The sequence below is a fragment of the Kitasatospora sp. NPDC023385 genome (assembly GCF_055664045.1).
Genome location: NZ_JBVOOL010000008.1, coordinates 226846 through 283887, shown reverse-complemented (window position 1 = coordinate 283887; position 57042 = coordinate 226846). Strand labels below are relative to the sequence as shown.

Sequence of the window (57042 nt, the reverse complement as noted above, 5' to 3'; positions counted from 1 at the left end):
CAGTACCTCGGCGGCCCCGGCCGGCCGGTCCGCGGGGGACTTGGCGAGCAGCTGCGCGACCAGCCCGGCCAGCGCCGGGTCCTTGCTGCGCACCCGGAGCGGGACCTCCTCCAGGTGCTTGTACATGTACTCGGCGGCGGAGGCGGCGCGGAACGGGCGGGCGCCGGTGCAGACCTCGTACAGCATGACGCCGAGCGCGTAGAGGTCGGCCCGGCCGTCCACCGTGCCGCCGGACCAGCACTCGGGCGCCAGGTACGGGACGGTGCCGACCACGTTGCCGGTGGAGGTGAGCCGGACGGTCTGGGTGACCAGGCGGGCGATGCCGAAGTCCAGCACCTTGGCCCGCTCGCCCTCGTCCGTGATCATGACGTTCTCGGGCTTGATGTCCCGGTGGACCACGCCCGAGCGGTGCGCGGCGTCCAGCGCCTTGCAGACGTGCCGCATCCAGCGCAGCGCCTTCGCGTGCTCGGGCAGGCCGTCCTTGAGCACCGCGGACAGCGCCCGGCCGCGCACCAGCTCCATCACCAGGTACGGCGTCCGGCCGGCCCCGGTCCGCCCGTAGTCGTGCACGGTCACGATGTGCGGGTTGGAGAGCCCGCCGGCCGTGTGCGCCTCGCGGACGAACCGGCCGACCGCCTCCTGGTCGGTGGCGTGCTCCGCCAGCAGCACCTTGACCGCGACCTCGCGGCGCAGCTCGGTGTCGGTCGCCCGCCAGACCACGCCGAAGCCGCCCCTGCCCAGCGGCTCCTCCAGCCGGAACCGGCCGTCGAGCACCTCGCCCTGCCGCATGCCCTCCCCCAACTCGACCGCGACCGCGCGTCGTTCGCCGTCGGAGGGTCACCATAGCGGCGGCCGGGAACGAACGGGTGAACGAACCCGCCGCGGTTCGAGCCGCAGCTACGGCCGCAGCTACGGCCGGGGCTACGGCTTGGGCTTCGGCAGTCCGGGCGGGTTGATCTCGGATGCCTGCACGGCCTCGTTGTCCAGGCCCCAGCGCTTGAGCACCTGCCCGTACGTGCCGTTCCTGATCACCTCGTCGATCGCCCCGTTGAGCGCCCGGACCAGCCCGTCGTCCTTCCTCGTGGTCGCCGCGATCTTGCCGAGGACGTCCGCGCCGCCGCCCGAGTAGGTGCCGACGATCTCGCTCTCGCCGCTCTGCACCACGTGGAAGGCGAGACTCGGGTTCGGGCCGGCGAAGACGTCGATGCGGCCGGAGGAGAGCGCCAGGAAGTACTCGCTGGACTGGAAGTACTTGATGTCGATCGGCTTCAGGCCGTTGCGGACGTCCTCCTCGCTCCAGGAGATCAGCAGCTTCTCCTGGTTGGTGCCGCTGGAGACGCCGACGCTGCGGCCCGCGAGGTCCTTGGCCCCGGTGACCTTGAGGCCGCTGCCCTTCTTCGCCTCGAAGCCGAGGACGTCCAGCCGGTAGGTGGCGAAGTCGTACTTCTCCTTGCGCTCCTCGGTGACGGTGATGTTGGAGAAGCCGACGTCGTACTTGCCGCTGTCCAGGCCGACGAAGATGTTCTCCCAGGACACCGGGTTGAACTCGACCTTGAGGCCGAGCACGTTGCCGACCAGGGCGGCGAGGTCCGGCTCGACGCCGATGACGGTCCTGTCGTCGTCGGCGTAGAAGTCGAGCGGCGGGGTGGTGCCGAGGGAGTCGACGACGGTCAGCGTGCCGCGCTTCCTGATCGCCTCCGGGACGAGCGCGGCGATCGCGTCGACCTCGGGCGTGGTCACCCGGTTCTGGTTCGGCGACAGGTTCACCACGGTGCCGTCGGGCGCGGTGCTGCCCCGGCCGGCGGCGGGTTCCGCCGCGGCGCCCGTGGTACCGCTGCCGCAGCCGGCCAGGGCGAGGGTGGCGGCGAGCGCGGCGGCCGCGGTCACGAGGGCGCGACGGGGTAGGGACATGGTGGAACTCCTGCTCGGTGGAGGGGACTTGAAGAAAAAGTCGGTCAGAGGACCTTGGCCAGGAAGGCCCGGGTGCGTTCGTGCCGCGGCCGGTCCAGGACCTCGGCCGGCGGGCCCTGCTCGACCACCAGGCCGTCGTCCATGAAGACCACGGTGTCGGCGACCTCGCGGGCGAAGCCGATCTCGTGGGTGACCACGATCATCGTGGTGCCGCTGCGGGCCAGGTCCTTGATGACGTCCAGCACCTCGCCGACCAGCTCCGGGTCGAGCGCCGAGGTGGGCTCGTCGAACAGCAGCACCTTGGGCTCCAGCGCCAGCGCCCGGGCGATCGCCACCCGCTGCTGCTGCCCGCCGGACAGCTGCCGGGGGTAGGCGGCCGCCTTGTCGGCCAGCCCCACCCGCTCCAGCAGCGCCAGCGCCGTCGCCCTGGCCTCGGCCCGGGGGCGGCGCAGCGCGGACACCGGCGCCTCGACCAGGTTCTCCAGCACGGTGAGGTGCGGGAACAGGTTGAAGTTCTGGAACACGAAGCCGATGCCGGTGCGCTGGCGCAGCACCTCGCGCTCCTTCAGCTCGTACAGCCGGTCGCCGGCGCGCCGGTAGCCGATCAGCTCGCCGTCGATCGCGACGTGGCCACGGTCGAGCTTCTCCAGGTGGTTGATGGCGCGCAGCAGGGTGGACTTGCCGGAGCCGGACGGGCCGAGCACCACGGTCACCGAGCCGGCCGGGACGTCCAGGTCGACCCCGCGCAGCACCTCCAGCCGGCCGAAGCTCTTGTGCAGGCCGCGGACCTGCACCATCGGGGCGTCCGTCGCGGTCGGGCCGGTCTTCGTCAGGGTGCTCACGGGTGTCCTCCGGAGGTACGGGTGCGGGTGCGGGCGGCGGCGGGCCGGGTGCGGTCCGGCAGGCTCCGGACGGCGGCCCGCAGCCGCTGCAGCGGAGTGGGCGGCGGGGTGCGCTGCGCACCCCGGGCGAAGTGGCGCTCGACGTAGTACTGGCCGACCGACAGCACGGTGGTCAGCACCACGTACCAGACCGTGGCGACCATCAGCAGCGGTACCACCCGGCCGGTCCGGCCGTAGATCACCTGGGCCTGGTAGAACAGCTCGCCGATGGCCATCACGTACACCACCGAGGTGCCCTTGAGCAGCGAGACCACCTCGTTGGCGGCGGCCGGCAGGATGCCCCGCATGGCCTGCGGCAGCACGATCCGCAGGCCCTGCCGCCAGCGCGGGATGCCGAGCGCGGCGGCGGCCTCCCGCTGGCCGGCGTCCACCGCGATGATCCCGCCGCGGATGATCTCGGCGGCGAACGCGGCCTGGTGCAGCCCGAGGCCGAGCACCGCGGCGCCGAGCGCGCCGAGCACGCCGACCGTCTCGAAGTCGCCGAAACTCGGGCCGAACGGGATGCCGATCCCGAACCGCTTGTACAGGTACGAGAGGTTGAACCAGAACACCAGCTGGACGATCAGCGGGATCGAGCGGAACACCCAGACGTACGCCCAGGCGATGGACCGCAGGACCGCGCTGCGGGACAGCCGCATCGCGGCCACCACGGCGCCCAGCACGAAGCCCAGCACCGTTCCGTAGGCGGTCAGTTCGAGCGTCCGGCCGACCGCCTGGAGGATCGTGTCGGCGGTGAAGTAGAGCCGGAAGGTGGCCCAGTCCCAGCCGGGGTTGGTGGCCAGGCCGTGGGCGAACTGGGCGAGGACGACCAGGGCGGCGACCCCGACCGCCCAGCGCCAGGGGTGTCGGGCGGGGACGGTCCGCAGGCCGTCCAGCGCGTCCAGGTCGACGGCCGCGGCTCCCGGGCGGACCGGGGCCGTCGGGGCCGCGGAGGTGGCAGGGGTAAGGGGAGTGCCGGTCGTGACGGTCATCGGAGGGCTCCTTCGACGAGGCCCGCGCTCACGCGTGCTCGGGCGGACTGATCTGCGACTCCTTGATCGCCGAGTCGGCGACCCCCCACTTGCGCAGGATCCGCTCGTACGTCCCGTCCTTGATCAGCTGGTTGACGGCCGCCTGGAAGGCCGGGGCGAGCTTCGAGCCCTTCTTGAGGGCGAAGCCGACGTCGAGGCGGTGGAACTCGCCGAGGAAGCGGGTGCCGGAGGCGTCCTGCGCGGCCTGGTGGCGCAGACCGTTGATGGTGGACATCTCGATGTCCACCCGCCCCTGCTGGAGGCCGGTCAGCAGCGCGCCGCTCTCGCTGAACGCCTTGACCTCGTACGGCTTCCTCCCCGCGTCGGTGCAGACGTTCCGGCGGCTGTTGAGGGTGGTCTCGAAGGTGGTGCCGGCGCCGGTGCCGACCGTCAGCCCGCACAGCTGGAGCAGGTCGGTGACGGGCTGGATCGCGGTGTTGTCCTTCTTCACCGCGAAGCCCTGGCCGTCGTCGATGTAGGTGACGAAGTCGATGGTCTTCAACCGGGCCGTGGTGACCCCGAAGTTGCCGGTGCCGACGTCGTACTTGCCGCTGTCCAGGGCGGGGAGGATGGTCTCGAACGCGGCCTCCTCGCGCCGCACCGTCAGGCCGAGCAGCTTGGCCACCGCGTCGGAGAAGTCGATGTCGATCCCGGCGGGCTTCTTGCTGACCTGGTCGGCGTAGAACGCGGTGGGCGGCGCGCCGAAGGCCGAACCGAAGGTGACGGTGCCGGCCTTGCGGACCTCCTCGGGCAGCAGCGCGGCGGCGGCGTCCGACGTCTTCAGGCCGGAGACGACGTCCTCGGTGGCGGAAGCGGCCGGACCGCCCGCCCCCGCCGCGCCCGCGATCTTCGGATCCGAGCCGCAGGCGGCCAGGGCCAGGACCGGCAGCAGGGCGGTGGCCGCGAGCAGGCGGCGACGGACGGTGGTGGTTCTCACGGGAGGCCTTTCAGGGAGTGTGCGCGAGGACGGGGAGCCGCTTCTCGAAGGGCAGCGGGCCGGTGGCCGGGGGGTCGGCGGTGACGTCGAACAGCGGGGTGTAGCCGGCCGCCAGGTAGAGGCCCCTGGCCTCGGGCTGGCGCGGGCCGGTGGTGAGGTGGATCCGGGTGTAGCCGGCCGCGGCCGCCGTCCGCTCCAGCTCGGCCAGCACCCGCCTGGCCAGGCCGCGGCGGCGGTGCGCGGAATCCGTCCACATCCGCTTCACCTCGGCGGTGCGCTCGTCGTACCGCTTGTAGGCGCCGCCGGCCACCGGCTCGCCGTCCTCCAGCAGGAGCAGCAGCACGCCGTGCGGCTCGGCGAAGGCCTCGGCCGGGTAGCGGGTCATCTCCTGGTGCGCCGAGGGGCCGTACCGGGTGACGTACTCGTGGGTGAGTTCGCGCAGCAGCGGCTCGACCAGCGGGTCGTCGAGGGTGACCCGGCGGAACTCGGCCACCGGTGCTGCGCTCACGCCTGCACCGCGATCAGCTGGTGGCGGTCGTGCTCGGCCCGCTCGTCCCGGTCCGCCTGCTCGGCTGCGCCCTTGGCGGCATCGCGCTTGGCGACCTCCTCGCGGACGATCGGGATGACGTAGCGGCCGAAGTCGATCGCGTCGTCCAGCAGGTCGTAGCCGCGCGCGGAGAGGATGTCCACGCCGAGGTCGTAGTAGTCGAGCAGCGCCTGGGCGACCGTCTCCGGGGTGCCGACCAGGGCGTTGGAGTTGCCCGCCCCGCCGGTGGCCGCGGCGGTCGGGGTCCACAGCGCGCGGTCGTAGCGCTCGCCCGCGTCGGCGATCTCGATCAGCCGCCGCGAACCGGTGTTCTCGGGCGTCGCCGCCCCGGCGCCCCGGTCGGCCGGCCGGACGGCGGCCCGGCGGGCCCAGATCGCCGCCACCGTCCGGTGCGCCTTCTCCCAGGCCAGTTCCTCGGTCGGCGCGATGATCGGGCGGAAGGCCACCTGGATCCGCGGCACGTCGGTCCGGCCGGCGGCCCGCGCCGCCTCCTTCACCCGCTCGATCTGCTCGGCGGTCCTGGCCAGCGGCTCGCCCCAGAGGCAGTAGATGTCCGCCTCGGCGCCGCCGGCCGCGTACGCCGCGTCCGAGGATCCGCCGAAGGAGACCGCCGGGCGGGGCTGCTGCACCGGGAAGACGTCCGAGACGAAGTCGTTGAAGCGGTAGTGCGGGCCCTCGTGGTCGAAGGGCTCGTGGCTGGTCCAGGCCCGCTTCACGATGCCGATGTACTCGCGGGTGCGCTCGTAGCGCTGGTCCTTGGTGAGGAAGTCGCCTTCGCGCTGCTGCTCGTGGTCGTTGCCGCCGGTGATGAAGTGCACGGTCAGCCGGCCGTCGCTGATCCGGTCCAGGGTCGCGAAGGTCTTGGCGGCGAAGGTCGGGTAGGAGACGTTGGGCCGGTGCGCCAGCAGGATCTGCAGCCGGTCGAGGTGCGAGGCGAGGAAGGCCGCCGCGGCCGCCGGCTCCGGGGCGCCGGCCCCGTACGCGAAGAGCACCCGGTCCCAGCCGTGGTCCTCGTGCGCCCGGGCCAGCCGCAGGGTGTAGTCGCGGTCGAAGGCGGCGGTGGTGCGGGGGGTGGTCTCCGAGCCATCGGCGGTGGCGGCGATGCCGAGGAATTCGACGGGCATGGCGGAACCTTTCGGGTGAGCGGGATCCGGTGGGCTGCGGGCGGGCGGGCAGGCCGGAGGCGGCCGCGGCGGAGCGGCCGTCGAGCGCGTGACGGTGGCGCGGGCGGGCGGAGGGCAGGGCGGAGCAGGGGAACTGCCGGAGCGCAGTGGGAAGTCGGCGACGGACGCCGGATCCTGACCTGCCGTCGATCGTGGACGGCGGCTCCCGGCCCACGGCGGGGCGTACCGAGGGAGGACACCCCGAGGGAATCAGGGCCGGGGGAATCAGGAGCGAGGAATCAGAGCCGAGGAACCAGGGCCGAGGAATCAGGGCCGGACGGGCGGCCGCTGCCAGGTCAGCCGCGACACGCCGCGGACCACACCCGACCGAAGTCGATGTGGTCGCGGGTGACCAGGGGCTGCTCGGCGTACATGGCCTCAAGTTGAGCAGCCGCCCGAGCGGTACGTCAACCATCCATCATTGCCGCACTGTTGCGATCTCCTGTCAGTTTTCCGACGGCCGTCGAACGAATGCCTCCGCCGCTCCGGCCACCCTTGACAGCCGTCGATCGCGCATGCGTACGATCGCGGCGGAGTGCAGTGCAACCGTGCCGGACGCGTTGAGGGACGCGGACCGGCACCCCGGCCCCCGTACGTGACCGCCGCCGTACCCGCCCCGCCCGCACTCCCGCCCGCACCCCGCCAGGAGCCTCCGCCATGGCCACCCCGCAGGACGTCCTGCCCGCCCCCTCCGACCTCGCCCACCCCGGCCCGGCGCCCGCCCCCGAGGCCCGGATCGTCGGCCGCCGCAAGCCCGGCCAGTGGGCGGCCGCGGCCCTCGCCCTGCTGCTCGCGGCGATGGCGGTCAACTCGGTGATCCGCAACCGGGCCTTCCAGTGGGACGTGGTCGCCGACTGGTTCACCGCCCGGTCCGTGCTCGACGGCCTCGCCCTGACCCTCTGGCTGACCGCCGCCACCCTCGCCCTCGGCTTCGTGTTCGGCACCGTCCTCGCCACCATGCGGCTGTCCACCAACCCGGTGCTGCGCACGCTCAGTTGGGGCTACATCTGGGTCTTCCGCTCCACCCCGCCGCTGGTGCAGCTGCTGTTCTTCTTCAACATCGGCGCCCTCTACCCGACGCTCGGCCTCGGCATCCCCTTCGGCCCCGAGTTCATCACGGTCAGGACGGTCAACCTGATCGGTCCGACGCTGACGGCCGTCATCGGCCTCACCCTGCTGGAGACCGCGTACGCCGCCGAGGTGATCCGCGGCGGCATCCTCTCCGTGGACCGCGGCCAGTTGGAGGCGGCGGCCGCGCTCGGGCTCGGCCGGTGGCGGGTGCTGCGCCGGATCGTCGTGCCGCAGGCCATGCGCGCGATCGTGCCGACCGCCGGGAACATGCTGATCGGCGCGCTCAAGGGCACCAGCATCGTCAGCGTGCTGGCCGTCTCCGACCTGCTCTACTCCGTCCAGCTGGTCTACCTGCAGTCGTACCGGGTGATCCCGATGCTGATGGTCGCCACCCTCTGGTACCTGGTGGTCACCACCGTGCTGTCCATCGGCCAGTACTACGTGGAGCGGCACTTCGCCAAGGGCGCCACCCGCGACGGCCTGCCGCCCACCCCGCTGCAGCGGGCCCGCGCGGCCTACCGCCGGGCGGTGGGGGCATGAGGACGCTGGTGATCGTCGGGGCCGGCCCGCGCGCGACCGGCCTGCTGGAGCGGATCGCCGCCAACGCCGCCGAACTCCTGCCCCCCGACAGCCCGTTGGCGATCCACCTGGTCGACCCGTACCCGCCCGGCGCCGGCCGGATCTGGCGCCACGACCAGTCGCCGCTGCTGCGGATGAACTCGATGGCGGAGGACGTCACCATGTTCACCGACGAGCGCTCGACCCTCGAAGGACCGGTCCGCCCCGGCCCCTCACTCGCCGAATGGGCCCGCCGCCAGGAGGAGTTCGCGCCCTACCGGGAGGTCACCGACCCGGCCGTCCGGGCCGAGCTGCGCACCCTCGCACCCACCGACTTCCCCACCCGCCGGGCCCAGAGCGCCTACCTGGACTGGGTGTTCCGCCGCGCCGTCGCCGACCTGCCGCCGCACGTCGCGGTGACCGTCCACCGGGACACCGTCCGACGGATCGACGGCCCGGCTGACGGCCCGCAGACCGTCCACCTCAGCGACCGGGCCCTCACCGCCGACCACGTCGCCCTCACCCTCGGCCACCTCGACTCCGCCCCGCACCCCCGGCACGCCGCCGACGCCGGGTTCGCCGCCCGGCACGGCCGCTTCCACCTGCCGCCCGCCTACTCCGCCGACGTGGAAGCCGAGTTGGCCCGCATCGCACCCGGCGAACAGGTGCTGCTGCGCGGCCTCGGCCTGGCCGCCGTCGACCTGGTCGCCCTGCTCACCGAAGGGCGCGGCGGCCGCTTCGAGCCCACCGGCGAGGGCGACGCCCTGCGCTACCGCCCGTCCGGCCGGGAGCCGGTGCTCCACCTGGGCTCCCGGCGAGGCGTGCCGTACCACTCCAAGACCGGCTACCGCCTCCAGGCGCCGCCCGCCCCGCTCCCCCGGTACTTCGACGCGGCCGCCGTGGACGCCGTGCTCGCCACCGAGGGGCCGCTGCGACTGCGGCGCGACTTCTGGCCGCTGATGGCCAAGGAGATCGCCTTCGGGCACTACCACGAGCTGTTCCACGCCCACCCCGGGCGCACCGCCCTGCCCTGGCCGGAGTTCCTGGCCCGGTACGACCGGCACGGCTGGTACACCGCCGCAATGGCCGCCCTGGTCGCCGAGGCCGTCCCCGACCCGGCCGACCGGATCGACTTCGAGCGGCTCGACCACCCGCTGGCCGGCCTCGAACTCGGCTCCGCCGACGAGCTCCAGGCACATCTGCGCGGGTACGTCGCCGCCGACGCCGACCGCCGCGCCGACCCCGCGCACAGCGCCGACCTCGGCGCCTTCCTCGCCCTGCTCTCCCTGTTCGGCCAGCTCCCCCGGGTGACGGCGAGCGGCCGGCTCACCGCCCGCTCGATCGCCGAGGACGTCGACGAGTGGTTCTTCGGCTACTTCAGCTTCCTCGCCTCCGGCCCGCCCGGCTTCCGGCTGCGCCAGCTGCTCGCGCTCTCCGAGGCCGGGGTGGTGCGCTTCCTCGGCGCGGGCGTCCGGGTCGACCGGGACGAGGCCACCGGCACCTGGCGCGCCCGCGGCACCACCGTGCCCGGCCACACCGTCACCGCGACGGCCCTCGTCGAGGCGTACCTGCCCAAGCACGCGCTGGCCCGCACCCTCGATCCCGTCCTGCGCGACCTGCACCGCACCGGGCGGATCGTCGAGGAGGTGGTCGACGACCCGGACTACACCCACCGCTCCGGCCTGGTCACCATCGCCCCCGCCGACAGCCGGCTGCTCGACCCGGCCCTGGGCGGCGCCCCGCACCCGCGGCGCACCGCGCTCGGCCCGCACACCAGCCTGCGCGCGGCCGTCGCCTTCGCCCGCCCGCGCACCGACGCCCCGGGCTTCCGGCAGAACGACGCGGCCGCCCGGGCACTGCTGCGGGCACTGGCCGCGCTCCCGGCGGCCCCGGCACTGGCGGCGTGAACCGGCCGGCGTGGCCCGGACCACCGCGCGGCTTCCGGCCCTCCCGCTCGCCTGCTCTCCGCCCCTCCCGCTCCCCTCCACTCCGCCCCTCCCCCCGCCTGCGGCCAGGTGGAAGGATGGGGCACCGGGCCCCCGCGACGCTGCGGCGGCCCGCACCCAGCAGAGCCCGAGGAGCGCAGTCATGGCCAAGCAGGCCCCGCAGAGCGACCCGGCGCAGGACGCCCCCGAGGTCTCCGCGCCCCAGCACGCGGCCGCCGGGCTGCCCGCCGTCGGCCACAGTCTGCGGATGGCCGTCGAGCAGATGGGCGCCCGCCGTACCGTTGCCACCCTGCTCAAGGTCAACCAGCCGGACGGCTTCGACTGCCCGGGCTGCGCCTGGCCGGAGCCGGACAAGACGCACACCGCCGAGTTCTGCGAGAACGGCGCCAAGGCCGTCGCCGAGGAGGCCACCGAGCGCCGGATCCGCGCCGAGTTCTTCGCCGCCCACCCGGTCGCCGACCTGGCGGAGCGATCCGGCTACTGGCTCGGCCAGCAGGGCCGGCTCACCCAGCCGATGCTGCTCGACGAGGGCGCCACCCACTACGCGCCGGTCTCCTGGGACGACGCCTTCGCGCTGATCGCCGAGGAGCTGCGCGCCCTGGACACCCCGGACGGCGCCGCCTTCTACACCTCCGGCCGGACCAGCAACGAGGCCGCCTTCGCGTACCAGCTGTTCGCCCGCCGGCTCGGCACCAACAACCTGCCGGACTGCTCCAACATGTGCCACGAGTCCTCCGGCTCGGCGCTCACCGAGACGCTCGGGGTCGGCAAGGGCAGCGTCAGCCTGAAGGACCTCTACCAGGCCGACCTGATCATCGTGGCGGGCCAGAACCCGGGCACCAACCACCCCCGGATGCTGTCGGCCCTGGAGCGCGCCAAGCGGGCGGGCGCCACCATCGTCAGCGTCAACCCGCTGCCGGAGGCCGGCCTGGAGCGGTTCAAGAACCCGCAGCACGCCCGTGGCCTGGTCGGCCACGGCACCAAGCTGACCGACCTGTTCCTGCAGATCCGCCTGGGCGGCGACCTCGCGCTGTTCCGCGCGCTCAACCGGATCGTCCTGGAGCAGGGCGGCGTCGACCACGCCTTCGTCGCCGAACACTGCCACGGCTTCGACGAGTTCGAGGCCCAGGTGGCCAAGACCGACCGCGCCGAGGTGCTCGCCGCGACCGGTCTGCCCTGGGAGCAGATCGAGGAGCTCGGCCGCCTGGTGCTGGCCTCGAAGAAGATCATCGTCTGCTGGGCGATGGGCCTCACCCAGCACAAGCACGCCGTCCCGACCATCCGCGAGGTGGTCAACTTCCTGCTGCTGCGCGGCAACGTCGGCCGCCCCGGCGCCGGCGTCTGCCCGGTGCGCGGGCACAGCAACGTCCAGGGCGACCGGACGATGGGCATCTTCGAGCGCCCTGCCAAGGCCTTCCTCGACGCCCTGGAAAGCGAGTTCGGCTTCGAGCCGCCGCGCGAGCACGGCCTCGACTCGGTGGACACCATCCGCGCGATGCGCGACGGCAAGGTCAAGGTCTTCTTCGCGATGGGCGGCAACTTCGTCGCGGCCACCCCGGACACCGAGGTCACCGAGGCCGCGATGCGCCGCTGCCGGCTGACCGTCCACGTCTCCACCAAGCTCAACCGCTCGCACGTGGTCACCGGCGCCCGGGCCCTGATCCTGCCCACCCTCGGCCGCACCGACCGGGACGTCACCGGCGCCGGCGCCCAGTTCGTCAGCGTCGAGGACTCGATGGGCCAGGTGCACGCCTCCCGCGGCGGCCTGCGCCCGCCCGCGCCCGGCCTGCTCTCCGAGACGGCGATCGTCTGCCGCCTCGCCCGCGCCGTCCTGGGCCCGCGGGACACCGTGCCGTGGGAGGACTTCGCCACCGACTACGACACCCTGCGGGAGCGGATCGCCCGCGTCGTCCCGGGCTTCGCGGACTACAACGAGAAGGTCCGCCGCCCCGGCGGCTTCACCCTCCCGCACGGCCCCCGCGACTCCCGGACCTTCCCGACCGCGACCGGCCGGGCCAACTTCACCGTCAACCCGCTCACCGCCCCCGAAGTCCCGCCGGGCCGCCTCCTCCTGCAGACCCTGCGCTCCCACGACCAGTACAACACCACCATCTACGGCTTGGACGACCGCTACCGCGGCATCAAGGGCGGCCGCCGCGTGGTCCTGGTCAACCCCGCCGACGCCGCCGAACTGGGCCTCACCGAGGGCGGGTACGTCGACCTGGTCAGCGAGTGGAAGGACGGCCTGGAACGGCGCGCCCCGCACTTCCGCGTCGTCCACTACCCCGTCGCCCGCGGCGGCGCGGCGGCCTACTACCCCGAGACCAACGTCCTGGTGCCGCTGGACTCCACCGCCGACATCAGCAACACCCCCACCTCCAAGGCCGTCGTCGTCCGCTTCGAACCCGACTCCGGCGAGTAGCCGCCGCCGCACGCACGGAGGCCGCCCCTCGTCCTCGGACGGGGGGCGGCCTGCGGGTCGAGCCGGGTCAGTGGGTCGGTGTGCCCAGCGGCAGGGTCGCCGTGGCGCTGCCCGGGGCCGCGGCGCCGACGGAGGCGCCGACCGAGCCGGTGCCGCTCGGGGTGGCCGGCGTGCCGGTCCCGGTCGGGGTGCTCGGGGTTCCGGTCGGGGTCTTCGGCGGAGTCGGGTTCGGCGTTCCGGTGCCTGACGGCGTTCCGGTACCCGACGGAGTGCCCGGGTTCGACGGCGTGCCCGGGTCGGTCGGGGTGCCCGTCCCGCCGGGCGTCGTCGGTGTCGTCGGTGCAGTCGGCGTCGTCGGCGTGCTCGGCGTGCCGGCGGGCTCGCCCGGGGTGGCCGGCGGCGTGGCCGGACCGCCGGTGGCCGGCGGGGGCACCTGGGCGGCCGGACTCGGCGCGATCGGCGTGACGGCGTCCCAGCCGGTCGGCAGGTCGGGCACCTTCCAGGCGCCGCCCGCGTCGTCCGCCGCGCCGGACGGGTCCGCCCGGACGGCGCCGAGGATCGGCATCGAGCCGATCGGCGACACCTTGATGAAGGCCCCGGGCCGCGGCGCCTGCACGATCAGCCCGCCGCCGATGTACATCCCGACGTGCGAGGCGTCCTGGAAGTAGATCACCATGTCGCCGGGCCGCAGCTGGTTCAGCGCCACGTGCGGCAGCTGCGCCCACTGTTCCTGGCTGGTGCGCGGGATCGGCTTCCCGGCGTGCAGCCAGGCCTGTGAGGTGAGGCCGGAGCAGTCGTAGGAGTCCGGCCCGACGCCGCCCCACAGGTACGGCTTGCCGAGCTGGGCCAGCGCGAAGGCCACTGCCGCGCGCCCCTGCAGCGAGGGCGTGCGCTCGCCCTTGCCGAGCGCCCCGGAGGCGAGGAACGCGAGCTGCGCCTCGTCCGCCTTCGCCTTCTCCACCTGCTCCAGTTCGGTCCGCTGCGCGCCGGTCAGCGAGGCCACCATCTGTTCGACCGAGGCGAGGTCGGCGGCGGCCTTGGCCTTGACGGCGTCCTGCTGGGCGACCAGCGCCTGGGTGGACTTCAGCAGGTCCTCGGTCTGCTTCTTCAGCACGTCGAGCGCGTCCCGGTCGCTCTTCAGCCGGTCCAGGAACTCCGACTGCGAGCGGCTGGCCGCGGCGAGCAGTTCGGCGATGGTGACCGCCTCGTACGGGTCCTTGGAGAGCAGCAGTTCGGCGTACGCGGAGGCGGCGCCGTTGCGGTACTGCGCGGCGGCGAGCTGGGAGGCGATGTCGGTGCCGGCGTCGACCTGCTTCTGCTGGCGCTCCAGCCGGCCCTGCAGGTCGGTGAGCGAGGCCTGCTGCTCGGCGATCTTGGCGACCGTCCCGTTGTACTGCTCGGTGGCGGCCTCGGCGCTCTGGTAGAGCCCGTGCAGCTGGTCGAGCAGCGGGCCGAGGGTGGCCTTGGCGGCGGCGAGCGGGTCCGAGCCGGCGACGACGGTGCCGGTCCCCGGGTCGGGTGCGGCCCAGGCGGCCTGGGCGGCGGCCGGCAGGGCGAGTGCGGCGGCCGCGAGGACGGCCCCGCAGCGCAGTGCCGCCCGTAGCCAGGGGCGTACGCCTGCCGTCTCCGTTCGCTGTGCAGCCCCGCCCATGGGTTGGTCCTCCCCGCCCGCGCCTGTCCCGGTCTCCCGGATCCCGCAGATCCTCCCACGGGTTACCCGCCGGAAACAGAGCGCCCGCGGACCGGGAGGTTAATTCTCGACCGGGCTGTGAGACAGGTCTCAGCAAACCGGCCCGAACCGGGGCGTTCCGCGCCAATGGGCCGCTCAACGCGGCTGACGTCACCCAACCGAAAGCCACTGGTCACTGGCAGTCAACCATCAGAACTGCGATTCCCGGCCCAGTTCACCTTCCGTTTACCAAGCGGACCTACGGTCGCGAGGACACCAACGTCCGTGCGACAACTACGACGATTGTTTGGGTATGGAACACATCTCGTTCCTGGTAGCCGTTGTGATCATCACGGCGCTCGCCTTCGACTTCACCAACGGGTTCCACGACACCGCCAACGCGGCCGCCACCGCGATCGCGACCGGGGCCCTTCGTCCGAAGGTCGCGGTCACCATCGCGGCCGTCCTCAACTTCGCGGGCGCGTTCCTGTCCGTGAAGGTCGCCACCACCATCTCCGGCGGCATCGTCAACGAGAAGGCCGGCGTCCATCCCCAGATCATCTTCGCCGCCCTGGCCGGCGCGATCCTCTGGAACCTGCTGACCTGGCTGCGCGGACTGCCGTCCAGTTCCTCGCACGCCCTGTACGGCGGCCTGATCGGCGCCACGGTCGTCGGTGTCGGCATGAACGGCGTCAACTTCGACACCGTGGTCACCAAGATCATCATCCCGGCGGTCGCCTCCCCGTTCGTCGCGGGCCTGGCCTCCTGGGGCGCCACCAAGCTGGCCTACGCGATCACCCGCAAGGGCAGCGGCGCGGCCACCGAGAAGGGCTTCAAGACCGGCCAGATCTTCTCGTCCTCGCTGATCTCGCTCGCGCACGGCACCAACGACGCCCAGAAGACGATGGGCATCATCACCCTGACGCTGGTCTCGGTCGGCGCCCTGCCGCACGGCGCACTGCCCCCCACCTGGGTGATCGTCTCCGCGGGCGCCGCGATCGCGCTCGGCACCTACATGGGCGGCTGGCGGATCATCCGCTCGATGGGCAAGGGCCTGGCGGACATCCGCCCGCCGCAGGGCTTCGCCTCCGAGTCGGCCGCCGCGACCGTCATCCTGACCTCCTCGCACATGGGCTTCGGCCTCTCCACCACCCAGGTCTGCTCCGGCGGCATCATGGGCGCCGGACTCGGCGGGCCGAAGGGCGAGCTGCGCTGGAGCATGGTCCGCCGCATGGTCTACACCTGGGGCCTGACCCTGCCGGCCGCAGCCGTGGTCTCCGGCGGCGCGGCCCTGCTGGCCGAGCAGGGCAGCTGGGGCGTCGCCCTGGTCGGCGCGCTGCTGGTCGCCGGTTCCGGCGCGATGTGGCTGATCTCGCGCCGCCAGCCGGTCGACGCGGACAACGTCAACGACGCCGACGAGGTCCACGACGTCACCCCGGTCGACATCGCTCCGGCCGCCACCGCGAACGTCCCCACCCCCGCCTCGACCACGGTCGCGGCCTGAGCGCCACCGACTGAGGAGCACCCACCATGCACATCAAGTGGAACGCCCTGGCCCAGACCGCCGGCATCAGCTTCGGCATCACCCTCGCCGTGGTCGCCGTCTTCGCACTCGGCATCCTGGCGCTGTCCCGCCGCGAGGCCGCGCTGAGCGCCGCCCGCGAGGGCGCGAACACCCGGTCCGCGGGCGGCGGGAAGCCGGCCCTGGTCGGCGCGTACGCCTGCTTCGCACTGTGCGCCGCCGCCGTCGGCTACGGCCTGTCGCTGATCGCCGGCCACTAACCGGCCACCAGCCGGCCGGCCCTGCCGACCAGGCAGGACCGGGCCGGCGGGCCGCGCCGGGCGCAATGCCGACGGGCCGGGGAGTGTCTCCACACTCCCCGGCCCGTTCGCGTATCCCGTCGCCGGTCAGTTCTCCTGGGTGGTCTTCAGCACCGTCTCCCGGATGAACAGCACGGTGACGAAGGCCAGCGCCGAGAACGGGGCCGCCCACAGGAAGACGGTGCCGACGCCGTGGCCGAAGGCGTCCGTCACCAGCGGGACGATCGGGGCCGGCAGCTTGTGCAGGTCCGGGATGCCGCCGCCGGCGCCCGCGTGGCCGGCCGGGATGTGCGCGGCGGCCAGGTTCTCCGTCAGGTAGTGGCCGACCTTGTTGGTCATCAGCGCGCCGAGCGCGGAGACGCCCATCGCGCCGCCCATGGTGCGGAAGAAGGTGACCACCGAGCTGGCCGCGCCGAGCTCGTGCCGGGGCACCGTGTTCTGCACCGCGAGCACCAGGTTCTGGCTGGTCAGGCCGAGGCCGACGCCGGTGATCGCCATGTAGACGGAGAGCAGCACGTAGCTGGTGTCGACCCGGGCGGTGCCGAGCAGGCCGAAGCCGACCGCGAGCAGCGCCGTGCCGGCGACCAGGTAGGCCTTCCACTTGCCGTACTTGGTGATCAGCCGGCCGGCCACGGCGGAGGAGACCGCCAGGCCGAGGATCATCGGCAGGGTCATCAGGCCGGCCATGGTCGGGGACTTGGCACGGGCCAGCTGGAAGTACTGGCTGAGGAAGGTGGTCGCGCCGTACATCCCGACGCCGACCAGCACGCTGGCGACGGCGGCCAGGGTGACGGTGCGGTACTTGAACAGGTCCGGCGGGATGATCGGCTCGGCGGCCCGGCGCTCGACGACGACGGCCAGGGCGCCCAGCAACACGCCGCCGCCGACCATGGCCGCGGTCTGCCAGGACAGCCAGGCGTAGTTCTTGCCGGCCAGCGTGATCCAGATCATCAGCAGGCTGACCGAGGCGGTGATGACCAGCGCGCCCAGGTAGTCGATCTTCGCCTTGCGCTTGACCACCGGCAGCTTGAGGGTGCGCTGCACCACGGCGATCGCGGCCAGCGCGAACGGGATGCCGACGTAGAAGCACCAGCGCCAGCCCAGCCAGGAGGTGTCCACGATGACGCCGCCGATCAGCGGGCCGCCGATGGTGGCGAGCGCGAAGACCGCGCCGAAGTAGCCGCTGTACCGGCCGCGCTCGCGCGGCGGGACCATCGCGGCCAGGCAGATCTGGCCCAGTGCGACGACGCCGCCGGCGCCGATGCCCTGCAGGGCGCGGCAGGCGATCAGCTCACCGGTGTTCTGCGAGAGGCCGGCCAGCGCGGAGGTGGCGATGTAGATCAGCAGGGCGATCTGCAGCAGCAGCTTCTTGCTGGCGAGGTCGGAGAGCTTGCCCCAGATCGGGGTGGAGGCGGTGAGGGTGAGCAGGGCCGCGGTGATCACCCAGGTGTAGGCGGACTGGCCGCCGTGCAGGTCGGCCAGGATGTGCGGCAGGGCGTTGGAGACGACGGTCGAGGAGAGCACGGCCACGAAGAGGCCGAGGAGCAGGCCGGAGAGCGCCTCCATCACCTGCCGGTGGGTCATCTGTTGGTTGTCGGCGGCGGCGGTGCCGCTCGCGGCCTGGGTGGTCACGGTCATCTGGGTCCTTCGGCGCAGGCGTGCGGGATACGCGCATCATGAAAGTTCGTTGCCTTAAGCAACCATAAGACCGGATGGTTGAATTAGGCAACTTTCTTCAAGGCCGAGTAAAGGACCGCGCAAAGCACCGCGCGAGGGACCACACAAGCACCGAGCCAAGGACCGCACGAGCACCGAGCCGAGGCCGGTCACTCCGCCGGCGGCGCCTCCAGCACGTCGTTGAAGCGGCGCAGCAGTTCCGTGAAGCGGGCCACGTCCTCGGGCGACCAGCCGCCCATCACCTCGCGCACCCGCCCCATCCGGACGTCCCGGGCGGCCAGGTAGCGGCGCCGCCCGTCCTCGGTCAGCGAGACCAGCGCGGCCCGGCGGTCCATCGGGTCCGCCTCCCGGGCCACCAGGCCGAGCTCCGCCAGCGCCCGGATCTGCCGGCTCACCGTCGCCTTGCCCACCGCGAAGTGCACGCCGACGTCCGTCACCCGGACCCGCCCGGCCTGCTCGATGTAGCCGAGCATGCTGTACGCCATGCCCTCCAGTCCGGGGTGCACCCGGCGTGAGAGTTCCGCCACTCTCGCCCGGCCCCGCCGGAACATCAGCGCGACCTCGCGCTCCACCTCCACCAGGGCTTCCTCGTCACTCACCGCGCCAGTATCGCGCAGCGGCGCCGGCCGGCCGTCGGCGCGGGAGGCAGGACAGGCAAACTACTTCATGGTATGAAGTATTGATCCGGATGATCCGTTTTCCGCTGATACACAAGGAGATGTCGATGGCAGCCCCTGGGCAGGGTTTCGTCGCCGAACTCAAGAGCGCGGTCACCCCGCGCGCGGCACTGCTCGTGATCGGAGTGCTGCTCCTCCAGCTCGGTTTCATCACCTCCTACATCGGGGCGCTGCACAAGCCCGCACCGCAGCACCTCTCCATCGCGGTGGTCGCCCCGCCGCAGGTCGCCCCCAAGCTGGTCGGGGCGCTGGAGTCGGTCCCGAACGAGGCCGTCAGGGCCGTCACCGCGCCGGACGCCGAGACGGCGACCGCGCAGATCAAGGACCAGAAGATCTACGCCGCGCTGGTCGTGGACCCGAACGGCACCCAGGACACCCTGCTGGTCGGCGGCGCCCGCGGCCCGTCCGCGGCCAAGGCCGCCGAGTCCGTCACCACCGCGATCGACCAGTCCCAGGGCCGTACGGTCAAGGTCCAGGACGTCGTGCCGCTCGCCAAGGGCGACACCAACGGCCTGTCCTCGTTCTACCTGGTGATCGGCTGGTGCGTCGGCGGCTACCTGGTCGCCTCGATCCTCGGCATCAGCGCCGGCTCCAAGCCCGCCAACGCCAACCGCCTGCTGATCCGCCTGGGCGCCCTGGCGCTCTACTCGGTCGCGGCCGGCCTCGGCGGCACGATCATCGCCGGCCCCGTCCTGGACGCGCTGCCCGGCTCGATCGTCGCCCTGTCCGCCGTCGGCGCCCTGGTGGTCTTCGCGGTCGGCGCGTTCACCATGGCGCTGCAGTGCCTGTTCGGGATCATCGGCATCGGCCTCGCCGTGCTGGTCTTCGTCGTCCTCGGCAACCCGAGCGCGGGCGGGGTCTACCCGGCGCCGATGATGCCGCCGTTCTGGCGGGCCATCGGCTCGGCGATCCCGAACGGCGCGGGCACCAGCGCGAGCAAGTCGATCGCCTACTTCGGCTCGACCAACCTGGGGATGCCGATCCTGGTCCTGGTGATCTGGGCGGTGGTCGGCGTCGGCATCGCCTTCCTGGCCGTCCTGCGCGGCCCCCGCGCCGAGGAGCGCGAGCCCGCCGCCGTCGCGGCCTGAGCCTGCCCGCCCCACCAGGGCGGCACCGCCGAGCCCCCGGCCCCACCGGCCGGGGGCTCGGCGCGTCGCGGGCGCGGCCCGGACCGGTTCTGGGACGGGCGCCGGGCGGGCCCCACCGCGGGACGGTCAGTCGCCGGCGACCGACCCCGGGTCGGCGATGACGGCGCGCACCACACCCACCGCCGCGCCCAGCAGCGGGCCGCGGCGGCCCAGCCGGGAGACGGCCAGCCGGTCGTCGGACCACGGCAGGACGGTCACCCGGGCGGCCAGTTCGGCGCGCATCGCGGGCAGCAGCCAGGGCGCCAGCCGGGCGTAACCGCCGCCCAGGACCACCTCGGCCGGGTCCAGCAGGTTGACCGCGCCGCCCGCCGCGATGCCGAGGGCCGTGCCGGCGCCGGCCAGGGCCGCGAGGGCGGGTTGGTCGCCGGCCTCGGCGCGGTCGGCGAGCAGGGTCACCCAGTCGCCCGGGGTGCCGGTCAGGCCGGCCGCCCGCAGCACCGCCGCCTCGCCCGCGTACTGCTCCAGGCAGCCGTGCGCCCCGCAGGCGCAGCGGGGCCCGTCGGGGTGGACCGGCACGTGGCCGAACTCGCCCGCGTAGCCGCGCGCTCCGCGCAGCAGGCGCCCGCCGACCACGATCGCCGCACCGACACCGGCCTCGGCGGAGACGTACAGGAAGTCCTCGGCCCCCTCGCCCAGCCACCGTTCGGCCAGGCCGCCGAGGTTGGCCTCGTTGTCGGCGTCGACGGGCAGCTCGGCCAGGCCGTCCGCGGCGGGCCGCAGCGCCGCCCGCAGTTCGGCGCCCAGCGGGACGTCCCGCCAGCCCAGGTTGGCGGCCCGCTGCAGCACCGCGCCGGAGCCGCCGACCAGTCCGGGTACGGCCAGGGTGAGCCCGGCCGGGCGCAGGCCCGCGTCGGCGACGGCCGCGCGCAGCAGCCGGGCGAGGTCGGCCATGACGGCGGCGGGCTCCCGGCCGTGGTTGGAGATCTCCTGGCGGCGCCAGGCGCGGACCTCGCCGCGCAGGTCGACGACACAGGCGCCCAGGTGCCGGACGCCGATCTCGGCGCCGAGGCCGCCGGGCCCGCTCGGGTTGAGGCCGAGCGCGGTGCCGGGGCGGCCGACCTTGCCGCTGGGCGCGGCGGGCCCCTCCTCGACCACCAGACCGCCGGCGATCAGCCGTTCGGCGAGCGAGGAGACCGCGGCCCTGGTCAGCCCGGTCTCGGCGGCGACCTCGGCGCGCGAGCGCGGGCCGCGCGCGATCATTCCGAGCACCAGGGCCAGGTTGGCCCGGCGCATGCCCTGCTGGCTGGCCGGACCGCTCCGGGCCGCGTCCGGCTCGCGCATCAGGCTCATCTCGCCCCTTACGGCACATTCCGTGGCATCTCGGGTGCAGCGTAACCGGGTTCCGGGGGCGCCGCCCCCACCAGGGCGGCCAGGCCCGGGGCCGGTCCGGCGGGGTTGGTGAAGACCCACCGCTGCATCGCCCAGAAGCGGAACAGCATCGCGGTGAAGGTGCCGACGACCATGCCGCTGAGGAAGTCCGCGACCTCCTGGTCGAAGGAGCCGATGTACGGCTCGCGCAGGTCCAGGACGTACCGCGAGACCGCCAGCGGCACGTCGTTGATGCCGATCGCCACGACGCTGACCAGGAGGAACATCAGGGCCTCGCGCTGCCGGCCGGTGGCCCGGAAGGCCCAGCGGCGGTTCAGCACGTACGAGACGACGGTGCCGACCACGGTGGCGACGGTCAGTGCGACCACCGGCTTGCCCGCCAGCACGGTGAACTTGAGCTCCAGGTTGACCACCGTGGTGAGCACGAAGCAGGAGCCCCCGACCAGCAGGAACTTCACCAGCCGGCGGTGCCGCACCAGGAAGGGGCGCAGCCGGTCCGGCACCCGGGCCAGGGCGCGCTGCGTGGGGGACGGCATCTCCGCAGTCTCGCACGCGGAGATGCCGTCGGCCCCTCAGGTCAGCGGCCCCTCGGGGCACCGGCCGCCGGCCCCTCGGGCCGCCGCGGCCGGACCGGTCAGGCCGCGGCGACCAGCACCTCGGCCGGCTCCAGGGCCAGCGTCAGCACCTCCCGCACGTCCGCCACCGGGTGGACGGTGAGCCGGGCCAGCACCTCGGCCGGGACGTCGTCCAGGTCGGCCTCGTTGCGCTTGGGGATGATCACCGTGCTGACGCCGGCCCGGTCGGCGGCGAGCAGCTTCTGCTTCACCGCGCCGATCGGCAGCACCCGCCCGGTCAGCGACACCTCGCCGGTCATCGCCACGTCGGTGCGCACCTTGCGGCCGGAGAGCAGCGAGGCGAGCGCCGTGGTCATGGTGACGCCGGCGCTCGGCCCGTCCTTGGGGACGGCCCCGGCCGGGACGTGCAGGTGCACGCCGCGGTCGCGCAGCGAGGTGACCGGCAGTTCCAGCTCGGCTCCGCGCGAGCGCAGGTAGGAGAGGGCGATGTGCGCGGACTCCTTCATGACGTCGCCCAGCTGCCCGGTGAGGGTCAGCCCGGTGCCGCCCGTCTCGGCGTCGGCGAGCGAGGCCTCGATGTAGAGGACGTCGCCGCCGGCGCCGGTCACCGCGAGGCCGGTGGCCACGCCGGGGACGGCGGTGCGGCGCTCGGCGGGCTCCTGGGCGGACTCCGGCACGTGGTGCGGCCGGCCGATCAGGGCCCGCAGGTCGTCGGCGCCGACGGCGACGGGCAGCTCGCGGTCGCCGAGCTCGGCCTGCGCGGCGATCTTGCGCAGGACCCGGGCGATCGAGCGCTCCAGGGTGCGCACGCCCGCCTCGCGGGTGTACTCGCCGGCCAGTCGGCGCAGCGCGGCCTCGGCCACGTCGACCTGGCCGCCGAGGCCGGCCTTCTCCAGCTGGCGCGGGAGCAGGTGGTCGCGGGCGATGACGACCTTCTCGTCCTCGGTGTAGCCGTCCAGGCGGACCAGCTCCATCCGGTCGAGCAGCGGCTCGGGGATGGCTTCCAGCACGTTGGCGGTGGCGAGGAAGACGACGTCGGAGAGGTCGAGCTCGACCTCCAGGTAGTGGTCGCGGAAGGTGTGGTTCTGCGCCGGGTCCAGCACCTCCAGCAGGGCGGCGGCCGGGTCGCCCCGGTAGTCGGAGCCGACCTTGTCGATCTCGTCGAGCAGGACGACCGGGTTCATCGAGCCGGCCTCCTTGATCGCCCGCGCCAGCCGGCCGGGCTGGGCGCCGACGTAGGTGCGCCGGTGGCCGCGGATCTCGGCCTCGTCCCGGACGCCGCCGAGCGCGACCCGGACGAAGGAGCGGCCCATGGCGCGGGCCACGCTCTCGCCGAGCGAGGTCTTGCCGACGCCGGGCGGGCCGACCAGGGCCAGCACCGCGCCTCCCCGGCGGCCGCCGACCAGGCCGAGCCCCTGGTCGGCCCGGCGCTTGCGGACGGCCAGGTACTCGACGATGCGCTCCTTCACGTCGGCCAGGCCGGCGTGGTCGGCGTCCAGCACCGCGCGGGCGCCCGCGATGTCGTACGCGTCCTCGGTGCGCTCGTTCCAGGGCAGTTCGAGGACGGTGTCCAGCCAGGTGCGGATCCACGAGCCCTCGGGGGACTGGTCGGACGCGCGCTCCAGCTTGTCGACCTCCTTGAGCGCGGCCTCGCGGACCTTCTCGGGGAGGTCGGCGGCCTCGACCCGGGCGCGGTAGTCGCCCTCCTCGTCGGCCGGGTCGCCGTTCAGCTCGGCCAGTTCCTTGCGGACGGCGTCCAGCTGGCGGCGGAGCAGGAACTCCTTCTGCTGCTTGGCCACGCCCTCCTCGACGTCCTTGCGGATGGTGTCGTTGACCTCCTCCTCGGCGAGGTGGTCGCGCAGCAGCGTCAGCGCGTACTCCAGGCGGGCGACCTGGTCGGCCTCCAGCAGCACCTTGAGCTTCTGCTCGGCGGTGGCGAAGGGCGCGTAGCCGATGTTGTCGGCGAGCTCGCCGACGCCCTCGATCCGGTCCACCCGGTCCACGATCTGCCAGGCGCCGCGCTGGCGCAGCCACTGGGTGGACAGCGCCTTGTACTCCCTGACCAGCTCGGCGGCCCGCCCGGCGAGGGGCGTGCCGACCGCGGACTCGCGGAACGGCGTGGTCTCCACCCAGAGGGCGGCGCCGGGGCCGGTGGTGCCGACGCCGATCCGGACCCGGCGCACGGCGCGCACCAGGGCGACGGGCTGGCCGGCGGTGATGGGGCCGTCGGCCAGCCGGCCGACCTGCTCCACGGTGGCCAGCGTGCCGACCGCCGCGTAGGAGCCGTCCACCCGGGGGACCAGCAGGACCTGCGGCTTGCCGGTGGCGCCGGTCGCGGCCCGGGCGGCCTCCACGGCGGCGCGTACCTCGGTGTCCTGCAGCTCCAGCGGGACGACCATGCCCGGCAGGACGACCTCGTCGTCGAGCGGCAGCACGGGCAGGGTGAGCGGAGTGGACGTCGATGCCATGATCTCTCCCCAGTCAGCGAAGTTGAGTCGACCTCACTAAGCCCTGGGAGGCGCCGGATGTTCCCGGCCGTGGGTTCGCCGTGAGCGAACGCGATCCGCTCGGGAACGCGGTTCGGGCGGTGCCGTCAAAAGCGCCCGGAACGAGCACGGCGGGCGTCTTAAGAAATCCTCAGCACCCGAAGGAATTCCCAACGGAGACAGCAGGCCGGGGCGCGCCGGTGAAACCCTCAGCGCGCGGCCCGCACGTGCGCCCCGCCTCGCGCGGGCGCGGCGCCGGGGGCCGCCGCCGTGGCCCGGCGCGACCGGGGCGGGCGCCGCTCGGCCCGGCGCAGCCAGCGCCACAGCGCCACCCCGGTGAGCACCGCCGCCGGGTGCCCCACCGCGGTGACCACGTCCCGGTCGGAGGCGATCTGCTCGGCGATCATCAGCCCGGCCCCGCCGAGGGCGAGCACCCGCCCGCGCAGGGAGAGCAGCCCGGCCACCGCACCCAGGCAGGCGAGCACGCCGTAGCTGACCCCGATGTCCAGGTGGCCCATCACCTCGGGCGCCATCCGCCCGGTCTCCACCGCGGTGATCACCACCCCCTGGGAGAGCAGGGTGGCCGTGACGTGCCCGATCGCGAAGACGGCCGCCGCCCGGGCGGATCCGACCCTGCGCTCCAGCGGCGCGAGGGTGAACGCGAATCCCCAGAGGTAGGGCATCCAGACCTCGCCGGCCACCCAGAAACCGCTCAGGACGAGGGCCCGCAAAGGGTGCTGCAGCAGATTGTGCCCGTCGGAACTCGAAGCCTCCTGCAGCCGCTGGACGAGTTCCGGATCGGCGAGTCTGGCGAAGGTCGTGGTGGCGCCCACAACGGCGAGGTACCCGAGCGTGAAAGGGGTGCTCCGGGGTGTCGGCACGCGGTCCAGCAGCCATTGCGCGACGCCACCGCGCAGTCCGAGCCGGAGCATTCCGTACGGCACTCCCGCGGACGCGTTCCGGTCGGCGCCCCGCCGCACTCCCGCCATGCCGCCTCCGCTCCACGACCGCAGCCACCGGCCTCCGCCCGGCGCCGGCTGACCGGCGCGCCGCACGGATCCTGCCCGGTCGGGCGTTGTCGTGCCCACGGTACGTCGAGGTTCTGGGAGGCACCTGGGAAAAGCCGGTGAAGACCGCCGCCGTAGCGGACTCCGCGATTCCCCGTATTGGTCCGGACCTTCTCCCCTATTAACGCGTCAGTAGGCCCTCTGACCGGCGACTTGGCATCAATTCGACTGCATACGTACCGTTACGCAGTGAAAAATCGCCGGGTAAGGTATCGGCCCGTGCCCACTCGTGCAGTGGGTCCGCGGGCGGCCCGAACAGCCGGCCCACGGGCCGGAAACGTCCGGTCCACCTGCCGGGAAGCATCCGCTGTCCGTACGCTGCGAAGTGCGCGGGAGCCGCGGGCGGCCGACAATCCGTCCTCGCTCCCGATCGCGCGACGGGACGGCGGACCCGGCACAGTCCACGACGGAACAAGACTACGAGCGGAGCCCGCCATCCCCACAGGTGGCCGGCCCGCAGCCCTGGGGGCGGTGGCGTGACCGTGACAGAAATTCAGCAGGACAACCCCAACACCGGCGGCACTGTGAGCAGCCAGCGCAGAGTGCTGGTGGTGGAGGACGAACCCACGATCGCGGAGTCGATCGCGGCCCGACTGGGCGCGGAGGGCTTCAAGGTCGCCGTCGCCCACGACGGCCCCGGCGCCGTCGACGGCTTCCACACCTGGCAGCCGGACCTGGTCGTCCTCGACATCATGCTGCCCGGCTTCGACGGCTTGGAGGTGTGCCGCCGGATCCAGGCCCAGCGCCCGGTGCCGGTGCTGATGCTGACCGCCCGCGACGACGAGACGGACCTGCTGGTCGGCCTCGGCGTCGGCGCGGACGACTACATGACCAAGCCGTTCTCGATGCGCGAACTGGCCGCCCGGGTCAACGTGCTGCTGCGCCGCGTCGAGCGCGCCCAGCAGGCCGCCCGCACGCCCGCGCTCGGCAGCCTGCGCTTCGGCGAGCTGGAGATCGACCACGTGCAGCGCCGGGTCCGGCTGGCCTCGGGCGACGTCCACCTGACGCCGACCGAGTTCGACCTGCTCGCCTGCCTGGCCGCCCAGCCGCGCGCGGTGCTCACCCGCGAGCAGCTGCTGGCCGAGGTCTGGGACTGGACCGACGCCTCCGGCACCCGCACCGTGGACAGCCACGTCAAGGCGCTGCGGCGCAAGATCGGCGCCAGCTGGATCCGCACCGTGCACGGTGTCGGGTACGCGCTGGAGGCCCCGCTCTCCTGACGGCGGGCATCGGGCGACGGGCCACCGGGGGGCCCGTGTCCCGGACGACGCCGTGCCACCACGCGGGGGGAGAAGCACGCGGGGGACACACGCGGGGACCACAGGGGACCAATGACCTTTCCACAGCAACGCAACGGGGAATCCGACGGCGCACGGCCGCAGACGCTGGCCGCCCGTGCCGCCCGCCGGGTCTGGGCCGACATCCGCCCGCTCGACCCGGTCCGCTCGATCAAGGGCAAGCTCGCCCTGCTCGTGATCGTCTCCGTGTTCCTGGCCACCGGCATGGTGGTCGTGGCGATCCGGTCCGAGACGCAGATCCGGATCATCATGGTCTTCTCCATGATCGCCTCGTTGCTCTTCATGCAGTTCCTCGCGCACGGGCTGACCGCCCCCCTGCGCGAGATGACCGCCGCCGCCCGCGCGATGGCCTCCGGCGACTACAGCCGCCGGGTCGAGGTGAGCTCGCGCGACGAGATCGGCGAGCTGGCGGCCGCCTTCAACGCGATGGCCGCCGACCTGGAGGCCGCCGACCAGCACCGCCGCGAGCTGGTCGCCAACGTCTCGCACGAGCTGCGCACGCCGATCGCCGCGCTGCGCGCCGTCCTGGAGAACGTGGTGGACGGCGTCGTCCAGCCCAATCCGGCGACCCTGGGGGCGGCCCTGGTGCAGACCGAGCGGCTCGGCCGCCTGGTCACCCACCTGCTCGACCTCTCCAAGATCGACGACGGCGTGGTCGACCTGGACGCCCGCCCCTTCGAGGTGCGCGAGTTCCTGGACGGCGTGCTGCGCGGGGTCACCGTGGACGGCGCGACGGCCGGCGGGGCCTTCTCGCGGCGCGGGGACGTCCGGCTGGCCCTGGAGGTCAGCCCGTACGGCCTGACCGCCGTGGCGGATCCGGAGCGCCTCCACCAGGTGGTCGCCAACCTGGTCGACAACGCCTGCAAGCACTCGCCGCCCGGCGGCACCGTCACGGTGCGGGCGCGGCCCGACGGCGAGGACGGCGCCCTGCTGCTGGAGGTCGAGGACGAGGGCCCCGGCATCCCGCCGGCCGACCGCGGCCGGGTGTTCGAGCGGTTCAGCCGCAGCGGCACCGCGACCGCCTCGGGGCCGGGCTCGGACGGCGGCACCGGCCTGGGCCTGGCCATCGCCCGCTGGGCGGTGGACCTGCACGGCGGGCGGATCGCGGTGGCCGAGTCGCCGCGCGGCTGCCGGATCGAGGTCCGGCTGCCCGGGCAGCGCCCGGGCGACGGCCGGGACATTTGTCACAGATCCGACACAGACGCATACGAAGATCGCTAGGGGATTTCCGTACGGGTTTGTCCGGTTCTATCCGGATATCAAGCCACTTCGGCGGCGATCGGTTCCCCTCAGATGCGGCTTTCTAACGCTCTTTTTCGGCCAAACTGCAGGTCAGGACTGTGATCTGGACGACGCCTGGCCCCCGGGGACTGCGCGATCACTGATCAGGGGCGTAGCCTTAATCCCCGCTGTCCAAACATCCCAAAAGGAAGCGGAAGAGGGCGGTTGCCGCCGTGTCGCCACAGTCCCCTGAAACCCCCAACAGCTCGGCAAGCTCCACAGGCTTCGGCCCGAATGAGTGGCTCGTCGACGAGATCTACCAGCAGTACCTCCAGGACCCGAACTCGGTAGACCGAGCCTGGTGGGACTTTTTCGCCGACTACAAGCCCGGTACCGAGGTGACCCCAGTGACCCAGGCCGCGACCCAGGCCGGCCCCACGCCGACCCCTGACGCTGCCCCCGCGCCCGCCGCTCCTGCGGCGGCCGCCGCCCCGGCCCCCGCCGCACCGGCCGCTCCGGCGCCGGTCCCGGCGGCCGCCCCCGCGCCGCTCGCCGCGGCCCCGGCCGCGCCGGCCCCCAAGGCCGCCGCCCCGGCCCCGGTCGCGACGCCGGCCGCCGCCGGCCCCGAGCTGGTCCAGCTGCGCGGCCCGGCGAAGGCCGTCGCCACCAACATGGACGCCTCGCTGGAGGTGCCGACCGCGACCTCGGTCCGCGCCGTCCCGGCGAAGCTGTTGATCGACAACCGCATCGTCATCAACAACCACCTGCAGCGCGCCCGCGGCGGCAAGGTCTCCTTCACCCACCTGATCGGCTACGCCCTGGTCCAGGCCATCAAGGCCGCCCCGGGCATGAACTACAGCTACAAGGTGGAGGACGGCAAGGCCTACCTGGTCAAGCCCGAGCACATCAACCTCGGCCTGGCCATCGACCTGGTCAAGCCCAACGGCGACCGGCAGCTCGTCGTCGCGGCCATCAAGAAGGCCGAGACGCTCGACTTCTTCGGCTTCTGGCAGGCCTACGAGGACATCGTCCGCCGGGCCCGCGCCAACAAGCTGACCATGGACGACTTCACCGGCGTCACGGTCTCGCTGACCAACCCGGGCGGCATCGGCACCGTGCACTCCGTGCCGCGCCTGATGCAGAACCAGGGCACCATCGTCGGCGTCGGCGCCATGGAGTACCCGGCCGAGTTCCAGGGCTCCGCCCCGGAGACCCTGTCCCGCCTGGGCGTCTCCAAGATCATGACGCTGACCTCGACCTACGACCACCGCGTCATCCAGGGCGCGGCGTCCGGCGAGTTCCTGCGCGAGATCCACCGGCTGCTGCTCGGCGAGAACGGCTTCTACGACGAGATCTTCGAGTCGCTGCGGATCCCGTACGAGCCGGTCCGCTGGGCCACCGACGTCGCCACCACCCACGACGACGAGGTCAACAAGACCGCGCGCGTCATGGAGCTGATCCACGCGTACCGCGTGCGCGGCCACCTGATGGCCGACACCGACCCGCTGGAGTACAAGCAGCGCAAGCACCCCGACCTCGACGTCACCACCCACGGCCTCACCCTGTGGGACCTGGAGCGCGAGTTCGCGGTCGGCGGCTTCGGCGGCCAGAAGATGATGAAGCTCCGCGACATCCTCGGCCTGCTGCGCAACACGTACTGCCGCACCGTCGGCATCGAGTACATGCACATCCAGGACCCGAAGCAGCGCAAGTGGCTGCAGGAGCGCCTGGAGAAGCCGTACTCGAAGCCCGAGCGCGAGGAGCAGCTGCGGATCCTGCGCCGGCTGAACTCGGCCGAGGCCTTCGAGACCTTCCTGCAGACCAAGTACGTCGGCCAGAAGCGCTTCTCGCTGGAGGGCGGCGAGTCGCTGATCGCCCTGCTGGACGCGACCATCGACGCCGCCGCCGAGCACCGCCTCGACGAGGCCGTCATCGGCATGGCCCACCGCGGCCGTCTGAACGTGCTGGCCAACATCGTCGGCAAGCCGTACGCCAAGATCTTCGGCGAGTTCGAGGGCAACCTCGACCCGAAGTCGATGCACGGCTCCGGCGACGTCAAGTACCACCTCGGCTCCGAGGGCACCTTCACCGGCCTGGACGGCGAGACCATCAAGGTCTCGCTCGCCGCGAACCCGTCCCACCTGGAGACGGTCGACCCGGTCGTCGAGGGCATCGCCCGCGCCAAGCAGGACATCCTGGACCAGGGCGGCACCACCTTCCCGGTGCTGCCGATCCAGATCCACGGCGACGCGGCCTTCGCCGGCCAGGGCGTCGTCGCGGAGACCCTGAACATGTCGCAGCTGCGCGGCTACCGCACCGGCGGCACGATCCACCTCGTGGTCAACAACCAGGTCGGCTTCACCGCCGCCCCGGCCAGCAGCCGCTCCTCGATGTACTGCACCGACGTGGCCCGCATGATCGAGGCCCCGATCTTCCACGTGAACGGCGACGACCCGGAGGCCGTGGTCCGCGTCGCGCGGCTCGCCTTCGAGTTCCGCCAGACGTTCCACAAGGACGTGGTGATCGACCTCATCTGCTACCGCCGCCGCGGTCACAACGAGGCCGACAACCCGTCGTTCACCCAGCCGCTGATGTACGACCTGATCGACAAGAAGCGCTCGGTGCGCAAGCTGTACACCGAGGGCCTGATCGGTCGCGGCGACATCACCATGGAAGAGGCGGAGCAGGCGCTCCAGGACTTCCAGGGCCAGCTGGAGAAGGTCTTCGCCGAGGTCCGCGACGCGGCCCAGGCGCCGGCCGACGCCACCGCCGGCAAGCCGGTCGCCGACTTCCCGGTCTCCATCCAGACCGGCATCTCCCAGGAGATGGTCAAGCGGATCGCCGCCTCCCAGGTCAACCTGCCGGACTGGCTGACCGTCCACCCGCGCCTGCTGCCGCAGCTGCAGCGCCGCGCCGCCTCGGTCGAGGACAACACCATCGACTGGGCGATGGGCGAGACCCTCGCCATCGGCTCGCTGCTCATGGAGGGCCACCCGGTCCGCCTGGCCGGCCAGGACAGCCGCCGCGGCACCTTCGGCCAGCGGCACGCCGTCCTGATCGACCGCAAGACCGGCGAGGACTACACCCCGCTCCAGTACCTCACCGAGGACCAGGCCCGCTACACCGTCTACGACAGCCTGCTGTCGGAGTACGCGGCCATGGGCTTCGAGTACGGCTACTCGCTGACCCGCCCGAACGCGCTGGTCATGTGGGAGGCGCAGTTCGGCGACTTCGTCAACGGCGCGCAGACCATCCTGGACGAGTACATCGCCTCCGCCGAGCAGAAGTGGGGCCAGCACTCCGGCGTCACCCTGCTGCTGCCGCACGGCTACGAGGGCCAGGGCCCGGACCACTCGTCCGCCCGTCCGGAGCGCTTCCTGCAGATGTGCGCGCAGGACAACATGACGGTCGCGATGCCGACCCTGCCGTCGAACTACTTCCACCTGCTGCGCTGGCAGGCGCACAACCCGCACCACAAGCCGCTGGTCGTCTTCACCCCGAAGTCGATGCTGCGTCTGAAGGCCGCGGCGAGTGCGACCGAGGAGTTCCTGTCCGGCTCGTTCCGCCCGGTCATCGGCGACTCCACCGTCGACCCGGCGCAGGTCCGCAAGGTGGTCATCACCGCCGGCAAGTTCTACTACGACCTGGCGGCGGCCCGCGCCGAGCGCGGCGTCACCGACACCGCGATCGTCCGGGTCGAGCGGCTCTACCCGCTGCCGGTGGCCGAGCTCCAGGAGGAGCTGGCCCGCTACGGCGACGACGTCCAGTTCGTCTGGGCGCAGGAGGAGCCGGCCAACCAGGGTGCCTGGCCGTTCATCGCGATGAACCTGGTCGACCACCTGCAGGTCGTCGTCGGCCGCAGCGCCGGCGGCTCCCGCCTGCGCCGCGTCGCCCGTACGGCGGCCTCGTCCCCGGCGGTCGGCTCGGCCAAGCGGCACGGCGCCGAGCAGCAGGCGCTGATCGAAGAGGTCTTCTCGCTCTGACGATCTGATGCTCTGATGCTCTGAGGGCTCATCGGCCCCCGTCCTCCCACTCGGGAGGGCGGGGGCCGCCTCGTTCCCCGGAGAACCGTTTCACCGCCACGCCATGTCAAGGTCCCAGCTCTGCAACCAAACCGGCACCCAGGTGCACGAGTTCCTGACGGATCGATAGGTTAGGCGTCGCCAGTCGGCGGCCCGGCGCCCGCCATCGCGCCCCGCCGCCCCGGCCGTACGACCTCACCGCTCTCCCAGGGGGATCACCACATGACCGCCGACACGCCTCGGGACGCCGGCAAGCTCCCACCGGTCTTCCAGCCACTGCTTCCGGACGACCCCCGCGAGGTGGGCGGCTACCGGCTGTTCGCCCGACTCGGCGCCGGCGGCATGGGCCGGGTCTACCTCTCGTACACCCCCGGCGGTCGCCCGGTCGCGCTCAAGGTGGTGCGCCCGGAGTTCGCCGAGGACGGCGAGTTCCGCCGCCGCTTCGCCCAGGAGGTCAGGAACGCCCAGCGGATCCACGGGCTCTACACCGCGCAGGTGATCGACTCCGGCGGCCTGGACACCGACGCCCCCTGGCTGGTCACCGCCTACGTCCCGGGCCCGTCCCTGCAGCAGGTGGTGCGCGAGCACGGCGCGCTGCCGGTGCGCACCGTGCTGCTGCTGATGGGCGGCATCGCCGAGGCGCTGCAGGCCATCCACAGCGTCGAGGTGGTCCACCGCGACCTCAAGCCCGCCAACGTGCTGGTCGCCGGGGACGGCCCCCGGGTGATCGACTTCGGCATCGCCCGGGCCGCCGACGCCACCGCGCTGACCGGCACCGGCTACCGGATCGGCTCCCCCGCCTTCATGTCCCCCGAGCAGGCCCAGGGCCGCCCGGTCACCCCCGCCACCGACGTCTTCGCGCTCGGCGCCCTGGCCGCGTACGTGGCCGGCGGCACCGCGCCGTTCGGCGACGGCCCGGACACCGCGGTGCTCTACCGGGTGGTGCACGAGGAGCCGGAGCTGGCGGCCGTCCCGGCGGACCTGCGCGAGCTGATCCAGCGCTGCCTGGCCAAGAGCCCGGAGGACCGCCCGACGCCCGCCGAGATCATCCAGGTCGCCCGCAACCACCCGGAGGTCGGCGGCCAGCTGCGGTTCGGCGACGACTGGCTGCCGCGCCAGGTCAACACCGAGATCACCCGCCGCTCCGACCTGCCCAAGACGCCGCCCACCCCGCTGCCCGCGATGCCCCCCACCCCGCCGACGCCGCTGCCCGCGATGCCCGCCGCCCCGGCCACTCCCCCGCCGCCGGCCGCCGCGCCGACCCACCCGGCCACCGCGGTGACGCACCCGCCGCAGCAGCCCGCCACGCCCCCGCCCGGCTTCGCGCCGCCGCCGCTCGGCGCGTACGGCGCCGCGCAGCCGCCCGCCGAGTCGCCGACCGCCCCGGTGCTGCCCTCGCCCCCGACCGTCCGGCTGCAGCCGGAGCCGCCGTCCTTCGACACCCCGCCGCCCGGCCCGGCGGTGCCGGCCGATCCGGCGCCCGAGCCGGCGCCCGAGCGCAAGGGCGGGGTGTCCTGGAAGGTGCTGCTCACCGTCGCCCTGGTGATGGCCGTCGGCGGCACCGCGGGCGGCGTGGCGCTGATGAAGAAGCTGGACGACGGCAAGAAGTCGGACGCCAAGGCGGGCCCCGCGGTCACCGTGACCCAGGGCCCGGGCCCGGCGCAGACCAGCCCCTCCGCCGGCCCCACCGGCTCGACCGGCTCCACCGGCTCCACCGGCTCGGCCGACTCGGTGACGGCCGCGCCCTCGAAGTCCGCCCAGAGCACCGTCTCGGCCCCCGCCCGGCCGGTCGGCTACTCGGCGATGCTGGACAAGAAGTCGCTGTCGATCCCGGGGGCCGACTACTCCAGCGACACCTACCGGATCGACCTGAACGCGGGCACCGTGGTGCCGCACTCCGGCGACCTCAAGTGGGGCCTCGGGGTGACGAACAACGGCAGCGGCAGCAAGGCCAACTCGTTCGACAGCTACGGGGACGACAAGTCGGACTTCGCGGTGATCACCGAGCCGACCGTCACGGCCGAGCAGTGCGCCGCGGCGATCGACTCCCGGCCCGACACCGACCTCTCGTACAACCGGGTCGCCCCCGGCCGTCTGCTGTGCGTCCGCGACCGGGTCACCCGCAACATCGCCATCGCGGCGGTCGAGCAGGCCGACCCGGTCAGCGGTGCCGCCAGGGTCACCGTCAGCACCTGGCGGGCCGGCTGACCGGTCTATCCTGACCAGGTCAATCCCCATCGGACCGGAGCGAACACCGTGTACTTCACCGACCGCGGCATCGAGGAGCTGGAGAGCCGGCGCGGCGACGAGCAGGTCACCTTCGAGTGGCTGGCCGAGCGCCTGCGCGAGTTCGTCGACCTCAACCCGGACTTCGAGATCCCGGTCGAGCGGCTGGCCACCTGGCTGGCCCGGCTCGACGACGAGGACGACGAGTGACCCGGTGACGGCCCGTCGCGAGAGGCCCGGGAGGCAACCGCCTCCCGGGCCTCTCGCGTGTCCGCGTCCGGGCCCCGTAGGGGCGGACTCGGGGTCGGGTCGGGGTCGGGTTCAGGGTCCGGGGCGCTTGACTCTCCCAGCACGCGATATATCGTCTTTAGCAGAGAACGCGATACATCGCGATCGACGACGGGAGGCGGCAGAGATGAGCCAGTGGACGGTCGACGGCCCCGAGCGGATCACCATCGAGGAGCCGGTCCGCGCGCTGCACGTGCGGATCATCGACGGCACGGTCAACGTGGTGGCGGCCGAGGGCCCGGCCCGCCTGGAGGTCACCGAGCTCCGGGGCGAGCCGCTGCACGTGACCCTGGTGGACGGGGTCCTGACGGTCACCTACAAGGACCTCAACAGCTGGGGCGAGTTCGGCGACGCGCTCAAGTCGGTCGGCGCGGCCAAGAGCTTCTTCGGCTCCTTCAAGCGCAAGCGGGTCGCCGGCGTGACCGTGACCGTCCCGGCCGACGCCGACGTCCGGGTCGGCACCGTCTCGGCCGGGGCCACCGTCTCCGGCATCGCCGGGGACGTGTCGGTGCACAGCGCCAACGGCGACGCCACCCTGGTCGGGCTGAGCGGCCGCACCGACGCCAACACCGTCACCGGCGACGTCGACGCCCAGGCGGTCGGCGGCCGGCTCCGGGTCAACAGCGTCTCCGGGCAGCTCACCGTGGTCGCCGGCACCGCCGACCAGGTCCAGGCCAACTCCGTCACCGGCGCCGTCACCCTGGACCTCGACGTCGCCGCCGAGGCCGACGTCAAGGTCGCCACCGTCAGCGGCCCGGTCGTGGTCCGGATCCCCTCCCGCACCGACGCCACCGTCGAGGCCGGCTCCACCAGCGGCGACATCTCCAGCAGCTTCGAGGAGCTCAAGCTGAACAGCACCTGGGGCGCCAAGAAGCTGTCCGGCCAGCTCGGCGAGGGCCGCGGCAGCCTCAGCGTCACCACCGTCTCCGGCGCGGTCACCGTCCTGAGCCGCCCCGAGCCCGAGGACGAGGGCCCGGCCAAGGAGCTCCCGGCGACCCCCGGCAAGCCCGACCTCACCAAGGAGGCCTGAGATGACCCCCGTGTTCGGCCACGGCCGGCTCCGGCTGTACCTGCTGAAGCTGCTGGACGAGGCGCCCCGGCACGGCTACGAGGTGATCCGCCTGCTGGAGGAGCGCTTCCAGGGCCTGTACGCCCCCTCCGCCGGGACGGTCTACCCGCGGCTGGCCAAGTTGGAGCAGGAGGGCCTGGTCGCCCACAGCACCGAGGGCGGCCGCAAGGTGTACCGGCTGACCGACGCCGGTCGCGCCGAACTCGAAGCCCGGCACGGCGAGTTGGACGAGCTGGAGCTGGAGATCCGGGACTCCGTGGCGCAGCTCGCCGGGGCGATCCGCGAGGACGTCCGGGACAGCGCCAAGGACCTGCGCGAGGAGCTGTGGAAGGCCGCCCAGCAGGCCCCCCGGCCGGATCGCGCCGAGGGCGGCAGCGATCCGTGGGCCGGGCCCTGGGGCGACAACGAATCCTGGCAGCGCGCCAAGGAGGAGTTCACCCAGTTCAAGCAGCAGGCCAAGGAGCAGGCCAAGCGGGCCCGGGAGCAGGAGAAGGCCGCCAAGGCGAAGGCGAAGGCCGCCGAGGAGGAGGCCCGCCGGCTGCGCGAGCAGGCCAAGGCCTCGCGCACGGCCGCGCAGCAGGAGGCGCTGCGGATCAAGCGCCGGGTCGAGCAGCAGGTGCGCGAGCACGCCGCGAAGGGCGACTGGCCGACCGGGCTGGCCGAGGGGCTGGCCGAGCTCACCAAGGGCCTGTCCGGCCTGGCCGACGCGGCCCGCTGGGGCCAGCCGGGCGACGAGCCCGCCTCGCCGGGCGAGCGGGTCACCGCGACCCGGATCGACCTGGACAAGGACGGCCCCGACCAGGACGGGCCGGACCAGGACGCGCCCGCCACCCCGGCCGACCTGCCCTCCTGGGCCCGCACCGACCCGGCCGAGGAGCCGGGCCGCGAGCTGGAGCGGCTGCTCGACCGCTTCCGCGACCAGGTCCGCGACGCGGCCCGGGACGGCGGGGTGAGCGCGGACAAGCTGACCGCGGCCCGCTCGGTGCTGGGCGCCGCGGGCGAGCGGCTGAAGCGGCTGCTCGGCTGACGGCCGCCCGGCCACCCGGCCGCCCGGCCACCCGGCCACCCGGCCGGTGCACGAAGGATCCGGGCCCGGTGCTCTCCGACGGGAGCACCGGGCCCCCTCGCACGCGCCTCAGCAGCCCTGCGCCTCAGCAGCCCCAGCAGCCCTGATCCTGACTCAGGGGTTCAGGACGATCTTGCCGAACACCTCGCCCTTGGCGAGCCGGGCGAAGCCGTCCCGGGCCTCGCTCAGCGGCAGCACCGAGTCGATCACCGGGCGGACGCCGGTGTTGGCGCAGAGTGCGAGCAGCCCGGCCAGCTCCTCCTTGGTGCCCATGGTCGAGCCGACCACCTTGAGCTCCAGGAAGAAGATCCGGTTGAGCTCCGCGGCGCTCGGGTTGGGGCCGGAGGTGGCGCCGGAGATGACGATGGTGCCGCCGGGGCGCAGCGACTTCACCGAGTGCGACCAGGTCGCGGCGCCGACCGTCTCCATCACCGCGTCCACCCGCGCGGGCAGCCGGGCGCCGCTCTCGAAGGCGGCGTCGGCGCCGAGCTCCACCGCCCGGCGGCGCTTGGCCTCGTCCCGGCCGGTGACCCAGACCCGCAGGCCGGCGGCCTTGCCGAGGACGACCAGCGCGGTCGCCACTCCGCCGCCCGCGCCCTGCACGAGGACGGTGTCACCGGGCCTGACTCCGCCGTTGGTGAACAGCATCCGGTAGGCCGTCAGCCAGGCGGTGGGCAGGCAGGCGGCCTCCTCGAAGCTCAGCTCGGCGGGCTTGGGCAGCAGGTTCCAGGTGGGGACCGCCACCTGCTGGGCGAAGGTGCCCTGGTAGCGCTCGGTGAGGATGGAGCGCGGCTCCTCGGGGCCGACCCCGTGGCCGGTCTGGCCGATCACCGAGTGGATGACCACCTCGTTGCCGTCCTCGTCGACGCCGGCGGCGTCGCAGCCGAGGATCATCGGCAGCTTCTCGGCGGGCAGGCCGACCCCGCGCAGCGACCACAGGTCGTGGTGGTTGAGGCTGGCGGCCCTGACCGTGACCAGACTCCACCCGGGACGGGCCTGCGGCTCGGGGAGTTCGCCCAGTTCCAGTGCGCCGAGCGGGTCGTCGGCGTCGATACGTGCGGCGTAGGCAGCAAACATGACCCGGACGATAGCGGCGACGGCCGGGGCCGGGAACCACGCGTGGGTGTGACGCGTGTCCCTGCCCCGGCCGTCCGCTGTCCGTCCGTCAGCCGTCCCCCGGGTCGTCGGCCCGGGTCAGATCCGGGCCACGCCCTCGGCCCGGGCGGCCTCGGCGACGGCCTTGGTGACCGCCGGGGCGACCCGCTCGTCGAACGGCGAGGGGATGACCTTCTGCGGCGTCAGCTCGTCGGCCACCACGCCGGCCAGCGCCTTGGCGGCGGCCAGCTTCATGCCCTCGGTGATGCGGCTGGCCCGGACCTGCAGGGCGCCGGCGAAGATGCCGGGGAAGGCCAGCACGTTGTTGATCTGGTTCGGGAAGTCGCTGCGCCCGGTGGCGACGACCGCCGCGTACTTGTGCGCGACCTCGGGGTGGATCTCCGGGGTGGGGTTGGCCATCGCGAAGATGAAGGCGCCCTCGGCCATGGTCGCGACGACCTCCTCCGGCACGGTGCCGCCGGAGACGCCGATGAACACGTCGGCGCCGGCCAGCGCGTCGGCCAGCGTGCCCTTGACGCCCGAGCGGTTGGTCAGAGCGGCGATCTCGGCCTTGACGTCGGTGAGGTCGCCGCGGCCCTCGTACACCACGCCCTTGCGGTCGCAGACCGCCACGTCGCCGATGCCGGCCGCGACCAGCATCTTGGCGATGGCGATCCCGGCCGCGCCGGCGCCGGAGATGACGGCCCGCAGCGAGCCGATCTCGCGGCCGGTCACCTTGGCCGCGTTCCACAGGGCGGCGGTGCTGACGATCGCGGTGCCGTGCTGGTCGTCGTGGAAGACCGGGATGTCCAGGGCCTCCTGGAGCCGGCGCTCGATCTCGAAGCAGCGCGGGGCGGAGATGTCCTCCAGGTTGACGCCGCCGAAGGAGGGCGACAGCCGGACCACGGTCTCGACGATCTCGTCGACGCCGGTGCAGGCCAGCGCGATCGGCACCGCGTCGACGCCGCCGAACTGCTTGAACAGGATGGCCTTGCCCTCCATCACGGGCAGCGAGGCCTGCGGGCCGATGTCGCCGAGGCCCAGCACCGCGGTGCCGTCGGTGACCACCGCGACGGTGTTGGACTTCCAGGTGTAGTCGTTGACCAGCTCCGGCTGCTCGGCGATGGCCGTGCAGACGCGGGCGACACCCGGGGTGTAGGCGAGGGACAGGTCGTCCGCGTCGCGCACCGGGACGGTCGCCCGGATCTCCATCTTGCCGCCGCGGTGGAGCGCGAAGACCGCGTCGACCGGATCGTCGGTGTCCTGGGTGCTGCTGCTGATGATCTCCGCTGCCACGATGACCTCTTCGTCATTGATCGGGTGAGGGTGCGCGGCCGACGGGCTGGGCGACCCGTCCGGAAACCGGAAACCGGGTACGCGGAAGCGGACCCGGGGTCGGGGTCGGGGCGCTGCCGTCGGGCGGCGCCCTCGGATGAGGGTTTTATGGGGTCTTTGTTGGTGCCCGCGTCGTGCTACGGGCCGAGCCTAGGTCGGACAAAGGCATCGCACCTATGCCTTTTCGTCCTCGTCACGCGCGCTTCATCGCCGCGCTGTCGCGTCCCAGGGGCCCGGCGTCGGAAGCGCCGGGCTCCGGCGGCGGCAACGGCATGAGCGCACGCGCACCCGCTGGAGTGAACGCAGAGCCGAAGGGGAGTCGGCACTCCGGATACGGAGCCGCGTGAGGACTTCCGTTCCCGAGAACCCGAGCCTGTCGGGGCTCGTCGGTCTGGTTCGAGCGTTCGGGGGTCACCCGGTACCGAATTCTGACACACCCGCCGCCGGGCCCGGCAGGGCGGGATGGCAGGATCGCGTGTCCGCCATTTCGCGTACACCACCGCGACACCGTGGCGACCGCACGTCCCTCCCACAGGAGCACCCCTCATGCCTCACCTCCTCCCCGCCCGCCGACCGGCCCTGGCCGGTGCCGTCCTGGCCGCCGCCGGGGCCCTGCTGCTGACCGGTTGCGGCGGTGGCGGGCAGGCCACCGCGGACGACCCGGTCAAGGACATCCGCGCCAAGCTGCCGAAGGCCCAGCGCTCGGCCGGGGTGCTGCGGATCGGCATGGACGTCAACTACTCCCCGGTCGAGTTCCGTGGCCAGGACGGCAAGCCGGCCGGCCTCGACCCGGACCTGGCCACCGCCCTGGGCAAGGTCCTCGACGTGCGGGTCGAGTTCGTGGACACCCCGTTCGACAAGCTGGTGCCGAACCTGCAGGGCAAGCAGTACGACGTGGCGATGTCGGCGCTCAGCGACGTCCGCCGGCGCCGCGACGGCCTGGACGAGAACGGCAAGCAGGTCGACTCCGGCGTGGACTTCGTGGACTACTTCATCGCCGGCACCTCGATCGTCGTCCCCAAGGGCAACCCCAAGGGGATCAGGACCCTGGACGACCTGTGCGGCAAGACCGTCGCACTGCAGCAGGGCACCACCCAGGACGACATCGTCACCCGCCAGGTGGCGGTCTGCGCCCGCAGCGGCCGCCAGCTGACCACGCACAAGCTGGACAGCGACGCCAAGGCGCTGGCCGAGGTGTCCGCCGGCGCGGCCGCGGCCGGCCTGAACGACTTCCCGGTGGCCGCCTACGCGGCGAAGACCACCGACGGCGGCAGCCGCTTCGAGGTGACCGGCGCGCAGTCCACCTCCAACCCGTACGGGATCGCGGTGCGCAAGAGCGACAACGAGCTGCGGGACGTACTGGCCAAGGCGGTCGACCAGTTGATCCGCAGCGGCGAGTACGACAAGGTCCTCACCAAGTGGGGTGTCAGCGCCGGCGCGGCGCAGAACGCGGTGGTCAACGGGGGCATCTGAGCGGGCGGGCGGCGGGCCTCCGGGCGGAGCACAGAGGGGTCTGCATACTTATGCGCAGGGTGACAGGGGAACGGAATCAGTCCGAATAGCGGACAGTGCGACCCCTTGTTATCCGATTTTGATCTGGATAAGGGCCACCTGACCGTCATGAGATGGCAGGATTCCCCCCATCTCGGATCGAGCCGACCACTGGTCGAGGCGGTTCAGGTCAACGTCCACCTCGGCGGAGGGTGGCGGAAGCAGCACCTCGCACCATCCTGGGCGGTCCCAGCGCCCAGGCACCGCACGACCCGGCCGGCACGTACGACGACGTACGACGCACACCCGTACGACGCACTCCCGTACGACGCCGTACGGCCCGCTCCCAGGTGCGCCGCTCCCGCGGCGCGCTCCGCCCGACCTTCTCTCCCAGGAGGAGATCCCCCTCATGACCGCCCGTACCAAGCGCAACCGGCTCTTCGCTGCCGGTGTGGTCGCCGCCTCCGTCTCCCTCGTGCTGACCGGCTGCAGCAGCAGCAAGAGCAGTGGCACCGGCGCCCCCAACGCCTCCGCGACCGTCTCCGAGGTCAAGGCCGACCCCAAGCTGGCCGCACTCGTCCCGGACGACGTCAAGGCGACCGGCAAGCTCGTGGTCGGCGCCGACGCCTCGTACGCGCCGGACGAGTTCAAGGACGACAGCGGCAAGGTCATCGGCATGGACGTCGACCTGGCCGACGCCATCGCCAAGAAGCTCGGCCTCACGGCCGAGGTCCAGGACTCGGGCTTCACGGCGATCATCCCCGGCATCCAGTCGAACAAGTTCCAGCTCGGCATGTCGTCCTTCACGGACAACAAGGAGCGCGAGCAGATCGTCGACATGGTGACCTACTTCAACTCCGGCAGCGCCATCGCGGTGAAGAAGGGCAATCCGGAGAAGGTCGACCCGAAGGACCTCTGCGGCAAGAAGGTCGCCGTCCAGACCGGCACCACCCAGGCCGACGAGATCAAGGACACCCGCAACCCGGACTGCGCCAAGGCCGGCAAGCCGGGCATCCAGAACGACGGCGACAAGTTCGACCTCCAGACGGACGTCACCAACGCCGTCGTCTCCGGGCGCGACCAGGCGATGATGGCCGACTCCCAGGTCGTCGACTACGCGATCAAGCAGTCCGGCGGGCAGCTGGAGAAGGTCGGCGACACCTACGGCGTGGCCCCCTACGGCGTCGCCCTGGCCAAGGGCTCCAAGCTCTCCCCGGCCATCCAGGGCGCCGTCCAGTCGCTGATCGACGACGGCACCTACAAGCAGATCCTCACCAAGTGGGGCGTCGAGGCCGGTGCCCTCGACAAGTCGACCGTCAACGGCGCCGTCAACTGATCCCTCGCCTGCTTCATCTCTCCCCCGAGGCCACACCGTGAACTCTATGGACCAGGGGACGCCGGAGAAGGGACGGCCTGAGACCATCAAGGCCGTCCCGGTCCGCCACCCCGGACGCTGGGTGGGCGCCGTCGTCATCGCCCTGCTCGCAGCCATGCTGCTGAGCGCCCTCCTCACCAACCCCGCCTTCAAGTGGGACATCGTCGGTCAGTACCTCTTCCACGACAGCATCGTGCACGGCATGGTCGTGACGCTGGAGCTGACCGTCCTCTCCATGCTCATGGGCGTGGTCGGCGGCATCATCCTCGCGGTGATGCGGCTGTCCCCGAACCCGCTGCTCTCCGGCACCGCCTGGGTCTACATCTGGGTCTTCCGCGGCACCCCGGTGCTGGTGCAGCTGGTGTTCTGGAACTTCCTCGGCCTGATCTGGGCCAAGCTGTCGATCGGCGTCCCGTGGGGCCCGGAGTTCTGGTCCGAGTCGACCAACGTCCTGATCCCGACCTTCGTCGCCGCCCTGCTGGGCCTCGGCCTGAACGAGGCCGCCTACATGGCGGAGATCGTCCGCGGCGGCATCCAGTCGGTCGACGAGGGCCAGACCGAGGCCGCGCACGCGCTCGGCATGAGCCGGTTCCAGACCATGCGGCGGATCGTCCTGCCGCAGGCCATGCGGGTGATCATCCCGCCGACCGGCAACGAGACCATCTCGATGCTCAAGACCACCTCGCTGGTCTCGGTCATCTCTCTGGAGGAGATCTTCCGGGCCGGTCAGGTCATCTACTCTCGGAACTACCAGAACATCCCGCTGCTGATCGTGGTCAGCCTCTGGTACCTGTTCTTCACCTCGGTGCTGACCATCGGCCAGTACTACATCGAGCGCCACTACGCCCGAGGCTCCAACCGCACCCTCCCGCCCACCCCGTTGCAACGGCTGCGGGGCCTGTTCGCCGGGAAGCCCACCCCGAAGACGACCGCCGACGTCGTCCCGGGGCTCGAGGGAGGTGGTCACGTATGACCGATCTGACCAAGACCCCCGCCGGCTCCGCCGCCTCCGCCGAGCCGATGGTCCGCGCCGAGAACGTGCACAAGTCCTACGGCCTGGTCGAGGTGCTCAAGGGCATCGACCTGGAGGTCCGGCAGGGCGAGGTGTTCTGCCTGATCGGCCCGTCCGGCTCCGGCAAGTCGACGTTCCTGCGGTGCATCAACCACCTGGAGAAGGTCAACGGCGGCCGCCTCTGGGTGGACGGCGAACTGGTCGGCTACCGCCAGAAGGGCGACAAGCTCCACGAGCTCAAGGACCGCGAGGTCGCCCTGAAGCGGCAGGACATCGGCATGGTGTTCCAGCGCTTCAACCTGTTCCCGCACATGACCGCCATAGACAACATCATCGAGGCGCCGATCCAGGTCAGGGGCGAGAACAAGGCGGACGCCCGGGAGCGCGGGATGGCGCTGCTGGAGCGGGTCGGCCTCGCCGACAAGGCGAGGAGCTACCCCTCCCAGCTCTCCGGCGGCCAGCAGCAGCGGGTGGCGATCGCCCGCGCGCTGGCCATGAAGCCCAAGCTGATGCTCTTCGACGAGCCCACCTCGGCGCTCGACCCGGAGCTGGTCGGCGACGTCCTCGACGTCATGCGCGGCCTCGCCGAGGAGGGCATGACCATGGTGGTCGTCACCCACGAGATGGGCTTCGCCCGGGAGGTCGGCGACGCGCTGGTGTTCATGGACGGCGGCGTGGTCGTCGAGTCCGGCAACCCCCGCGACGTCCTCACCGACCCCCAGCACGAACGCACCAGGGCCTTCCTCTCCAAGGTGCTCTGAGCCCCGCACCGTCGGCGCCCGGCAGGAAGCCCTGCCGGGCGCCGACGCCCGCCCGAGTCGTTGGAGTCCCGCCCGGGTAATAGGCTGGAAGCAGTCAGCCCGTTACCGATTTTCTGGAAGGACCGCCGTGGAGCTCGCCTCGTACGCCGATCTGGCCGTCCGGCTGGTCAACACCGAGGAGCCCGAGCGCGGCACCGACACGCTGACCTCCGTGGACGCGGTGCGCGCCCTGTTCTCCGACTCCTCCCGGGCCGCCACGCTCGCCGACGAATCCGACCTGCCCCGGCTGCGGGCGGTGCGGACCAGGCTGCGCGGAGTCTTCGAAGCCGCCGCCGAGGGCGACGAGACCCGGGGCGTCGACCTGCTGAACAGCCTGCTGATGGAGTACCCCGTCAGCCCGCTGGTCTCCGGCCACGACCACCTGGACGACGCCGGACAGCCCCGCTGGCACCTGCACCTGGCCGACAACTCGGCCACCGCCACCGCGCACTTCAGCGCCGTCGCCTGCATGGGCCTGGCCGTCCACCTGACCGAGCTGGGCGCCGACCGGCTCGGCATCTGCCAGGCCGCGCCCTGCCGCAACGCCTACCTGGACACCTCGACCAACCGCTCCCGCCGCTACTGCTCGGACCGCTGCGCGACCCGGGCCAACGTCGCCGCCTACCGGGCCCGCAAACGCCAGGAGGCGGAGGCCGCGCTGGGCACCGGGAAGTAGGCGCCTGCACTCGCCGGGCCTGCTCCTGCCAGACCTCCCCCGGCTAGACCTCCTCGACCCGCACGCCGAGGCGGCGGGCCAGCCCCGGCACCCGGGCCAGCCGCGGGGTGAGCAGCAGCCGCTCCAGCCGACGGCCCGGCGCCAGCCAGGCCGGGCGCGGGCGCAGCCGCAGCACCACCCGGCCGAGCACCAGTTCGTCCGGGACGGCGCCGTAGCTGCGGCTGTCGCTGTCCACCGGACGGTTGTCGGAGAGCAGCCACCAGCCCCCGGCCCGGCGTTCGACGGCCCGTTTCACCACCAGCAGGTCCTGCTGGAAGGGGTGCCGGAACAGCACCACCGCGCCCGGCCGGATCGGCGCGCCGTAGCGCACCAGCAGCTGGTCGCCCTCGCGCAGGGTCGGGACCATCGACGGGCCCGCCACGTCGACAAGCCCGAACGGCAACACGCCGCCCCGGCCCGCCCGTTCCCCGCCCTCGGGTTCCGTGCTCCGCGTCACGACTCCTCCTCGCACCGGTCCGGCTCCAGTCTGCCGTACGGGCCGTCACCTGCCCGATGTCCGGATTGGCCCGGTTCCGGGTCCGCCTTTTGCCCTAGGCCCACCGCCCGACCGCGAAACCCGGGAGGCGGAAGGGTAATCTCGGGCGCGGGAAGACGATCTAAGGAAGGACTCCCATGTTCTCTCGTCTGTTTGCACCGCGTGCCACCGCTCACGCCCACTGTGACCTGCCCTGCGGCGTGTACGACCCGGCGCAGGCCCGGATCGAGGCCGAGTCGGTCAAGGCCACCCAGGAGAAGTACCAGGCCAACGAGGACCCGCACTTCCGCGCGCGCGCGATCATCATCAAGGAGCAGCGCGCCGAGGCCGTCAAGCACCACATCTCGGTGCTGTGGAGCGACTACTTCAAGGCCCCGCACTTCGAGAAGTACCCGCAGCTGCACCAGCTGGTCAACGACACCCTGAAGGCCGCCTCGGCCGCCAAGGCGTCCACCGATCCGGCCACCGGCCAGGCCCTGCTGGACCTGATCGCCGAGGTCGACAAGATCTTCTGGGAGACCAAGCAGGCCTGAGCCTGACGCGTCGCCACCCGACCGCCCCCGTCCGCACCGCCGGACGGGGGCGGTCGTGCGTCCACGCCAGAAGCCGTCCGCCCATGCCCGAGCCGACCTCGGTAAGGGTTGCATGCCCTGAGTGCCTGTTATGCTGCCTAGGCGTCCGAGGGGGAAGTCCGGTGAGAGTCCGGCGCTGACCCGCAACGGTGAGCGAGGCCCGTACCAGCCGTACGGCCCCGCCAGCCCGATCGCCCTCGGCCGCTGGACTCCCGACGACTCGCCGTGGACTGCGAGCGGAACGGCGCCCCGGCACGCCCGCGGCCGGCGCCCGCCCCGGCGCACCCACGGCCCGAGGCAAGGCGCGACCCGCACGTGAGTGACACGCCCGTTCGCCGAATACCCGCGCTCCCGCTCGCCGTCGGCCTCGCCTCCGCCCTGCTCGTCTCCCTGGTCTGCGGGGTCGCGTTCGGCTCCTCCGGGATCGCGCTCCCCCGTGTCCTGCGGCTGCTGGGCGCCGGGCTGACGGGCGGTCGGCTGGAGATGGGCGAGGCCGCCGCGTACGCCATCGTCTGGGAGATCCGGCTACCGCGCACCGTGCTGGCCGCCGTGGTCGGCGCCGGACTGGCCGCCACCGGGGTCGCCGTCCAGGCGCTGGTGCGCAACGCACTGGCCGACCCCTTCGTGCTCGGCATCTCCTCCGGCGCCGCCGTCGGCGCCAACGCCGTCCTGTTGTTCGGCGCCTTCGCCTCGCTCGGGGTGTGGGCGATCTCCGCCTCCGCCTTCGGCTCCGCACTGGCCGCCATGGCGCTGGTCTACCTCGCCGCCCGCACCGCGTACGGGCTCACCCCGCTGCGCCTGGTGCTCACCGGCACCGCCCTCTCGTACGGCTTCTCCGCCGCCACCACTCTGATGGTCTTCGCCGCCGACCGCGGCGAAGCCGCCCGCGCCGCCATGATGTGGCTGCTCGGCAGCCTCGGCGGCGCCACCTGGGGCTCGGTGCCGATCGCCGCCGCCACCGTGCCGGCCGGACTGGCCTACCTGGCCTGCTCCGCCGGGCGGTTGGACGCGCTCGCCATGGGCGACGAGACCTGCGCCTCGCTCGGCGTGGATCCGGACCGGCTGCGCCGCGAACTCTTCGTGGTGACCGCCGCCGTCACCGGCACGGTGGTCGCGGTCAGCGGGGCGATCGGCTTCGTCGGGCTGCTGGTACCGCACCTGGCGCGGATGCTGGTCGGTGCCGGGCACCGCCGGGTGCTGCTGGTCGCGCCGCTCGCCGGGGCGCTGCTGCTGGTCTGGGTGGACATCGCCTCGCGCACCCTGCTGGCGCCCGCCGAACTGCCCGTCGGGGTGTTCACCGCCGTGCTGGGCGTGCCCGCGTTCCTGCTGATGATGCGCCGTCGCGGCCAGGCCTTCGGAGGCACCCGATGACCGACGGGCACGGTGTGGCCCGCACGGCGGCCGCGGCCGGCCTGACGAAGGGCCAGGACCTCGCCGTCGACGCCGTCTCGGTGGAACTGGCCGGCACCCGGCTGGTCCACGAGGTGAGCCTGGCGGCCGCCGCCGGGCAGGTGGTCGGGCTGATCGGGCCGAACGGCAGCGGCAAGTCGACCCTGCTGCGCTGCGTCTACCGGGTGCTGCGGCCCGCCGGCGGAGCCGTCCGGCTGGACGGCGACGACCTGCACGCGCTCACCGCCCGCCAGACGGCCCGGCGGGTGGCCGCCCTGACCCAGGAGCACTCCGCCGAGTTCGACTTCACGGTGGCCGAGGTGGTCGCCATGGGCCGGCTGCCGCACCGGCGCGGGCTCGGCGCCCCGGCGGACGGGGACCGGGAGCGCTGCGCCGAGGCCCTGCGCAAGGTGCGGGCCGGGCACCTCGCCGACCGGGGCTACCTGAGCCTGTCCGGGGGCGAGAAGCAGCGGGTGCTGTTCGCCCGCGCGCTCGTCCAGGAGCCGCGCCTGCTGGTGCTGGACGAACCCACCAACCACCTCGACATCGCCCACCAGTTGGAGGTGCTGGCACTGGCCCGCGAGACCGGCCCGACGGTGCTCACCGCGCTGCACGACCTCAACCTGGCGGCGGGCCACTGCGATCTGCTCTACGTGCTGCGGGCCGGCCGGATCGTCGCCTCCGGGCCGCCCGGCGAGGTGCTGCGGCCCGCCCTGCTGGCCGAGGTGTTCGGGGTCCGCGCCACCCCGGTCCGGCACCCGGAGACCGGCGCGCTCCAGCTGCTGTTCGACCGCCTCCCCCACACCGAACGTCCTGACCACCCGGACCGCCCCGACTGCGCTCCCGGCGCCTGACCCACCGAAGGAACCACCGTGCGCACCAAGGCCATTGCCACCGCCGCCCTGCTCGTCCTCGCACTCACCGCCTGCGGCGCCGAGATCGCCCCGCAGGACGCCGCCACCGGCTCCGCCCACTACCCGGTCACCGTGGAGAACTGCGGGGAGAAGCTGACCTTCGACCGCAAGCCCGCCCGGACGGTGACCAACGACGTCAACATCACCGAGCTGATGCTCTCCCTCGGCCTCGCCGACCGGATGGCCGGCTACGTCATGCCCGACGACAAGGGCAAGGTCGACCAGGTGCCCTGGAAGGACGGCTACCGGCAGACCGCGTGGCTCTCCAGGAAGACGCTGACCAAGGAGCTCGCCCTGGACGCCAGGGCCGACCTGGTCCTCGCCGGCTGGCACTACGGCTTCGACGAGGGCAGCGGCGTCACCCCGCAGGCGTTCAGGGCCCTCGGCGTCGACGCGTACGTGCTGAGCGAGTCCTGCCGCAGCGGCAGGGGCACCGCGCGCGGCGTGATGGACCCGCTGGACGCGCTCTACACCGACCTCGCCAACCTCGGCGAGGTCTTCGACGTCAAGGACCGCGCCGACCGGCTGATCGCCGACTCCAGGGCCCGGATCGCCGCCGTCCCGCAGCCCGAGCGCCGCCCGTCCGTCTTCCTGTACGACAGCGGGCAGGACAAGCCGTACACCGCCGGGAAGTTCGCCGCCGCGAACCAGATCATCGCCAAGGCCGGCGGGACCAACATCATGGGCGACCTCGCCGACACCTGGGTCACCGCCGGCTGGGAGAGCGTGGTGCAGCGAGACCCGGAGGTGATCGTGGTCAACGACTACGCGACGCCCGGCGCCGAGGAGAAGCGGGCGTTCCTCAAGTCCTTCCCGCCGCTGGCCGGCGTCTCCGCGATCAGGAACGACCGGATCTTCGTCCTGGACTACGTCGACCTGGTGGAGAGCCCGCGCAACCCCGCCGCGATCGGCGCCCTGGCCGACTACCTGCGCACGGTGCCGGCCCGCTGACCGGCCCCGCCGCCGCTCTCGCCGGGCGTACGCTCAAGGTACGAGCCGACGGACCCCCGACCGGAGGAGCGAGATCATGACCACCATGGCGTCCCCCGCCGCCGCCTTCGACACCCGCGCGCTGCGCGAGGGCATCGAGCGCCGCGACGCCGAGGCCCTGCTGGCGCTCTACGCACAGGACGCGGAACTGCGCGTGGTCGACCGCACGACCCAGCCCAGCCACCCCCTGGTGATGCACGGCCTGGAGGAGATCGGCGCCATGCTCGCCGACGTCTACGGCCGGGAGATGACCCACAAGCTGGAGCAGGTGGTCGTCCAGGGCGACCACGTCGCCTTCCTGGAGTCCTGCCGCTACCCGGACGGCGTCCGGGTGCTGATGGCCTCGATGGCCGACCTGCGGGACGGCCGGATCGTCGACCAGACCTCCGTCCAGGCCTGGGACGAGACCGGGCCCGAGCAGTAGGCTCGCAGGCATGATCCGCACCGCCGTCGCCACCGACGTCCCCGTCATCCACGCCATGATCCGCGAGTTGGCGGAATACGAGAAGGCCCCGCACGAGGCGGTGGCCACCGAGGAGCAGTTGCGCGAGGCCCTGTTCGGCGACGCCCCGGCGGTGTTCGGCCTGATCGCCGAGGACGACGCCACCGGCGAGCCGGTGGGCTTCGCCGTCTGGTTCCTCAACTTCTCGACCTGGCGCGGCACTCACGGCGTCTACCTGGAGGACCTGTACGTCCACCCGCGGGCGCGCGGCGGCGGCCACGGCAAGGCGCTGCTGCTGGAACTCGCCCGGATCGCCGTGGAGCGCGGCTACTCCCGGGTGGAGTGGTCGGTCCTGGACTGGAACCGGCCCGCGATCGACTTCTACAAGTCGCTCGGCGCGGAGCCGATGGACGAGTGGACCGTCCACCGGCTCACCGGCGAGGCGCTCGCCGCCGCCGGCCGCCGCTGAGCGGACCGAAGGAGTCCGGAAAAGGGTCTGCCACCCTGCGTCGCAATGCCTTACCATGAGTAACCCCGAACCGGGGTGCGGAAAGCAGCGCGATGGCGGACCCGCGACACCGGGCCGCTTTTTCGAGAGGCGGCATCACGGGTACAGCAGGGGCAGCAAGAGCGGTAACCAGCGGGGTACCAAGCAAGCACAGCGCGCCACCCAGGAGGCAAGGGTGTCCCAGATCGACGGCGATCTCGGCGTTCAGGATTTCGTGGAGGTCCGGCTCCCGGCAGCGGGCGCCTACCTCTCCGTCCTGCGAACAGCGACGGCCGGGTTGGCCGCCCGGCTGGATTTCACCCTCGACGAGATCGAGGACCTGCGGATCGCGGTCGACGAGGCCTGCGCCATCCTGCTCCAGCAGGCGGTGCCGGGCTCCGTCCTGTCCTGCGAGTTCCGGTTGGTCGGCGACTCGTTGAAGGTCACCGTCGCCGCTCCGACGACCGACGGCAAGGCTCCCGAACGGGACACCTTCGCCTGGACCGTGCTCTCCGCCCTGGCGGGCGAGGTCGACTCCTCGGTCGCCGAGGACAAGACCGTGACGATCAGCCTGCACAAGAAGCGCGGCGGGTCCGCCGCCCACTAGCAGTCGGGCGTCGAACGCACCGCACGGACCGCGCAGCACCGTGCAGCACGCACAGCACCGAGCAGCATCGAGCAGCACCCGCGCAAGGGCCGTCCGCCGCTCCCCCGACCGGGGGCCCGGCGGACGGCTCCCGGTACCGCCCCGCGCGGTACGACCAACGAGACGAATCCGGGGCCACCGGCCCCGGTGCTCCCGGAACGGAACGGGGGAATGGCCGTGAGTGATCTGGACCGTACCGGCCTCGCGACGGCGGGACCTGCCGTACCGACCCAGGCGAGCGTTCCCGGCCTCGCCGCCAACGACGAAGCGCACCCGAAGGACGCCCACCGGATGAGCCACCCGACCGAGCCGACGTCCGAGCCGACGCCTGCCGCCGCGCCCCCGCCGGATCCGGTGGAGCAGGTGGCCCCGGTTGAACCGGCGGGACCGGCGGAACAGGTGGAGCCGGTGGAGCCGGAGCGCGTGGCGGAGCCGCACGGCGCCGTGCCCGCGCAGAGCTCGCACCGCACCGGCGCCCCGGACCGGGAGGCCGCCCGCGCGCTGTTCGTCTGCCTGTCCGCGCTGCCCGACGGCTCCCCGGAGCGGGTCGAGCTGCGCAACCAGCTGGTGCGGATGCACATCCCGCTGGTCGAGCACCTGGCCCGGCGCTTCCGCAACCGCGGCGAGCCGCTGGACGACCTGACCCAGGTCGCCACCATCGGCCTGATCAAGTCGGTGGACCGGTTCGACCACGAGCGCGGGGTCGAGTTCTCCACCTACGCGACGCCGACCATCGTCGGCGAGATCAAGCGGCACTTCCGCGACAAGGGCTGGGCGGTGCGCGTCCCGCGCCGGCTGCAGGAGCTGCGGCTGTCGCTCACCACGGCGACCAGCGAGCTCTCCCAGCGGCACGGCCGCTCCCCCACGGTGCACGAGCTGGCCGAGCACCTGGGGATCTCCGAGGAGGACGTCCTGGAGGGCCTGGAGTCCGCCAACGCGTACTCCACGCTGTCCCTGGACGTGCCGGACAGCGACGACGAGTCGCCGGCCGTCGCGGACACCCTGGGCGCCACCGACGAGGCGCTGGAGGGCGTCGAGTACCGCGAGTCGCTCAAGCCGCTGCTGGCCCAACTGCCGCCCCGGGAGCAGAAGATCCTGGTGCTGCGGTTCTTCCGCAACATGACCCAGTCGCAGATCGCCGCCGAGGTGGGGATCTCCCAGATGCACGTGTCCCGGCTGCTCGCCCGGACGTTGGCCCAGCTGCGGGAGAAGCTCCTGGTGGAGGAGTGAGACTGACGGCCGCTCAGCTTCGGCTGGGCGGCCGTCCGGTGCCTCGGCGGTCCCGCGCGCTCAGTCCTCGGACGGGGCGTACAGGGCCGCCGTCGTCTTCGGGCTGAGCAGGGCGCCGATGCCCGCCAGCCCGAGCAGGCCGACCAGCACGCCGGCGGCGATCATCGCGCCGCCGTTCTCGACCATGTAGTACGCGACCGGCAGGCAGATCGAGTTGGTCAGCACGGCCGGGCTGCGGCCCCAGCGGCGCTCCTTCAGCAGCGCGCAGGCAGCCAGGACCGGCAGCACGCCGAGCAGCACGATGACCAGGCCGCCGAACTCGTTCAGGGCCAGTTGCCGGGACTGGCCGGACAGCGCGGCCACCATGTCCCAGACGCCGGCGACGGCGAGCGCGGCGCCCGCCAGGGCGGTGATGGCGGCGCCCAGGGTCAGGGACGCCGGACGGCCGGTGCCGGCCTCAGGTACGGGTGCGGAGGTTTCTGCGGTCACTCCAGCAGGGTAGCCGCCGGTTGGTCCGTACCGCCCCGTAGGCTTTCCCCATGCGCGCTCTCCTGGTCGTGAACCACAAGGCCACCACCACCAGTGGCCGGACCAGGGACGTCCTGATCCACGCCCTGCGCAGCGACCTCAAGCTGGAGGTGGCCGAGACGCAGTACCGGGGGCACGCGCGCGACCTGGCCCGGGAGGCGGCGGAGGACGGCACGGTCGACCTGGTGGTGGCACTGGGCGGCGACGGCACCGTCAACGAGGTGGTGAACGGGCTGCTGACGCACGGCCCGGGCGAGAAGGTCCCGCGACTGGCCGTGGTGCCGGGCGGTTCGACCAACGTGTTCGCCCGCGCGCTGGGCCTGCCCAACGACCCCGTGGAGGCCACCGGGGCCCTGCTGGACGCGCTGGAGCACCAGCGGGAGCGCCCGATCGGGCTGGGCAAGGCGATGACCGAGGGGCTGCCGGACCGCTGGTTCACCTTCACCGCCGGCCTGGGCTTCGACGCCGGGGTGGTCGGCCGGGTCGAGGAGCAGCGCAAGGCCGGGCGCAGGTCCACCCACGCCCTCTACGTGAAGCAGGCGCTCCGGCACTACTTCACCCAGCGTGAGCAGCGCCGCTCGGGCCCGGTCTCCCTTGAACTGCCGGGCCACGGGGCCGTTCCGGGGCTGGTCCTGTCGATAGTCAGCAACACCTCGCCGTGGACGTTCCTCGGCAACCGTCCGGTCTACCCCTCACCGCTCGCCTCCTTCGACACGGATCTCGACGTCTTCGGCATCACCCGGATGACGGCGTTCGGAACCGCTCGAACGATCCGTCAGATCCTGCGGGCGTACACGCCTTCGAGCGATGGCACTCCGGCCGCCGGGCCCTCCGGGAAGCACGTCGTCTCCTACCACGACGTCAGACACTTCACCTTGGTTTCAGAGGAACCCACCCCGTTCCAGGTGGACGGGGACCACCTTGGGGACAGGAGTCGCGTCAGTTTCACAGGCGTACGGCGGGCACTGCGTGTGATTGTGTGACCGGAAGGGGGGTTCGCCCTTCTTCTCGAACGCACAAGCCCCCTTCACTCCATAGAAGTACCGGCTGTGAGCTAGGCGACACCGAAGAATCAAAAATTCCTCCTCGAAGGGGGTTGTATCCGAGCCCGAGGTTTGCGAACCTCTACATGGCGATCGGGACACGTCGCAGCGACGGCGACTCCGGAACCACAGGAGCACCGACCGCGAGGTGTCCCTCGAATCGCCGAATCCCCCCCAGCACAGACCGACCGGGCCCGGTAGGCCTTTGGTCTCTTTTGCTGTTGCGGGATTCGTGAAAGCGTTCACATTCACAAGCCATCGATTATGCCGTTGGGCCACCCCCGTCGGCAGGAGGAGTTGGACGACCATGGACTGGCGCCACCGCGCTGTCTGCCGCGAAGAGGACCCGGAGCTGTTCTTCCCGATCGGGAACACCGGTCCTGCTCTGCTGCAGATCGAGGAAGCCAAGGCCGTGTGCCGCCGTTGTCCGGTCATGGAACAGTGCCTTCAGTGGGCTCTGGAGACCGGTCAGGACGCCGGCGTCTGGGGCGGCATGAGCGAGGACGAGCGTCGCGCGATGAAGCGCCGCGCAGCCCGGAACCGCGCCCGCACCGCCTGATCCGACGATCACACGGCGTAGCACCGGCAGTAACCGCAGGACCGATCAACACATGATCAAAGGCTTCCCTGCACTTCCTGGTGAAGCCTTCCGCACAAAGGACCTTGCCCAGCCTGGTCCCGCGACACCGAACCCGTCCAGGCACTTGATACTGTTCACTTAGAGCAATATCGTGGAGCTAAGGCGCTCACCGTGTGCAACGCACCGGCGAGGTGTCGCACCACCCAGAGCCCCCGTTCCGGCCGACTCCCCCCGACGGCCGGAACGGGTTGAGAGGCCCTGTCGACCCACCCCCCCCCGGTCGACAGGGCCTCGTTTCTGTTCCGCACCCGATCCGGTGAACCTGCTGGGGCGCACGGAGTGCGCACCCGGCGCGCCCGCCGGACACGCGCCCCCGGCGGGCTTCCGCACTACCGAAGCTCAGCGGACCGGGATCTCCAGGATCACCTTCGTACCGCCGTTCGGGCCGGCGACCATGTCGAAGGTGCCGCCCAGCTCGCCGGTGGCCAGCGTCCGGACGATCTGGAGGCCGAGGTTGCCGGCCGTCTGCGGGTCGAAGCCCTCCGGCACGCCGCGGCCGTCGTCCTGCACCGTGATCAGCAGGTACTCCTCCGGCCGGGTGCCGCCGTTCCAGCTGTCCGACCAGCCCTTCCCGGTCGCCGGGGCCCGACCGCGCAGCGCGCTGATCTCCAGGTTCCCGGAGGCGGTCGGGCCGAAGGCGTGCTCCAGGGCGTTCTGCAGCAGCTCGGTCAGCACCATCGACAGCGGGGTGGCCACCTCGGCGGACAGGATGCCGAAGCTGCCGGTGCGGCGGGTCGCCACCCGGCCGTCCTGGGACAGCTCCATCGCCATCGCCAGCACCCGGTCGGCGATCTCGTCGAAGGCCACCCGCTCGTCCAGCCCCTGGGAGAGCGTCTCGTGCACGATCGCGATCGAGCCGACCCGGCGCACCGCCTCGTCCAGCGCGGCCCGCCCGGACTCCGACTCCATCCGGCGGGACTGCAGCCGCAGCAGGGCCGCGACGGTCTGCAGGTTGTTCTTCACCCGGTGGTGGATCTCCCGGATGGTGGCGTCCTTGGTCATCAGCTCGCGGTCGCGGCGGCGCAGCTCGGTGACGTCCCGGCAGAGCACCAGCGAACCGGTCAGGATGCCCTTGGGCTTGAGGGGGATCGCCCGCAGGGTCACCACTCCGCCCTGGGCCTCCACCTCGGTCTGCCGGGGCGCCCAGCCGCTGGCCACCTTCACCAGTGCCTCGTGGACGGCCGCCCGGTTCGGCGGGGCGAGGTCGGCGGTGGCCTGGCCGAGGTGGCTGCCGACCAGGTCCGAGGTGAGGCCGAGGCGGTGGTAGGCGGAGAGGGCGTTGGGGCTGGCGTAGGTGACGATGCCGTCCGCGTCCAGGCGGATCAGGCCGTCGCCGACCCGGGGGGCGGCGTCCATGTCGATCTGCTCGTGTCCGGGGAACGGGAAGCTGCCGGCCGCGATCATCTGGGCCAGGTCGGAGGCGCTCTGCAGGTAGGTGAGCTCCAGCCGGCTGGGGGTGCGGACGGTCAGCAGGTTGGTGTTGCGGGCGATCACCCCGAGCACCTTGCCCTCGCGGCGGACCGGGATCGACTCGACCCGGACCGGGACCTCCTCGCGCCACTCCGGGTCGCCCTCGCGCACGATCCGGCCCTCGTCGAAGGCGGCGTCCAGCAGCGGGCGGCGGCCGCGCGGGACGAGGTGGCCGACCATGTCGTCCTGGTAGGAGGTGGGCCCGGTGTTGGGCCGCATCTGCGCCACCGAGACGTACCGGATGCCGTCCCAGGTGGGGATCCACAGCACCAGGTCGGCGAAGGAGAGGTCGGAGAGCAGCTGCCACTCCGAGACCAGCATGTGGAGCCATTCCACGTCGGCCCCGGTGAGGGTGGTGTGGCGGCGGACGAGTTCGTTCAGCGAGGGCACATGGCGAGGGTAGCCCCGCCGGTCCGGGCGGGGCGCGGCGGACCGGTGGGCGGACCGGCGGGGCCCTGGTGTGACGGCCCGGCGACCGGCCGGAGTTGTCCAGACCAATGTCGGGAGCGGCCTGGACAACCCAGATTGGTCTAGTCCACAATGGAAGGGCACCAAGGAGAGGCTCCCGCGCAACTGCCCTGACCGCGCGCGGCCTTTCCTCGGTCGGACGCCGCCGAACGAGGACCCCGCACAGTCCTCGATCGATCCCGGTGCCCGACGACAGCTCCGGGCTGCGGTGCCGCACGGGTTGAGGGTCCTGTGTCGGCGCCGTGGCCCGTAGTGCTGTCCTGCCGCCGGCCGTCCCCCTCGGACCGCACCCCTCCGCTCCGCAGCTCCGCGAAACCGGCCCCCGTCCACAGCCTGTGGACGGGGGCCGGTCCGCGTGCCGGGGGTCAGCGGGTCTCGGTGACCTTGGCCAGGGCGCGCGGCGCGTCCGGATCCTGGCCGCGGGCGATGGTGACCTCGTACGCCAGCAGCTGCAGGGGCAGGATCTCCAGGATCGGCTGCAGCTCCTCGGGCACGCCTGCCGGCAGCGCGAAGCCCGCCGAGGCGGCGTCCACCTGCGCCTGCTGGCCGATCACCACCAGGTCCGCGCCACGGCCGCGCAGGCGGTCCAGCACCGGCTGCAGCGCCTCGCCGCCCTTGCCGTCCGGGACGATCGCGATCACCGGCGAGACGTTGTCCACCATGGCCAGCGGGCCGTGCAGCAGGTCCGCGCCGGAGAACGGGGAGGCCGGGATGTAGGTGGTCTCCATCAGCTTCAGCGCCGCCTCGCGGGCGGTCGGGTAGCCGTAGCCGCGCGAGGTGATGACCAGGCGCTGGGCGAAGCGGTACCGCTCGGCCAGCGCCTTCACCTCGGGCCGGCGGGCCAGCACGCCGGCGGCCAGGCCCGGCAGCTCCTCGGCGGCCGACGTGTCGCCGCCGCGCAGGCCCTCGACCAACAGGTACAGCGCCAGCAGCTCGGCGGTGTAGGTCTTGGTGGCGGGCAGCGCCTTCTCCGGGCCGGCCAGCACGTCGATGTGGAACTCGGAGACCTCGGCCAGCGGCGAGGCGGCGTTGTTGGTGACCGCGAGGGTGATGGCGCCGGCCTCGCGGGCGGCCTTGGTGGAGGCCACCAGGTCCGGCGAGCCGCCGGACTGGCTGACGGTGACGACCAGGACGTCGGTGAGGTCCGGCTTGGCGCCGTACGCGGTGGTGGTGGACATCGAGGTCAGGCCGGCGGGCTTGCCGAGCAGGATCTCGATCAGGTACTTGGCGTACAGCGCCGCGTTGTCGGACGTGCCGCGCGCGGTGAGCAGGACGAAGCGCGGGTTGCGGGCGGCGATCCCGGCCGCGACCTCGCGGATCTTCGGGGCGCCCTCGTCGAGGATGCGCTGGAGGACGGCCGGCTGCTCGGCCATCTCCGCCGCCATGATCCGGCCGGGCACGGAAACCGTCTGCGGGTCGGACATCTGGGTCTGCCTCCGATGAGATGGTTCGACCCCGCCCGGGCGGCTGCCCGACGGGGACCTCTACGGCGGCGAGTCCGCACACTCGCTGCGGTTCTTCGTGCGGCAATCGTACGGGCGAGCCCGCCCCGGAGCACCCCGCGGACGCCCCGCCCGGAGGCGGACGGGGCGCACGGCGGCGGAGCGGATCGCGATGGCGGAGCGGGTCGCGGCGGCGGGCCCGGTCAGGACGGCTTGTTGATCAGCTGGTCGATCGCGGCGTCGGCCTCCTTGGTGGCCTGGTCCACCGACTTGCCCTTGAGGATCGCGGTCAGCATGTCGGGGATGATCTTCTGCTTCTCGATCGCGCCCCAGCCGGGGGCCAGCGGCGTGAACCA

49 protein-coding genes and 1 riboswitch (2 of these 50 cut by a window edge) are annotated in these 57042 nt (G+C 72.7%); of the genes, 28 read left to right on the top strand and 21 right to left on the bottom strand.

Translation table 11 applies throughout. The features are described 5' to 3' along the window. The 7 genes from AC0B61_RS16040 to AC0B61_RS16010 form a co-directional block, all read right to left on the bottom strand. Nucleotides 1–789, bottom strand: partial view of a serine/threonine-protein kinase gene (locus AC0B61_RS16040; RefSeq protein WP_471741270.1) — the 5' portion only. 417 nt of this gene lie to the left of the window's left edge; only the first 789 of its 1206 coding nucleotides appear in the window; its start codon is at nucleotides 787–789; the stop codon falls past the left edge of the window. 132 nt (nucleotides 790–921) lie between these two features. Then, nucleotides 922–1911 (bottom strand): ABC transporter substrate-binding protein, encoded by a 990-nt coding sequence (locus AC0B61_RS16035; protein WP_471741269.1) that lies wholly within the window; start codon nucleotides 1909–1911, stop codon nucleotides 922–924. A gap of 44 nt (nucleotides 1912–1955) precedes the next feature. Further along, nucleotides 1956–2708, bottom strand: a complete 753-nt coding sequence (locus tag AC0B61_RS16030; protein ID WP_471741286.1) for an amino acid ABC transporter ATP-binding protein — start codon at nucleotides 2706–2708, stop codon at nucleotides 1956–1958. A 41-nt stretch (nucleotides 2709–2749) separates the two neighbouring features. Continuing rightward, nucleotides 2750–3784 (bottom strand): amino acid ABC transporter permease, encoded by a 1035-nt coding sequence (locus AC0B61_RS16025; protein WP_471741268.1) that lies wholly within the window; start codon nucleotides 3782–3784, stop codon nucleotides 2750–2752. 28 nt (nucleotides 3785–3812) lie between these two features. After that, nucleotides 3813–4760: an ABC transporter substrate-binding protein gene (locus tag AC0B61_RS16020; protein WP_471741267.1), complete on the bottom strand. Its 948-nt coding sequence runs from the start codon at nucleotides 4758–4760 to the stop codon at nucleotides 3813–3815. A gap of 10 nt (nucleotides 4761–4770) precedes the next feature. Then, complete coding sequence (locus AC0B61_RS16015; RefSeq protein ID WP_471741266.1) at nucleotides 4771–5268, bottom strand: GNAT family N-acetyltransferase; 498 nt, start codon at nucleotides 5266–5268, stop codon at nucleotides 4771–4773. Continuing rightward, the gene (locus AC0B61_RS16010) at nucleotides 5265–6431 is read right to left on the bottom strand and encodes an LLM class flavin-dependent oxidoreductase (RefSeq protein ID WP_471741265.1); all 1167 of its coding nucleotides are present in this window, start codon (nucleotides 6429–6431) and stop codon (nucleotides 5265–5267) included. The genes AC0B61_RS16015 and AC0B61_RS16010 overlap by 4 nt, the downstream gene beginning before the upstream one ends. Before the next feature lie 696 nt (nucleotides 6432–7127). Here AC0B61_RS16010 and AC0B61_RS16005 point away from each other — a divergent pair. The 3 genes from AC0B61_RS16005 to AC0B61_RS15995 all read left to right on the top strand — a co-directional run bounded on the left by AC0B61_RS16005 (nucleotide 7128) and on the right by AC0B61_RS15995 (nucleotide 12467). Then, complete coding sequence (locus AC0B61_RS16005) at nucleotides 7128–8081, top strand: amino acid ABC transporter permease (protein ID WP_471741264.1); 954 nt, start codon at nucleotides 7128–7130, stop codon at nucleotides 8079–8081. Continuing rightward, nucleotides 8078–10006: an FAD/NAD(P)-binding protein gene (locus tag AC0B61_RS16000; RefSeq protein WP_471741263.1), complete on the top strand. Its 1929-nt coding sequence runs from the start codon at nucleotides 8078–8080 to the stop codon at nucleotides 10004–10006. Before AC0B61_RS16005 ends, AC0B61_RS16000 begins: the two co-directional genes overlap by 4 nt. Nucleotides 10007–10187: 181 nt before the next feature. Beyond that, a complete protein-coding gene (locus tag AC0B61_RS15995) occupies nucleotides 10188–12467 on the top strand; it encodes an FdhF/YdeP family oxidoreductase (RefSeq protein WP_471741262.1) in 2280 nt (759 codons plus the stop codon). 67 nt (nucleotides 12468–12534) lie between these two features. On the opposite strand, the gene AC0B61_RS15990 is transcribed toward AC0B61_RS15995, so the two are convergent. Further along, the gene (locus AC0B61_RS15990) at nucleotides 12535–14118 is read right to left on the bottom strand and encodes a C40 family peptidase (protein WP_471741261.1); all 1584 of its coding nucleotides are present in this window, start codon (nucleotides 14116–14118) and stop codon (nucleotides 12535–12537) included. Between the two features lie 331 nt (nucleotides 14119–14449). Here AC0B61_RS15990 and AC0B61_RS15985 point away from each other — a divergent pair, with 331 nt between their 5' ends. Together AC0B61_RS15985 and AC0B61_RS15980 are read left to right on the top strand one after the other, a co-directional pair. Beyond that, entirely contained in the window at nucleotides 14450–15640 is a 1191-nt protein-coding gene (locus tag AC0B61_RS15985; RefSeq protein WP_471741260.1) for an inorganic phosphate transporter, read from the top strand. Nucleotides 15641–15666: 26 nt separating this feature from the next. Next, complete coding sequence (locus AC0B61_RS15980) at nucleotides 15667–15918, top strand: hypothetical protein (RefSeq protein ID WP_471741259.1); 252 nt, start codon at nucleotides 15667–15669, stop codon at nucleotides 15916–15918. A 126-nt stretch (nucleotides 15919–16044) separates the two neighbouring features. Here the strand turns inward: AC0B61_RS15980 and AC0B61_RS15975 are convergent, their stop codons facing one another. Together AC0B61_RS15975 and AC0B61_RS15970 are read right to left on the bottom strand one after the other, a co-directional pair. Beyond that, nucleotides 16045–17541, bottom strand: coding sequence for an MDR family MFS transporter (locus AC0B61_RS15975; protein WP_471741285.1), 1497 nt, complete (start codon nucleotides 17539–17541; stop codon nucleotides 16045–16047). 242 nt (nucleotides 17542–17783) lie between these two features. Further along, nucleotides 17784–18233 carry a MarR family winged helix-turn-helix transcriptional regulator gene (locus tag AC0B61_RS15970; RefSeq protein WP_471741258.1) on the bottom strand — a complete coding sequence of 150 codons (450 nt, stop codon included), beginning with the start codon at nucleotides 18231–18233 and terminating at the stop codon, nucleotides 17784–17786. Between the two features lie 125 nt (nucleotides 18234–18358). Between AC0B61_RS15970 and AC0B61_RS15965 the strand changes: the two genes are divergently transcribed. Further along, nucleotides 18359–19399 carry an ABC transporter permease gene (locus tag AC0B61_RS15965; protein ID WP_471741257.1) on the top strand — a complete coding sequence of 347 codons (1041 nt, stop codon included), beginning with the start codon at nucleotides 18359–18361 and terminating at the stop codon, nucleotides 19397–19399. 126 nt (nucleotides 19400–19525) lie between these two features. Here AC0B61_RS15965 and AC0B61_RS15960 read toward each other — a convergent pair whose 3' ends face one another. From AC0B61_RS15960 to AC0B61_RS15945, 4 genes are all read right to left on the bottom strand, one after another. After that, nucleotides 19526–20749, bottom strand: coding sequence for an ROK family protein (locus tag AC0B61_RS15960; RefSeq protein WP_471741256.1), 1224 nt, complete (start codon nucleotides 20747–20749; stop codon nucleotides 19526–19528). A gap of 8 nt (nucleotides 20750–20757) precedes the next feature. Next, on the bottom strand, nucleotides 20758–21324 hold the full coding sequence (locus AC0B61_RS15955; protein ID WP_471741255.1) for a GtrA family protein: 567 nt from the start codon (nucleotides 21322–21324) through the stop codon (nucleotides 20758–20760). A 98-nt stretch (nucleotides 21325–21422) separates the two neighbouring features. Further along, nucleotides 21423–23831, bottom strand: a complete 2409-nt coding sequence (gene lon, locus AC0B61_RS15950; protein ID WP_471741254.1) for an endopeptidase La — start codon at nucleotides 23829–23831, stop codon at nucleotides 21423–21425. Nucleotides 23832–24058: 227 nt separating this feature from the next. After that, a complete protein-coding gene (locus AC0B61_RS15945; RefSeq protein ID WP_471741253.1) occupies nucleotides 24059–24838 on the bottom strand; it encodes a rhomboid-like protein in 780 nt (259 codons plus the stop codon). A gap of 560 nt (nucleotides 24839–25398) precedes the next feature. Here AC0B61_RS15945 and AC0B61_RS15940 point away from each other — a divergent pair. The 7 genes from AC0B61_RS15940 to AC0B61_RS15910 all read left to right on the top strand — a co-directional run bounded on the left by AC0B61_RS15940 (nucleotide 25399) and on the right by AC0B61_RS15910 (nucleotide 36067). After that, a complete protein-coding gene (locus AC0B61_RS15940; protein WP_094742879.1) occupies nucleotides 25399–26136 on the top strand; it encodes a response regulator transcription factor in 738 nt (245 codons plus the stop codon). A gap of 111 nt (nucleotides 26137–26247) precedes the next feature. Next, complete coding sequence (locus AC0B61_RS15935; RefSeq protein ID WP_471741252.1) at nucleotides 26248–27435, top strand: sensor histidine kinase; 1188 nt, start codon at nucleotides 26248–26250, stop codon at nucleotides 27433–27435. A 233-nt stretch (nucleotides 27436–27668) separates the two neighbouring features. Then, nucleotides 27669–31418: a multifunctional oxoglutarate decarboxylase/oxoglutarate dehydrogenase thiamine pyrophosphate-binding subunit/dihydrolipoyllysine-residue succinyltransferase subunit gene (locus AC0B61_RS15930; protein ID WP_471741251.1), complete on the top strand. Its 3750-nt coding sequence runs from the start codon at nucleotides 27669–27671 to the stop codon at nucleotides 31416–31418. Nucleotides 31419–31679: 261 nt separating this feature from the next. Beyond that, entirely contained in the window at nucleotides 31680–33665 is a 1986-nt protein-coding gene (locus tag AC0B61_RS15925) for a serine/threonine-protein kinase (RefSeq protein WP_471741250.1), read from the top strand. 48 nt (nucleotides 33666–33713) lie between these two features. Then, nucleotides 33714–33893, top strand: coding sequence for a DUF6104 family protein (locus AC0B61_RS15920; RefSeq protein ID WP_471741249.1), 180 nt, complete (start codon nucleotides 33714–33716; stop codon nucleotides 33891–33893). A 205-nt stretch (nucleotides 33894–34098) separates the two neighbouring features. Continuing rightward, nucleotides 34099–35001 (top strand): DUF4097 family beta strand repeat-containing protein, encoded by a 903-nt coding sequence (locus AC0B61_RS15915; RefSeq protein ID WP_471741248.1) that lies wholly within the window; start codon nucleotides 34099–34101, stop codon nucleotides 34999–35001. Nucleotide 35002: 1 nt separating this feature from the next. Next, nucleotides 35003–36067 (top strand): PadR family transcriptional regulator, encoded by a 1065-nt coding sequence (locus AC0B61_RS15910; RefSeq protein WP_471741247.1) that lies wholly within the window; start codon nucleotides 35003–35005, stop codon nucleotides 36065–36067. Nucleotides 36068–36220: 153 nt separating this feature from the next. On the opposite strand, the gene AC0B61_RS15905 is transcribed toward AC0B61_RS15910, so the two are convergent. Both AC0B61_RS15905 and AC0B61_RS15900 read right to left on the bottom strand, forming a co-directional pair. Further along, entirely contained in the window at nucleotides 36221–37183 is a 963-nt protein-coding gene (locus AC0B61_RS15905; RefSeq protein ID WP_471741246.1) for a zinc-binding dehydrogenase, read from the bottom strand. A gap of 117 nt (nucleotides 37184–37300) precedes the next feature. Next, complete coding sequence (locus AC0B61_RS15900) at nucleotides 37301–38497, bottom strand: NAD(P)-dependent malic enzyme (protein ID WP_471741245.1); 1197 nt, start codon at nucleotides 38495–38497, stop codon at nucleotides 37301–37303. Nucleotides 38498–39082: 585 nt separating this feature from the next. On the opposite strand from AC0B61_RS15900, the gene AC0B61_RS15895 reads away from it, so the two are divergent. The 5 genes from AC0B61_RS15895 (at nucleotide 39083) to AC0B61_RS15875 (ending at nucleotide 43890) form a co-directional block, all read left to right on the top strand. Then, nucleotides 39083–40009, top strand: coding sequence for an ABC transporter substrate-binding protein (locus AC0B61_RS15895; protein ID WP_471741244.1), 927 nt, complete (start codon nucleotides 39083–39085; stop codon nucleotides 40007–40009). Nucleotides 40010–40436: 427 nt separating this feature from the next. Continuing rightward, nucleotides 40437–41363 carry an ABC transporter substrate-binding protein gene (locus tag AC0B61_RS15890; protein ID WP_471741243.1) on the top strand — a complete coding sequence of 309 codons (927 nt, stop codon included), beginning with the start codon at nucleotides 40437–40439 and terminating at the stop codon, nucleotides 41361–41363. A 46-nt stretch (nucleotides 41364–41409) separates the two neighbouring features. Further along, the gene (locus AC0B61_RS15885; protein WP_471741242.1) at nucleotides 41410–42375 is read left to right on the top strand and encodes an amino acid ABC transporter permease; all 966 of its coding nucleotides are present in this window, start codon (nucleotides 41410–41412) and stop codon (nucleotides 42373–42375) included. Continuing rightward, nucleotides 42372–43175: an amino acid ABC transporter ATP-binding protein gene (locus tag AC0B61_RS15880; RefSeq protein ID WP_471741241.1), complete on the top strand. Its 804-nt coding sequence runs from the start codon at nucleotides 42372–42374 to the stop codon at nucleotides 43173–43175. Before AC0B61_RS15885 ends, AC0B61_RS15880 begins: the two co-directional genes overlap by 4 nt. Before the next feature lie 127 nt (nucleotides 43176–43302). Continuing rightward, nucleotides 43303–43890 carry a CGNR zinc finger domain-containing protein gene (locus AC0B61_RS15875; RefSeq protein ID WP_471741240.1) on the top strand — a complete coding sequence of 196 codons (588 nt, stop codon included), beginning with the start codon at nucleotides 43303–43305 and terminating at the stop codon, nucleotides 43888–43890. A gap of 43 nt (nucleotides 43891–43933) precedes the next feature. On the opposite strand, the gene sodX is transcribed toward AC0B61_RS15875, so the two are convergent. Beyond that, a complete protein-coding gene (sodX, locus tag AC0B61_RS15870) occupies nucleotides 43934–44296 on the bottom strand; it encodes a nickel-type superoxide dismutase maturation protease (protein WP_471741284.1) in 363 nt (120 codons plus the stop codon). A 266-nt stretch (nucleotides 44297–44562) separates the two neighbouring features. On the opposite strand from sodX, the gene sodN reads away from it, so the two are divergent. The 8 genes from sodN to AC0B61_RS15830 all read left to right on the top strand — a co-directional run bounded on the left by sodN (nucleotide 44563) and on the right by AC0B61_RS15830 (nucleotide 51095). Then, on the top strand, nucleotides 44563–44958 hold the full coding sequence (sodN, locus tag AC0B61_RS15865; RefSeq protein WP_471741239.1) for a superoxide dismutase, Ni: 396 nt from the start codon (nucleotides 44563–44565) through the stop codon (nucleotides 44956–44958). A 111-nt stretch (nucleotides 44959–45069) separates the two neighbouring features. Then, nucleotides 45070–45179, top strand: a riboswitch (cobalamin riboswitch). A 133-nt stretch (nucleotides 45180–45312) separates the two neighbouring features. After that, nucleotides 45313–46368, top strand: a complete 1056-nt coding sequence (locus tag AC0B61_RS15860; protein WP_471741238.1) for a FecCD family ABC transporter permease — start codon at nucleotides 45313–45315, stop codon at nucleotides 46366–46368. Further along, complete coding sequence (locus AC0B61_RS15855) at nucleotides 46365–47240, top strand: ABC transporter ATP-binding protein (protein WP_471741237.1); 876 nt, start codon at nucleotides 46365–46367, stop codon at nucleotides 47238–47240. The genes AC0B61_RS15860 and AC0B61_RS15855 overlap by 4 nt, the downstream gene beginning before the upstream one ends. Nucleotides 47241–47258: 18 nt before the next feature. Further along, nucleotides 47259–48251 carry an ABC transporter substrate-binding protein gene (locus tag AC0B61_RS15850; RefSeq protein ID WP_471741236.1) on the top strand — a complete coding sequence of 331 codons (993 nt, stop codon included), beginning with the start codon at nucleotides 47259–47261 and terminating at the stop codon, nucleotides 48249–48251. Between the two features lie 76 nt (nucleotides 48252–48327). After that, nucleotides 48328–48714, top strand: a complete 387-nt coding sequence (locus AC0B61_RS15845; RefSeq protein ID WP_471741235.1) for a nuclear transport factor 2 family protein — start codon at nucleotides 48328–48330, stop codon at nucleotides 48712–48714. A gap of 10 nt (nucleotides 48715–48724) precedes the next feature. Further along, nucleotides 48725–49201 carry a GNAT family N-acetyltransferase gene (locus AC0B61_RS15840; RefSeq protein WP_471741234.1) on the top strand — a complete coding sequence of 159 codons (477 nt, stop codon included), beginning with the start codon at nucleotides 48725–48727 and terminating at the stop codon, nucleotides 49199–49201. Nucleotides 49202–49415: 214 nt separating this feature from the next. Beyond that, complete coding sequence (locus AC0B61_RS15835) at nucleotides 49416–49826, top strand: ATP-binding protein (RefSeq protein WP_471741233.1); 411 nt, start codon at nucleotides 49416–49418, stop codon at nucleotides 49824–49826. 210 nt (nucleotides 49827–50036) lie between these two features. Continuing rightward, on the top strand, nucleotides 50037–51095 hold the full coding sequence (locus tag AC0B61_RS15830; protein WP_471741232.1) for an RNA polymerase sigma factor SigF: 1059 nt from the start codon (nucleotides 50037–50039) through the stop codon (nucleotides 51093–51095). Nucleotides 51096–51155: 60 nt separating this feature from the next. Here AC0B61_RS15830 and AC0B61_RS15825 read toward each other — a convergent pair whose 3' ends face one another. Continuing rightward, on the bottom strand, nucleotides 51156–51584 hold the full coding sequence (locus AC0B61_RS15825; RefSeq protein ID WP_471741231.1) for a hypothetical protein: 429 nt from the start codon (nucleotides 51582–51584) through the stop codon (nucleotides 51156–51158). A 50-nt stretch (nucleotides 51585–51634) separates the two neighbouring features. Between AC0B61_RS15825 and AC0B61_RS15820 the strand changes: the two genes are divergently transcribed. Both AC0B61_RS15820 and AC0B61_RS15815 read left to right on the top strand, forming a co-directional pair. After that, complete coding sequence (locus AC0B61_RS15820) at nucleotides 51635–52606, top strand: diacylglycerol/lipid kinase family protein (protein ID WP_471741230.1); 972 nt, start codon at nucleotides 51635–51637, stop codon at nucleotides 52604–52606. Nucleotides 52607–52973: 367 nt separating this feature from the next. Next, the gene (locus AC0B61_RS15815) at nucleotides 52974–53225 is read left to right on the top strand and encodes a WhiB family transcriptional regulator (RefSeq protein ID WP_014138019.1); all 252 of its coding nucleotides are present in this window, start codon (nucleotides 52974–52976) and stop codon (nucleotides 53223–53225) included. 420 nt (nucleotides 53226–53645) lie between these two features. On the opposite strand, the gene AC0B61_RS15810 is transcribed toward AC0B61_RS15815, so the two are convergent. From AC0B61_RS15810 to AC0B61_RS15800, 3 genes are all read right to left on the bottom strand, one after another. Next, the gene (locus AC0B61_RS15810) at nucleotides 53646–55166 is read right to left on the bottom strand and encodes a sensor histidine kinase (RefSeq protein ID WP_471741229.1); all 1521 of its coding nucleotides are present in this window, start codon (nucleotides 55164–55166) and stop codon (nucleotides 53646–53648) included. Nucleotides 55167–55609: 443 nt separating this feature from the next. Continuing rightward, nucleotides 55610–56668 (bottom strand): SIS domain-containing protein, encoded by a 1059-nt coding sequence (locus AC0B61_RS15805; RefSeq protein ID WP_471741228.1) that lies wholly within the window; start codon nucleotides 56666–56668, stop codon nucleotides 55610–55612. 221 nt (nucleotides 56669–56889) lie between these two features. Then, on the bottom strand, nucleotides 56890–57042 hold the final stretch of the coding sequence (locus tag AC0B61_RS15800; RefSeq protein ID WP_471741227.1) for an extracellular solute-binding protein. The gene runs 1161 nt beyond the window's last position; the window shows 153 of its 1314 coding nt (coding positions 1162–1314); the start codon falls outside the window, past its right edge — the gene reads right to left on this strand; the stop codon is at nucleotides 56890–56892.

Bases quoted from the DNA above. Each gene is read 5' to 3' on its own strand.
- AC0B61_RS16035 (WP_471741269.1), bottom strand. From the start codon at position 1,911: ATGTCCCTACCCCGTCGCGCCCTCGTGACCGCGGCCGCCGCGCTCGCC.
- AC0B61_RS16030 (WP_471741286.1), bottom strand. From the start codon at position 2,708: ATGGTGCAGGTCCGCGGCCTGCACAAGAGCTTCGGCCGGCTGGAGGTG.
- AC0B61_RS16025 (WP_471741268.1), bottom strand. From the start codon at position 3,784: ATGACCGTCACGACCGGCACTCCCCTTACCCCTGCCACCTCCGCGGCC.
- AC0B61_RS16010 (WP_471741265.1), bottom strand. From the start codon at position 6,431: ATGCCCGTCGAATTCCTCGGCATCGCCGCCACCGCCGATGGCTCGGAG.
- AC0B61_RS16005 (WP_471741264.1), top strand. From the start codon at position 7,128: ATGGCCACCCCGCAGGACGTCCTGCCCGCCCCCTCCGACCTCGCCCAC.
- AC0B61_RS16000 (WP_471741263.1), top strand. From the start codon at position 8,078: ATGAGGACGCTGGTGATCGTCGGGGCCGGCCCGCGCGCGACCGGCCTG.
- AC0B61_RS15995 (WP_471741262.1), top strand. From the start codon at position 10,188: ATGGCCAAGCAGGCCCCGCAGAGCGACCCGGCGCAGGACGCCCCCGAG.
- AC0B61_RS15990 (WP_471741261.1), bottom strand. From the start codon at position 14,118: ATGGGCGGGGCTGCACAGCGAACGGAGACGGCAGGCGTACGCCCCTGG.
- AC0B61_RS15985 (WP_471741260.1), top strand. From the start codon at position 14,450: ATGGAACACATCTCGTTCCTGGTAGCCGTTGTGATCATCACGGCGCTC.
- AC0B61_RS15980 (WP_471741259.1), top strand. From the start codon at position 15,667: ATGCACATCAAGTGGAACGCCCTGGCCCAGACCGCCGGCATCAGCTTC.
- AC0B61_RS15975 (WP_471741285.1), bottom strand. From the start codon at position 17,541: ATGACCCACCGGCAGGTGATGGAGGCGCTCTCCGGCCTGCTCCTCGGC.
- AC0B61_RS15965 (WP_471741257.1), top strand. From the start codon at position 18,359: ATGGCAGCCCCTGGGCAGGGTTTCGTCGCCGAACTCAAGAGCGCGGTC.
- AC0B61_RS15960 (WP_471741256.1), bottom strand. From the start codon at position 20,749: ATGAGCCTGATGCGCGAGCCGGACGCGGCCCGGAGCGGTCCGGCCAGC.
- AC0B61_RS15955 (WP_471741255.1), bottom strand. From the start codon at position 21,324: ATGCCGTCCCCCACGCAGCGCGCCCTGGCCCGGGTGCCGGACCGGCTG.
- lon (WP_471741254.1), bottom strand. From the start codon at position 23,831: ATGGCATCGACGTCCACTCCGCTCACCCTGCCCGTGCTGCCGCTCGAC.
- AC0B61_RS15945 (WP_471741253.1), bottom strand. From the start codon at position 24,838: ATGGCGGGAGTGCGGCGGGGCGCCGACCGGAACGCGTCCGCGGGAGTG.
- AC0B61_RS15935 (WP_471741252.1), top strand. From the start codon at position 26,248: ATGACCTTTCCACAGCAACGCAACGGGGAATCCGACGGCGCACGGCCG.
- AC0B61_RS15925 (WP_471741250.1), top strand. From the start codon at position 31,680: ATGACCGCCGACACGCCTCGGGACGCCGGCAAGCTCCCACCGGTCTTC.
- AC0B61_RS15915 (WP_471741248.1), top strand. From the start codon at position 34,099: ATGAGCCAGTGGACGGTCGACGGCCCCGAGCGGATCACCATCGAGGAG.
- AC0B61_RS15910 (WP_471741247.1), top strand. From the start codon at position 35,003: ATGACCCCCGTGTTCGGCCACGGCCGGCTCCGGCTGTACCTGCTGAAG.
- AC0B61_RS15905 (WP_471741246.1), bottom strand. From the start codon at position 37,183: ATGTTTGCTGCCTACGCCGCACGTATCGACGCCGACGACCCGCTCGGC.
- AC0B61_RS15895 (WP_471741244.1), top strand. From the start codon at position 39,083: ATGCCTCACCTCCTCCCCGCCCGCCGACCGGCCCTGGCCGGTGCCGTC.
- AC0B61_RS15890 (WP_471741243.1), top strand. From the start codon at position 40,437: ATGACCGCCCGTACCAAGCGCAACCGGCTCTTCGCTGCCGGTGTGGTC.
- AC0B61_RS15885 (WP_471741242.1), top strand. From the start codon at position 41,410: ATGGACCAGGGGACGCCGGAGAAGGGACGGCCTGAGACCATCAAGGCC.
- AC0B61_RS15880 (WP_471741241.1), top strand. From the start codon at position 42,372: ATGACCGATCTGACCAAGACCCCCGCCGGCTCCGCCGCCTCCGCCGAG.
- sodX (WP_471741284.1), bottom strand. From the start codon at position 44,296: ATGGTCCCGACCCTGCGCGAGGGCGACCAGCTGCTGGTGCGCTACGGC.
- sodN (WP_471741239.1), top strand. From the start codon at position 44,563: ATGTTCTCTCGTCTGTTTGCACCGCGTGCCACCGCTCACGCCCACTGT.
- AC0B61_RS15855 (WP_471741237.1), top strand. From the start codon at position 46,365: ATGACCGACGGGCACGGTGTGGCCCGCACGGCGGCCGCGGCCGGCCTG.
- AC0B61_RS15845 (WP_471741235.1), top strand. From the start codon at position 48,328: ATGACCACCATGGCGTCCCCCGCCGCCGCCTTCGACACCCGCGCGCTG.
- AC0B61_RS15840 (WP_471741234.1), top strand. From the start codon at position 48,725: ATGATCCGCACCGCCGTCGCCACCGACGTCCCCGTCATCCACGCCATG.
- AC0B61_RS15830 (WP_471741232.1), top strand. From the start codon at position 50,037: ATGGCCGTGAGTGATCTGGACCGTACCGGCCTCGCGACGGCGGGACCT.
- AC0B61_RS15820 (WP_471741230.1), top strand. From the start codon at position 51,635: ATGCGCGCTCTCCTGGTCGTGAACCACAAGGCCACCACCACCAGTGGC.
- AC0B61_RS15815 (WP_014138019.1), top strand. From the start codon at position 52,974: ATGGACTGGCGCCACCGCGCTGTCTGCCGCGAAGAGGACCCGGAGCTG.
- AC0B61_RS15805 (WP_471741228.1), bottom strand. From the start codon at position 56,668: ATGTCCGACCCGCAGACGGTTTCCGTGCCCGGCCGGATCATGGCGGCG.